This window comes from Arthrobacter sp. AK01 (genome assembly GCF_021109375.1).
Taxonomy (GTDB): Bacteria; Actinomycetota; Actinomycetes; order Actinomycetales; family Micrococcaceae; genus Arthrobacter.
In genome coordinates this window covers 1-57,671 of sequence record NZ_JAJOHP010000022.1, presented here as the reverse complement: position 1 = coordinate 57,671, position 57,671 = coordinate 1, and the positions used below count along the sequence as shown (strand labels likewise).

Sequence of the window (57,671 nt, the reverse complement as noted above, 5' to 3'; positions counted from 1 at the left end):
CGGCTCAGTGCATTAGGGTCCAGAGGAGAGGCCTCGACCGTAGCCTGCCCCGCGGAAGTGAGAGGAGAACATGCGTGTTCTTGTGCTGAATCCCGGGTCCTCATCGCTGAAGTACCACCTGCGTGACACGGCAGCTACCAACCCGGCTGCTGCCCTTCTTGCTTCCGGACAGGTTCACTGGCCACCGGACGAGCGTTCCAGCGCGACCCGCCTGCACACTGCCTTTGAAGAGCTGAATGACACCATGAAGCGCCTCGGAGCCGTGCATCCGGAGGCTATTGGACACCGCGTCGTCCACGGCGGCGTCTGGTTCGGAACACCGGTGCTTATCACGGCTGACGTGACAGCGGCGATTGAAGGGCTAAGTCCTTTGGCGCCTCTCCACAACCCCGCCAGTGTCGCTTGTATTGACGCCGCCGGCCAACGTTGGCCCGATCTTCCGCAGGTAGCCGTCTTTGACACGGCGTTCCATCGCACCATTCCGGACTTCGCCGCCCGCTATGCCATTCCGGAAGACGCCTACCGTGTCCATCCAGTGAGGCGCTATGGATTTCACGGCATCTCGGTGGAGATGGCCTGCCGTGACACAGCAGAGTTTCTCGACGTGGCGCCTTTGACTGCGATAGTGGCCCACGTTGGCAACGGCGCATCCGTCACCGCCGTCAGGAACGGGCTCAGCGTGGACACCTCCATGGGAATGACCCCCTTGGAGGGCCTGGTCATGGGGACGCGGTCGGGAGACCTGGATCCTTCCATCGTCTTGTTGATGCAGCATGGCGGTGCCACTGCCGAAGAAGTTGATGGCATCCTCAACCACCGCTCGGGCTTGTTGGCGCTGGCTGGAACTGCTGACATGCGGGACGTTGGCGCTGCTGCCCGCCAAGGAGAACCTGGGGCGATCCTCGCCCTGGACATGGCCGCCTATCGTCTCGCCAAGTACATAGCTGCCTACTCCATGGTGGTTGGCCGGCCTGACGCCCTGGTGTTCACCGGCGGCGTGGGTGAGAACTCTGCGCTGTTCAGGGCCAGGGTGGTCGCCTGGTTGGGACCACTGGGGCTTGGGCTTGATGAGGACCTGAATACGTCCGTCCAGGAGGGCACTCGCAAAATCAGCAGCACAAATTCGGCATTCCCGGTGCTCGTAGTACCAAGTGACGAAGAACGCGCCATTGCAGAATCGACGGCGGCCTTGCTCGCCATGCCCCCTATGGAAGGTTGATCGCGACATGAGCCTGGATGAGAAAAGGACCGCCACAGACACCGTGCCGGACGCCGGGAACTTTGACCTCCTGCACCGGTATTGGTCCGCGGCCAACTACCTGACCGTGGCACAGATCTATCTGCAGGAGAACGCCCTGCTCCGGGAGCCGCTGCAAGTAGAGCACATCAAGCCCAGGCTCTTGGGCCACTGGGGTACCAGCCCGGGCTTATCGCTGATCTACGCACACCTTAACCGCCTCATTCGTCGCACCAGTGCGGAAGTCCTCATGGTGACGGGCCCAGGCCACGGAGGTCCCGCCGTCGTCGCCAATACCTATCTGGAAGGCAGCTACTCGGAGGTATACCCGACCGTTGGCCAAGACCTGAAAGGGCTCCGGAAACTGGTCCGGCAGTTTTCGACGCCGCGAGGCATCGCCAGCCACGTCGGCCCGGCCACGCCCGGCTCCATCCATGAGGGCGGCGAACTGGGCTATTCCCTCATGCACGCCACCGGCGCGGCCATGGACAATCCGGGCCTGATCGTTGCCTGCGTCGTCGGTGACGGAGAGGCAGAAACCGGTCCACTCGAGGGCTCCTGGAAGGCGCCCTCGTTCATCAACCCCCTCAGGGACGGGGCGGTACTTCCCATCCTGCACCTCAACGGGCATAAGATCTCCGGCCCCACCGTGCTGGGCAGGCGGTCGAACATGGACGTGGCGTCATTGCTCGAAGCGCACGGCTGGGATCCAGTCATCGTCTCCGGCGATGACCCCGCGCTCGTCCACCCTGCCCTGGCCTCAGCAGTGGACTCGGCCTACGCATCCATCCGCGCCATCCAGTCCCACGCCCGCACGGAGGGAGTCACCGGACCCGCACGATGGCCCGCCATCATCCTGCGCACCCCCAAGGGATGGACAGGACCGGCGACAGTAGACGGAAAGCCTGTCGAGGGAACCCACCGCTCCCACCAAGTCCCACTGGCCGGAGTCAGGGAAAACCCGGACCATCTGAAGCAACTTGAAACGTGGATGCGTTCCTACCGGCCGGAAGAACTCTTCGACGACGACGGGCGCCTTATCCCCGAGCTCGCACAACTCGCCCCAACAGGCGATCTCCGCATGGGCGCACTGCCCGCCAGCCGCGGAATGGAAAGTACCGACCTGGTGATCCCCAGGCTCGATCGTTACGCCATAGAGGCTGTTCCCCGCGGGGGCGTGATGCACCAGAGCACCAAACCGTTGGGGGAGATGCTGCGGGATATCTACATCGATACCGCCGATGACCCCAGATTCCGCCTCTTCTGCCCGGACGAAACCAACAGCAACAGGCTCGGCGCAGTCTTCGAAGCCACTGACCGGTGCCTCCTCGAACCAGCCGCCTCCACGGAGGCCGCGCTCGCGGACGATCATGTTTCCGCCAGCGGACGCGTGATGGAAGTCCTGTCCGAACACCTCTGCCAAGGGTGGCTGGAAGGGTACGTGCTGACGGGCCGGCACGGACTCTTCGCGAGCTACGAGGCATTTGCCATGGTGAGTGCTTCCATGACCATTCAGCACGCCAAATGGCTGCAGCATTCACGGGAGCTGGAGTGGCGGCAGCCCGTGCCGAGCCTGAACATCCTGCTGACCTCTACGTGTTGGCGGAATGATCACAATGGGTTCAGCCATCAAGGTCCTGGCCTCATCGACACGGTTCTGTCCCTGTCCAGCACCGTCATCCGTGTCTACTTCCCTCCTGATGCCAACACCTTGCTGGTCACCGCGGAACATATGCTGCACAGCAAGGACTACGTGAACCTGGTGGTGATCGACAAGCAGGAACATCCGCAATACCTGACGCTCGAAGAGGCACGGGAGCATGCAGCCGTGGGCGCATCCACCTGGGATTGGGCTGGAAATGAAATACCAGGGACCTCAGCGGGCATCGCCCCGGACATTGTCCTGGCATGTGCCGGAGATGTGCCCACGCAGGAGACCTTGGCGGCAGCCTGGCTCCTCAAGAAGCACGTCCCGGACATGTGCGTCCGGGTGGTCAACGTGATGGATGCCATGGTCTTGCCACCTCCAGAGGTCCATCCACATGGGCTGGCGGGCGACAAGTTCGAAGAACTCTTCACTCCTGACGTGGACGTGGTGATGGCGTGGCATGGATACGCGAGGGCCCTGCATCAACTCCTGCACGGCCGACCTCATCCTGAGCGGTTCCATGTTCGCGGTTACAACGAGCAAGGCACCACCACCACACCCTTCGACATGGTGGTCCTGAACAAGGTCAGCCGTTACCACCTGGTGATGGAAGCGTTACGGCGCGCCAGTGGGCAATTTGCGGGGGCAGACCACCTGCTGGAGCTTTGCAGGACGCAATTGGACGCCCACTACCGCTACATCCGCGAGCACTTCGAGGATCTTCCCGACATCAGGGACTGGGTGTGGACGCAGCAGTAGCAGGCTCCCACCCAGGTCCCGTGTCCTTAGTCTGTGCTCATGAGTGAGCGGGAGAGTACTTGGCACGGTCAGCACAAGGCTGGCCTGAGCAGGGGTGAGCGTGCAGCAGACTACCTCCGCAATGGCATGGGCAGCTGGATTTTTGTTGGATCTTTCGTCCTGGTGATGCTGGTCTGGGCTGCCGTGAATTCATACCTGCTGGCCGAGGATGCCTGGGACCCTTACCCGTTCATCCTGCTGAATCTCTTCCTGTCCATGTTGGCAGGCCTCCAGGGCGCCATCCTGCTCATCGCCGCGAAAAGGCAGGACGCCATAGCGGCAGCCATGGCCCAGCACGACTACGACACTGACGTGCAGGCCAAGACGGAGATCGACCGGCTCATGGCCATCAACAGCCAACAGCTGGAACTGCTGGAGGAGCTACGGGCTCTTCTACGCCAACAAAGGGCGATCGGGGAGGATGACGACGAAAAACCACGAAGTGGCGATTCGCCGTAAGTCAAAAGATCATCAGCGCTGCTTGGAAGCTTGTCGGTGCCAAACATCAGCGGAGCCAGGAAGGCCGCGGGGTGTCCGTGGCGCCGCGGGTTGCGACGTTGTTTGCTGCAAGGTCGCGAAAGCGGACGGTCCGGATACAGCCACCTCTCTTGGGGCGGCATTTGCCAGGCCTGACCGACTACTGGTCCTGGGAACGGGGATGGTGGCTTCCTCATGGCTATTTCAGAGTTGGAGACAGCGGTACGCGAACGCATCCCGCTGGTGGTCATTGTCTACAACGATTCCACATACGGGGCCGAGGTCCACCACTTTGACGCGGACGATTCAGAACTTGAGGTGGTTCGGTTTCCAACCACCGACATCGCCTCAATCGCGGCCGGATACGCCGCGGCGGCCCTCACGGTTCGACGACCAGAAGACCTGTCCAGAGTGAACGAGTGGTTGTCGGGTCCCCGCGAGACCCCGATGGTCATCGATGCCAGGATCGCGTCTGATGGCGGCGCTTGGTGGCTGGCCGAAGCTTTCAAGGGCCACTGAGGCCGCAAACCCTGTCGGCAGCGTGTGTACATTTTGGGTGGTCAGGTTCGTCTGACACTGGCCGCGGGGTATGCCTGGCGCCGCGCGTCGCCTCCTTGGTGCGTCCGGTAGGTCGTTGTTGTTCTTCCGTCGGCCATCATCTACTCATGCGAGTCAGTGGCCATGACTACATGACGCCTCAGTGTTGCTTGATCTCTGGGGGCGTCGCGTTCGCCCACCCGATTCAGCCCTGCTCGGATAGATCGACTAGCCGGCGGAGTTGGGCGACCGGGTCGGGGATCTCGGGTCCGTGCGAGAAAAGCATTCTTGTTGGTTGTAACTGGCTGAGTTTAAGCAAAGAAAGTTCAGCTTCGGCGGCATCCGCTGTGAACTGGGAAGGACCACGTGTCATGGCCCCTTTCATTGTGCCTACTGTGTCTCCGACGAACAGGATGCCTGCATCGTCGTGGAGCAAACTGATATGACCTGCTGTGTGTCCCGGCGTCTGTAGTATCCGCATTCCGTGGACATGGTCCCCGTCCGAGAGCGGGCGGGTTGGTGCATCTGAAGCGATTTGGGGGATGTCCGACGCTCCGGCCCAGATGGCGGCCTCGGGCGCTTTTAATGCCACCTCCGCCAACCCGCCGACATGGTCTGGATGCGAGTGGGTCAGTACGAGATCCGTGATGTCCTTCCATTCCGCTCCGAGCCGTCCCAGCGCTTGTTCTATCGCAGGTGCGCTGCCCTCAAGCCCGGCGTCGATCAGCACCACCCCGGACGCGTCCCCCACAAGAAAGCAACGCACGTCAAAGTCCAGCTCATCAGCCCCGGCTACTCCCGCAGGTAGATGGATCTGCTGGATGATCGGCTCCACAGAAAGCTGAGGTGCAGCAGCGAAGGGTTTTCCCGGGTCGTTGTTGGTCATGAAGGCATCGTGCCACCGCATGCCCGATTCAGGAAGGCACGAAAGCCGGGGAGGGCCTCACTCGGCGTCGGGCCTGACGCCCCGGGTGTCGCCTCCACCCGCTCCTGGGCAGTGACGCATGGAAGCGCAAGGCGGAACTGCGTTCTGGCGGTTCCGTGGCGTGGTGGTTGGCAGCGCATGGCGCTGGTGCTAGAAGCGGATGAGGATTGTGAAGATTTCTGCAGGGAGGTGGGTGTGGCGGGCTGCTGCTGTTCGGGCCGCATTGGGGATGTCGACGAAGCTGCGGGCCGTACTGGTGAGGCCTGGGTAGTCGTCGAACGCCAAGCCCAGCCGACCGTCGGATGCGTCACTGATGTAGACGGTCACGGCTATTCGCGGTGGTTGTAATGGTTTGTGTTCTTTTGTCGGAAGAGCGGTGAGGGAATAGTAGGGAGTCGACCCCCATCGTTGGCCCGCTGGGATGTCCACTTGGACACTGCCTTCCTGTTCAAGTTCAGCCAAGCGGGTTCTGATGGTGTCGCGGCAGGCGGGTACGGCATTCGTTATGTCGGTGATCGGGCTGGCGCCGTGTCGGTCGAGGTAGTTGATGATATGGGCTTTGATGCGTTCGACACTGGTCCGGGGTGCATACGTATTGGCGGTGGTAGTCATAGCCGGGCTTTCGCTGCAGTCAGAGGTTACTAATGGTGGTCAGTGCACTGGGATTTGTGCCGCCGGGCTTGGGGAGAGCCCGGAGTCTGGTACGGCAGGTGGGATCGTTTGACTGGTGGATGCGGTGTCGTGGTGGCGGCCGATGACGGCGGTGGCGATGGCGTTGCCCAGAACGTTGGTCGACACCGCGGCTTCCCGGGGACCGTCGGGTAACAGCCAGTGCCCGATAAGTCCACAGATTATGCCCAGCAGCAGTGCCGCCAGGATCCACAACGTTGGTTTCTTCTTGTTCTTCATGACGGGAATTCCTCCGGTTATCGGATGCCTGGCACTGCGCTGTGCCAGGCAAACACATATTTCGGGCGTGAAAGATTACCGTTTGTACCGGCGCGAAAAGTGCAGTACAAACGTTGTCTTGGGTGGATATGAAGCCGGTAGAGGTGCCCTGGCTTAGCGGGCGGGCGCCTGGCTACAGCTTGGGAATATCCGTGACGGTGACCGACTCAAGGGCGACTTCCACGCCCTGCAAATGAAGCTCCATTGCACGCGTTGCATCATCGGCCGATCCGCGTTCAATCGCGGCGAAAATTGCTGCATGTTCGGCCCCGGATTCCTTACGGCGATCCACGACCTGGTTCAAGGTGTTCGACTGTTTCGCCATCGCGTCATCGATGTCCTCCTGCATCGTCGCGAACACTCCGTTGCCGCTGGCGCGGGCGATACTGGCATGGAACTCCGAGTTCAGAACCACCCACTGGGACAGTTCTTCCTCATGCTCCATCGCTTCCAGAATCTCCCGCAGGCGATCGAGTTCTTCGATAGTGCGGCGCTGCGCCGCGAGTCCCGCGGCCGGGATCTCGATGTGGGGACGGGCCTCCAGCAGCTGCTGTGCCGAATACTTCCCCAACCGCAGGTCTTTGACGGCTCGGTCGGCAACTACGAACGTGCCCTTGCCTGTATGCGTCGCTGTTAAGCCCAATGATGACAACGATCTCAGCGCCTCGCGCACCATGGTCCGGGACACCCCGAACCGCTGGGCGAGGGCCGCTTCAGCCTCCAATTTTGTCCCGACAGGGATTTGCCCGGACTCTATGGCGGACCGCAAAGCGGCCAGAACACCCTCAGCGGCCCCCACTCTCACCACGGGCCCCTGACCAACTGTCCAGCTGTCCAACAGGTTGTTCATGCTCATACGATGACAGGCCCGTCACTGTGGGTCAAGAAATTCCATGAATATGTCGCAAGAGGTTGCTCTAAGACCGCGGCGCGATGGATACAGCACCCTTACACAGAGGATCGGACCAGAGGTTCTGGATACCAGTGACGTGCGGAGCCATCCCCATTCCGCCACTTCGGCGGGTGCCGGACGGGCCGACGAGTACACGACCGGCACAGGCGCGTAACGGCCACGCCCACTACGCGCATTAACAGGGTGCAGACTTAGGCATGAAGACTAATGCGGGCGTCAGTGTATGGAGATTGGTGCGGGCAGCGCGAACGCGAGAGTTGGATTCGACGGATACGATGCAGGCAGAGAGCAGCCCCTACGTCGATGCCGTCCGGGCAGTCCGGGTGGGTGAGCTCACCGCGGACGAAGCGGCGAACCAGCTGATCACCATGATGACGGATAGCGAGATCCTCGGGCTGCTCGATGGCGACTCGCCCAGATTGGTGCTCCCGTTCATCCCGATACTGCTGGACAGGGTGCCGTTCGTGGCCGGGGCGGTTTCGAGGCTCGGCATACCAGGCATTCGGTTCAGCGACGGTGGCCGCGGCGTAGTGATCGGCGCCTCTACGGCATTCCCGGTGACCATTGCGCGGGCAGCGACCTGGGATCCATCGCTGGAAGAACGGGTCGGCGTCGCGATCGGTCTGGAAACCAGGGCGCGCGGAGCGAACTACTCGGCCTCGGTCTGTGTAAACCTGCTTCGCCACCCAGCGTGGGGCAGGGCGCAGGAATGCTACGGGGAGGATCCGGTGCTCACTGCCCGTATGGGATCAGCCCTCACCCAAGGTGTGCGGGTAAATACGATGGCGTGCGTAAAGCACTTTGCGCTCAACTCGATGGAGAACGAGCGCTTTGAGGTGGACGTGGCGGTGGACGAACACTCCTTGCACGAGGTGTATCTGCCGCACTTCAAAGCGGTCGTTGACGCCGGTGCAGACTCCGTGATGAGTTCGTACAACCGTGTGCGGGGCGAGTACATGGATGTCAATCGGGCCCTGCTCACGGACGTCTTGAGGCACGAGTGGGGCTTCTCCGGGTTCGTGACAAGCGACTGGGTGTTCGGTACGCACGATGCGGTCGTCAGCCTCGAGGCGGGAATGGACGTGGAGATGCCGCTCCGGTTGCTGCGCGCCCGCGCGCTGCCGGCCGCACTGCACCACGGTGACTTGGCCCGTTCCACCATGCTCCAGTCCGCACGCCGCATTCTGCGCACGTGCGTGCAGCACGCCGCGACCCGGGAACCGGCGGTCCCCACCCGCGCCGTCATCGCCTCTCCGGCACATCGGGCGCTTGCCCACGAGGTAGCGACGGAGTCTATCGTCCTGCTGAAGAACGAAGCCGTCGGCGCGGCGCCGCTGCTGCCGTTGGCTCCCGCTACCCGGCATCTCGCCGTGATCGGACGACTCGCGGCACAAGCGAACCTCGGCGATCATGGCTCATCCCGTGTAAGGCCGCCCTCCACTGTTTCGCCCCTGCAGGGCCTGCGTGAGGCGCTGCCGGGGGTCAGGATCACCACGACGAACGGTCGGGACGAACGCCGTGCGGCCTCGTTGGCTGCCGCGGCGGAGACAGCGATCGTCGTCGTAGGCCTGGACCAACACGACGAGGGCGAATCCGTCGTCACCGGAGGGGTCGACGTGGGCGTGCTCGGTCGGGAATTCCGCTCAGGGCCCCTCCGACGGTTGCTCATCGGACTCGCGCACCTGGCCTCCCGGTTCGTCCGGGGCGGGGACCGCAGCTCGCTTAACCTGCGCCCCTCTGACGAGCGGCTTATCCACGTGGTCGTCACCGCGAACCCCAGGACCGTCGTCGTGCTGGTCAGCGGCAGCGCCATCCTCACTGAAACATGGCGTGACCGCGTGCCAGCGCTCCTCTTTGCCTGGTACGGCGGTATGGAGGGCGGCCGCGCGCTCGCGAGCGTGCTGACCGGCAGCGAGGAGCCCGGCGGACGGCTGCCTTTCGTGCTGCCAACGGACACCGCACATCTGCCATTCTTCGACTCCACGGCAAAGTCCGTTGTCTATGACAACCAATGGGGTCAGCGCAGGCTCGACGGCCAGGGCCACAGGCCCGCGTACCCGTTTGGATTCGGCCTGGGCTATACAAACATCGAGCACCGACTCATTGACCACACGTTGGACGACTCTGGCGGCAACGCGAACGTGCACGTAGCGAACAATGGCAACCGCAAAGGCTCCACCGTTGTTCAGGTCTACGCTGCAGATGTGTCCCTCCGCAGGCCTGTGGCCCAGCTCCTGGGCTTCCGGAAAGTGACCCTGGAGCCTGGCGCGGAGACCACTGTGCGGGTCGATTTGGATGCGGGCCCCACCCTGCAGCGCGATTCGACCACACGGCGCTGGTCTGCCCGCTCGGGGGAGTGGGCCCTGCAAGCCAGCCAACACAGCCCGGACAGCTGGGAGAACGCCGTCAGCTTGCGATGTACGGAGGGTCTGATTGACCAGGAAGGTATTTCAGACGGCAAGCCGGTCTGATGTAGTCGGGTGGTTCGGCCGGTTATCCGGGAAGATCGCGGAACGTCGCCAAGGGCCCCTCGACACGGACAGGCAGCGCGTCCTCGCCCCGCAGCATAGCGCGTACCAGCCGACGTTCCTCCCAATGGAGAAGCAGGGACGCCCGGCCTGGGCGCAGCACCAAGTCCCCGTCCGGGGTCGTGTAGCGCTTCTGCAGATCCGCCAACTCCTCCTCTTGCAGCAGTGCAACCGTGCTGCCCGAGGCTTGGTCGATCAAGCGGACCAAGGACGACGGCCCCGTGATATCGGTCGCGACGAAGCGCTGCTCGCTGGCGGCAAGAATCGTCCTTTGCGCCGCACGCGTTACCACCAGCGGACGGGACGGCCCGCCCAGCAGCTCGCTAAGTACGTCGGCCGCGGCATCGGGGCGACTTGTTCTCTGCGCCGCCGCCTGCATCTTCTGTAAACGGCCGGGTTCGCGCAGCACCCCATCGATTTTCCAGCCGATGGTTGCCGCTGCGTTGCATCGGACGGCCGCCCCCTGCTCCATGAGGTAATCGCCGTTGCGGACCTCCTGACCAGGGATCGGGTTCACAAGCACCATGGGGAGCCCTGCGGCCATGCACTCCGACGCCGAGAGCCCACCCGGCTTGCCCACGAACAGGTCCGCGCGCTGCAGCAGCTGCGGCATTTCCGAGGTGAATCCGAGCACGCTGTAGCGGTCGCCAGCCGACGCGACGAGCGTCTCGATGCGCTGCCGGAGCGCATCGTTGTGTCCGCACACGACTGTGGCTGTAAACGCGGAGCGCATATGCATCGTCTGCCGCACCACCGAGACAGCGTAGTCGCCACCGGTCGCGCCCGCCGAGATCAGTAGCATCGGCGGCTTGTTGGCATTGCGCACGGGCGCTGGAATGAGCTGTTTGCCGATCGGAATTCCAGAAGCACAGACGCGGTCGGAGGGTAGGCCGAGCGCCGTGAGCTCCACCTTTCCCTCTTCCCTTGCCACAAAGATCTTATGGAACGCGCCTGTGAGCGACAGGCCCTGGAAGTCATAGTCGGTGGTCACCACAGCTGTCCGCGCATCAACCACGCCGCGAAGAAGCAGTGAGGCCAACAGCTGAGCGGGGAGGAAATGCGTGCAGACAATCGCGGTGGGCCGGAACCGCTTGATGGCACTGACAACAGGGCCGGCATTCGCCCGCGTCCAGGGGTCGATCGGGCCACGACGCCGGAACGGCGGGTTGCTGATGTCATAGCCCCACTCGACCAGCCAAGGTAAATCCTCCACGAGGACGAAGTAGCCCTTGCCCAGCAGGGCGCGGTAGAGAACGCTGCTCACCTGCAGCACGTCAAGCACCTGCACCTCGGCGATGTCATCGCGGGCGGCACATGCTTGCTGCACCGCCGCCGCAGCGCTGTTATGCCCTGATCCCACGCCAGCGGACAGGATCAGTACGCGCTGTCCGCTGGCGGTGGCTTTGGCTCGTGCCGACGTTGTGCGCATGAGGAGAGGCTAGCAGGCCGCATTCCTGTGGAGGGTTGGCCCGCACCTCTTCATGGACCGGCATGCTGAGGACAACATGACGTATAAATCCGGTTGGAAACTGGTCTGGACAGGCGTCCCGCGAGACGTGCAGCCCTCGTCGATCTGTGTCGGTGCAGGAGGACGACTTGATCGCCAGGAGGTATGCGCAGTTGCCACCAAGAACTCAACGCCGGGCGCCTGCGATGACGGCTCTGAGTTGGACGAAGTCGCTTCCGTTGCCGTCATAGGTGCCCCGAGGTGGAGGCGATGTTTTCGGCGGTGCGTTTTTATCGTGCCCGGCGGCGGTGCCGAGGTCCTGATTGACCTGAAGTCGCGTTCGGGCGGGGCCACGTGCCTGCGCAGGGAAGATAAGCATTGCCATCTAGACGCGTGCTATCCGGTCGATGTCTTCCAGGAATTCCTTCACGACGGCTTCGGTCACTGTTGCACGCGTTCCCTCGATGGCCTGCAGGTAGGCCGCAGTGGTGAGGGCCGTTTCGGTGGTTGCAGGCTGCCGTGATTGAACAGCAAATTCCAGCGCTTTTTGTGAAGCCTTTCTGGCAGCGAATTCTATGTCGGCCGGGGAGAACCGGTCGCTGGCTTTGGCCAGCACTTCCAAGTCGACGTTCTGCGAAAACGCAGGGGGTATATAGCGGTTCCAGATTGCCATGCGAGCCATGAGGTCCGGCGGCCCTATGGGTATGACGTAGTCGAACCGGCCGTGGCGGAGGAAGGCGTTGTCCAGGGAGCGGATGAAGTTGGTGGCGCAGATCAGGAGGCGTCCCTCTTGTTCCCGGAATGCCGGGATGATTTTCAGAAGCTCATTGGTGACTCCTTGGAGTGGGGACGTGACTTCACCTGTGCGGGTGGACGCGATTTCCTCGACCTCGTCAATGAAAACGACTCCATGTTCGAGTTCTCCGATGTCCAGGAAGACCTGGCGCAGGGCCCCAGCTAGACCGTGGGGATGGGAGGCGAGCCGTGATGGAAATACCTCAATGAATGGCCAGTCGAGTCGGGAAGCTATGGCCTTGGCGAAAGTCGTTTTCCCGGTTCCCGGCGGACCGAAGAGGACCACCGAGCGTGGGGGTGTTACGCCTAATGATTTCGCGAGTTCGGTGTGTGCAAGGGGAAGGATGAGGCGCTGCTCAATCAGGTGCTTTTCGTTCTGCATGCCAGCGAGGGCTTCCCAGAGTCCGTGGGGCAGAAGCCGGCCTCCAAGCTGGCTGAGGGGGCGGGTTTCCTTGGGGTGTACCGGTATGGTCCTTTCGAAGTAATGCAGGTCCTCCTCGACGCGGTAGTCGCTGTTTCGGAATGCCCTGATTCTGGTTTCCGGGGCGGGGACCAGCGCGGATATCCTTCTGACTCCACGGCTGGCCAATCGTCCTTCAACGTGGGCGAGCAGCGCACTTCCCAATCCTCGTTCCCGCCATTCTGTGGCCTGGGCAAGTGTCACGACCCAGGCACGGTCGTCCTGAATGACGCAGGCAACTGCGCCAACGATCGTGCCTTCTGTCAGGGCTACGAAGGCCAGCCCGTTGGTGCAGGCATCGATGATCTCGGCCAGTGTGTACACGGGGTGGACGCCGGAGGTTCTGGAGTCTTGCCATACCTCGATCAATTGGTCGAGATCGTCAAGGTGAAAATCCCTGATAATCCAAGGTTGCATAGGAACAATCTCCTGTCGTTGTGCGTCGAGGGGCCTTGCCGGTTATATGGCGAGTTCTCTCGCACGACGGACGGCGGCGGCTGCAGCTCGTTCAAATAGTTCCCGGAGACCTCCGTCTTCAAGGACGGAGATAGCTGCCGCTGTTGTGCCCTTGGGGCTGGTGACGAGTTGGCGGAGTTCCCGGGGTGATTTGTCGGAGTCCACGAGCAGCTCACATGCTCCCCTGAACGTTCCGTTGACCAGAAGAGCGGCCTGCTCGGAAGTGAAGCCCAGGTGTTCCGCGACCGTTGTGAGTTGTTCGATGAGGTAGTACACATATGCCGGGCCCGATCCCGAGATGCTGGTGACCTCGTCGATCCGGCTCTCTGGAACTCTGAGAACGGTTCCGATTCTACCGAAGAGCGCCTCGGCGAGGGATATGTCCTTCATCGTTCCCCGGGTCCCGGTGCTGATGCCTGAGACGCCCATGCCGACGAGGGCTGGGGTGTTCGGCATAACCCGGATGACGGAAACCGTTTCTGGCAGCAGCGACTCTATGGTTTGAATGGTGACGCCGGCGGCAACGCTGATAACGATTGCGCCGTCGCGTAGGAAAGATGAAATCTCCCGGAGAACGCTCACCATGACGTCCGGTTTGAGCGCCAGGACAACGATGCCCGCATGTCTTACTGCACGGATGTTTGCCTCGGGATCGGTCTCCGCATCGAATCCTTCGACTCCGGGCAGATCCGTGAGTTCTTGCATCTGCTGGGTCCAGTGACCACTGACGCTCATCCCTTCGCTGACCGTCGCGCCGCTTTTGAGGAGCCCCCGGGCAATGGCACCACCCATGGCGCCAGTTCCAAGGACAGCGATTCGGGGAAAGTGTTCCGGCGTCTTCGGCGGCATCTTACGGTGTCCGTTCTTATGGGGAGGGGAGTTTGTGTCGGTGTCGGTGGATCTGGCTTTTTCGGTTCCGGGCATGACGTTCAGGTGCTTGACTGCTGGATCCACACTTCAATGTCATCGGCGGTGCGGGGGATTGCAGCCGAGAGATTTTCTGCGCCTTCTGCTGTTACCAGGATGTTGTCCTCGATGCGCACCCCGATGCCGCGTAGTTCATCCGGCACGGTGAGGTCATCAGGCTGGAAGTAGAGTCCCGGTTCGATGGTGAAGACCATGCCTGGCTCAAGGATGCCGTCGAGGTACATCTCTCGGCGGGCCTGTGCACAGTCGTGGACGTCGAGGCCGAGGTGATGACTGGTGCCATGGACCATGTAGCGGCGATGCTGCTGGTTTCCCTCCTCCAATGCTTGCTCGACGCTGACCGTCACCACGCCCCATTCGACGGTCGCGCGGGCAATAACAGCCATGGCGGCGTCGTGAATGTCACGGAACCGGACGCCGGGACGTGCGACGGCGAAGGCGGCGTCTGCTGCTCCCAGGACAGCCTCATAGACTTTTCGTTGCGCCGCAGAGTAGGTTCCGCTCACGGGAAACGTTCGGGTGATGTCGGCTGTGTAGTAGCTGTCCAGCTCCACTCCGGCATCCAGGAGAACCAAGTCACCGTTCAGAGCGGGTCCGTTGTTTTGGGTCCAGTGCAGGATGCACGAGTGCGGGCCGGCTGCTGCAATCGTGTTGTAACCCACGGTGTTTCCTTCGGCCCTGGCCCGGTTGTTGAACACTCCGTCGATGAGGCGCTCGGCGCGGGCATTGCCACGGATTCGGGGGAGCTCGGCCATGACGTCCGAGAATCCGACGGCGGTGGCGGCGACCGCCTTCCGCAGTTGCTCTACCTCGTAGGGATCTTTGACGAGTCGCAGTTCGGAAAGGTCCCTGACGAAATTGGCGTTGCGCGTGGCGGCATCGGATTGCCGGCTGCCGACAATATCTGCCAGTTCCGGGTCTGCTTCAGGTATCGTCACGGTCGGGTGCAGGACCGTGGATTCTTCTGCTGGTCCGAGGTGCATGAGCAGGTCCAGATCGGCGATGTCGCGGGTCTGGAGTCCGAGGTCGGTGGCTACTTGCCGGAGGGAGGGCCTCGGACCAATCCAGAACTCGCCGATTTCCGGGTTCGCGTAGAACTCGTCCGTGCCGCGTCCGGCTCGTTCGCGGAAGTACAGAGTTACCTCGTGGGCGTCGCCTGCAGGTTCAAACACGAGCACGGCTCCGGGCTCGGAATCGCTGCCCCATCCCGTAAGCCAAGCAAACGCCGAGTGGGCCCGGAACGGATACATCATATCGTTCGTACGTTGTTTGAGGCGGCCGGCCGGCACCAGCAGCCGAACGCCGGGGTACAGCCCGGAGACTCGGCTGCGTCTCGCTGCGGCAAATGCAGCCTGTTCCCGCGGCGGGGGCAGGACTTCCACGGGGGTGGCCCAGCTTTGGCCAATGTACTTCCTGAAGTATTCGGAATCGGGTGTGGTTGAGCGGTTCGTGGAGGAACCTGCGTGAAGAGGAACAGTGGTTTCTGAGGGGGGCATTCGTCCACCTTTGGGGAGCGGGGGCGTTGTTTTGAATCGCGTGGGGAAGGCGTTGGAAGAACGCCCCGCTTGCCGTGTCCTGGAAGAGTGCCTTGGCTGGGGCATTTTCGTATGGACCTGGCAGGCGAGGCGTCGTCCGTTCTGTTGGTGAGAGCGCTTATTCCAGGCCGAATCGGCCGATGCGGTCGTAGAGGTGGGGAGTGCGGGATCGGATCCACAGGGCGCGGGCAACGCCTATCCCGAGGACTACAAGGTTGATGCCGGGGAGGATCCAGTTGATAGGGCCGGTCTGGGCGGTGTAGAACTCCATGTTGGCCAGCACCAAGTAGACAACTATGGCCAGTGCGATGGCTGACACTGCCGGTGCCACGTACACGGCCCACGGGGATTGGCCGCGACGGTCCCGCAGGAAGAAGGCGACCACTGCGATTGCCGTGAGTAGTTCCATGGCAGGGATACTGACGGCTACCGGCACGCTGCCCAGAATAAACAGGTCCAGGTAGGGGTCCAGTCCCGCCAGGATGCAGAGCACGATCAGGACCAGGGCGAAGAGGCTGTGGGTGAGGCTGGCCACCCAGGGGGCGTTGGTGCGGCGCGAGCGGCGGGTGAAAATGGCCGGGATCACGCCGTCGCGTGACAGCGCCACAAGGTATCGCGTGGTGGCGTTGTGGAATGCGCTGACGGAGGCGAACCAGCTCAGGACCACCAGGACGGTGACGACGTTCGCGAACCAGTCACCCACGTATTGCCGGGAAGCAATGGCGAACATTTCCGTGGGAGTTGCGTTCGCCACGTCCACCACGGTGGCGCCAAAGGCCTGGACGATGTACCAGGCAACGAAGGACTGCAGCAGCGCGATGACGGCAATGGAGCCGAACGTTGCACGCCGAAGAGTGCGGACGGGATGCTTCGCCTCCTCGCGGAACAGCGCAGTGGCCTCAAAGCCCGCGAAAGCTGCGAAGACGAAGAGAAGGACCACCCCGATCTGGCCCTCTGCGATGGCGGCCGGACTCAAGGCCTCCATCGAGATTCCGGAGGCACCGCCCTGGCTTACGACGGCGACCCCCAGGATGGCGAGCACCGTCACCTCCGCGATCATGAAGAACCCCAGCACCCGCATGTTGAGCTCGACGTTCAACTGGCCCAGGAGGCCCATCACCAGGATTCCGGCCAAGGCCCATACCGGCCAGGGAACTGCCACACCGAAGAGGGACTGGGCTGTTTGCTCGGCAAATACCGCGAAGGGGCCAACGGCGCCGGCTGAAACCAAGGCGTAGGAGATCGCTGCCACGAATGCGACGCCGATGCCCAGAGGCCGGCCGAGACCTGCCGTGATGTAGGAGAACAGTGCTCCCGCATTGGGGACAAAGCGTGTCATGGCCACGTATCCCACTGCGAACAGCGCGAGGAATCCGCCGGCGATAATGAACATGGCCGCGGTGCCTATGCCGCCGCGGCCTATGGCCAAGGGGATAGATCCCACCGCGAACCCGAGGGGTGCTGCGGCGGCGATCACGAAGAAGATGATGTGGCGGGCGCTCAGCGTTCCGGACGGAGCCCCTTTCGGGCCCCGTCCGTCGGGGACCGTCGCAGTATTCGATGACCTGTCGGTCATGGCTTTGCCTTTCGATGCGAAATACCAAGGGTGGATTCTGGTGCGGAGAATGTGTGTGTGGTGGCGCGAGGAAGCCTCATTGTGCTCATTCGGGACTCCCGAAGCCGCCGCCGCCACCCGTCAGGATCTTCAGCTCATCGCCGGCAGAGAGCTGCAGCCCGTTGACCTTGAGCAAGTCCGATCGGCGGACGCTGCCGGAGATTTCCACGCGCGGCGGTTCGCCGGGGGAGCCGCCGTTCAGTCCCCAGGCGGGGGTGAGGGACCGGTCGAGCCAAAGGAATAGCTGCGTTGGTTCATCGAAGCGGTAGCTTCTGATGATGCCGTTGCCTCCGCGGTGCATGCCAGCACCGCCGGAGTCGTGCCTGATGGCGTATTGGGTGACCGTGATCGGGTATCGGGATTCCAACGCTTCTATGGGAGTGTTCCGGAAACTGCCGTTGAGGACGTTGATGAGACCATCGGCTCCGTCTGACCGGCTGGAGGCACCCCAACCGCCGGCGTGGGCCTCGACGCAGAGGTAGTCCGCACCGCGCAAGTCCTTGCCGGCAAAGTAGGTAATCATCGAATCACCAAACTGGGCCGCAGTGACACGTCCGGGCAGGACTTCGGCGAAGGCGCTGATAAAAAGATCCACCAGAAGTCCCAAGGTGGTGTAATACCAACCGCAAGCCGCCGGTTCCTCTGCATGGTGAACCGATCCCGGGCGTGTCAGCACTTCAACGTTACGGAAGCAGCCGCCGTCGAACGAGCGCTCCGGGGCGAACAGCAGCTTGTAGGCAACACGGATGGCGGCAACAGCTTGGGCGCGGCCGCAATTGATGGGCCCCGTAGTTGAATCAGGGCTCTCCGTTAAGTCGACGGTGAGTGTGTCGCCGGAGACAGTGATCTTGATCGGGATCCGGACGGGCTTGTCGAGGATGATGCCGTCGTTGTCCATGCAGCCGCTTCCGGTGTAGACGCCGTCGGGTATGTTGCTGACAGTGTCCCTGTCTGACTCTTCGCTCTGGCGGAAGATTTCGTCACGGGATGCCTCGATGACGCCGATGCTGAAGCGCCTGACGATCTCCAGCATTCGTCGCTGGCCGATCCGGCACGAGGAGATCATGGCGTTGATATCGCCAACGATCAACTCTCCACTGCGGCTGTTGCGGCGGATGATGTCGATGATGTCCTGGTTTGGTCCTTGTGCCGTGCAAATTTTTACTGGCCCAAGCAGGAGACCTTCCTGATACACCTCGGTGGTCTCGGTTCCTCCGCCGGGATCTTTACCGCCGACGTCGGTCACATCGCCGCGGACGGCGACGTAACCGATGATCTCGCCCCCGGAATGTACGGGCGCGAAAAGGGTCACGTCGTTGACATGCGTGCCTTGGATGTAGGGGTCGTTCAGGATGACAACATCGCCTTCGTCGAGCCAACCGGTCCCGCCCCGGCGACGCAGTGTCTCTTTGATCGCTTCATCCAGGTTTCCCAGGAACAGGGGCAGGCCGCTGGACTGGCCCAGGACGTCTGCGTTGCGGTCAAGGATGGCGACGGCGGCGTCCTCGTTTTCGTAGAGAAGCGGCTGGAAGGCCGAGCGCACCAGAGTTGCATGCATGTCTTCTGCTGCTGAAAGGAAAAGGTTTCGGACGATCTCTGTGGTCACTACGTCGGTGTTCATCGGCCGACCTTTCTAAGAATCATGGTGTCAAACTCGCCGCGCGTGGCCTGCCACGACGGGGGGACCAGAGTGGTGGAACCGTCTTCCTGGATGATCGCGGGCCCGTCGACCGTTGCGACACCGAGCGCGCTCCTGTGCACAACCCGTGCGTCATGGGTGACACCGTCAATCCGCACTTTCCGGGCTGATTCTTCCGGGACATCGGAGCCGAGGCCTGATGATTCTGCTGGAGCCGAGCTGACGCGGCCAACAGCAGCGAGCCTCACATTGACAAATTCGACGGGTGATTCGGGCATGCTGTGCCCGTAACGGCGCCGGTAGGCGTCGTGGAAGAGGCCAAGCGCATCCTCCTCGTCGGCAACGGCGACGGAGATTGCGTGCTCCTGACCGACATATCGCATGTCCGCCGAGAACTCGAAGGTCTTGTCCTCGTCGGGGACGCGTTCGGTGTCAAGCAGTATCGATCCGTGGGCTTCAAGTTGCTGGCGTATCTCTCGGAAAGTCCTCAGCGCCTCCGGGGCGTCGGCCAGGCCGGAGAGTGGTGCGGAGACGTCGTGCCGGATGTCTGCGTGCAGCATCCCCCAAGCCGAAAGCACACCGGTAGCGAAGGGGACAATCACCTCCCGGATTCCGAGTTCGTCCGCGAGGGCGGCTCCATGGAGGGGGCCCGCACCGCCAAAGGCCACGAGCGCGAAATCCCGGGCGTCGATGCCCCGCCGCATGGTGAGCGTGCGGATCGCGTTGGCCATCATGCCGTTCGCCACGGCCACGATGCCTTCAGCGGCGGTCTCCGGCTCAATGTCCAACGCTTTGCCCAACCGGCCGACAGCCATCTGCGCCGCGTCAAGGCTCAGCTTCATCCTGCCGCCCAGGAACCAGCCAGGATCAATCCGCCCCAGTACCACCTGGGCGTCGGTGACTGTGGGCTCAGTACCCCCCTGTCCGTAGCATGCCGGGCCGGGGTCGGAGCCGGCACTCTTGGGACCCACTCGAAGACCTCCGGCTTCCGCGCGGGCAATGGAACCGCCCCCGGCACCGATGGTGTGCAGTTCAACTACCGGCATCCGCATGACTTGGTCGGCGATTTCACCTTCCGTAGCCAGCGTCATCCTGCTGTCGATCACCAAACTCACATCCGATGACGTTCCACCCATATCGATGGCGATCAGGTTCGGCCGGCCGAGGGAGCGGGAGAGAGTCTCAGCGGCAACGACTCCTCCAGCAGGTCCGCTGAGGATCGTCTGGATCGGTTGGCGCGCGACCAGTGTCGCCGAGCATATCCCTCCGCTGGACCTCATGACCTGCAGCGGAGCACTGCACCGCCGTTTGTCCAGTTCCACCGAAAGTGCTGCGAGGTAGCGGTCAACGGTGCGCGCCACGTAGCCGGTGGCGAGCGTGGTGGAGGTCCGCTCGAACTCTCCTTGTTCCGGTGCGACTTCGTGGGAGAGAACAACGGAGGCCCCAGGCACGAGGGCGGTGAGGCGTTCGCGCAGGGTGATCTCATTGACAGGATTCCGGTGGGAGTGGAGGAAGGAGGCCGCAACGCTCGTAATGCCCTCCGCCAGCAGCCAGTCGGCAACCCGTCGGACGTCGTCGTCCTGGAGTGGCCGTTCAACGGATCCGTCAAAGCGGACTCTTTCATCGACAGACATGATGTCATGCTCGGCGACGAGTGGCTTGGGCCGTTCAGGCGTCAGGCTCCAGATCTCTTTGTTCCCGCCGCGGCCCAGGATCGGAACATCTTCAAACCCGGCGGTGGTGATCAGCGCGACCCGCTGACCAGTGCGGGAAAGGAGGGCGTTCAGGCCGGCAGTTGTCCCGTGAACAAGGAAGTCTATGTCCTCTGCAATGCCGAGCTCGTCCAGGCCCCGGAGCATTCCGATGCTGGGATTGTCCGGCGTGCTGAGGACTTTATGGAGGAGCGTGCTGCCGTCGCGCTTGTTTTGCACGACGATGTCGGTGAAGGTTCCACCGATGTCCACTCCTACCCGTAGGTCTTTCTTCATTACTTATCCCTTTATGGTGTGAATTTGATGTGGATTTACTGAGTCAGCCGACGGCTCAATTGGTAGTTGAACCGGGATGCGCGGCCTTGAAGTCGTGGATGACAGAGACTTCGGCGTCGCCCAAGGCGCCCTCCGTGTTGTCGAGCAGAGCAATGAGCTCCTTGGCAGCGGAGTCCCGCTCCGGGTTTTCCACCCAGGACTGGTAGGCCGTCCCGGATTCCCACAGTGCACTGACGACGACGCAATCCTGGAAGTGAAGCGGTACACGTATCTCCGCTGCCAAGCACCCCGGCTGCGCGAGGGACCTTGCGAGGATGCCACGGTCCGCATAAAAGTCCAGAACATCTTGAACGAGGCCAGGACGGGTTTTCAGGTGCAATTGAGTCCTGATCATTGGATTTCCTTCCGGTCGAACGGGTTTCTGCGGGGCATTCCTGAATCTGGAATCCCACACCATGAAAAGCGCCGACCAATGCAGCAGTGCGACTTCTTTGTCAGTTGGGTAGTCCAGCGAAGGACCCGCACCCTTCCTCCTCAACAACCAGCCATTTCTTCCCGATTGGAAGGGGGATTGGTTGGTCGAATGTTGTGGCGGGGGTAACACTTCGCTTGTCTGAGCGTCCCACTTTCACCAATACCTGTCAAGCGATAGGTAGTGTATTTTTGAAGAAGCAGGCACCTTCACGAAGGGAGGCTGCGGTGATGTCCAGGGTTCCTGCGGTGTGCCGTGCGGCCGGCGAAGGAGAGAGGAGCGTGGTCGGGATTGCCGATTCGGGAAATGACGGAAAGTGGCTACGAACACCCGGAGGGGTGCAGAACCCATGTCGCCAAACTTCTGAAGTTTTTGTGCCCGGGACAGCGGCGGGCTCACTATTCCGGGTGCTCCGAGGTCCCGCGTGAAAGGATGGATTCATGTCAACCGAAACAAGGCCAGTACGCACCGGTCGTCCACGCAGCATCCCGGACTCCGACACTGAGCACTCGCCCCGGGAACAGATCCTCGACGCCGCTGCGGCGCTCTTCGTCGAGAACGGATTCACGGCCACACCGACTCGCACGATCGCCGAGCGGGTTGGCATTCGCCAGGCATCCCTCTACTACCACTTCGCGAACAAAGAAGAAATGCTCGACGAGCTGCTCACCGCGTCCGTTCGGCCCGGCTTGGAAGCTGTGCGCACCCTTGAAGCACTCGTGCCCGCTTCCGCCAGCGCCGCCGGCGCCCTCCACGCTGCCCTCATCCTGGATACAACTACCCTGATCAAAGCCGCGCACAATTTCGCCATTCTCTGGTTGTTGCCGGAGGTGCAGGGTGAGCGCTACAACAGCTTTCGCCTTGAGCGGCAAGAGTTGCTCAATGTCTACGGACGGCTAGGGGCCGCCGCTGCTACCGAGGCCGTAGCAGCTTCGGTCTCGGAGGAACAATTGGGCGCCATCATCATCCATCTGACGGAACTGATCAGCCATTTGCGCAGGAGCGGGGAACCGGACCCCGCCTACTTGGAAGTGATTGCCGCAACCGCTCTACGCGCGTGTGGACTGGACGCCGACGCTATCGAAGCCGCGACCGCCGAATCCCAGGGACTCCGCAACAAAGATTAGGAATCGGCCGGAAAAGTATCCGGACGGCAATTTTCCACTTGCCAAATCTACCCGTCGGTAAGGCATGTTCTGTCGGGCCGTTCGTAAGTTCAGCTGATTTCGTGGTCCAGTCCCCGTCTCAGGTTTGGGGTTCGACTACGATGTCGAGATCTTTGTTCAGGATCCGGGCGAGATGCTTGATCTCGTCTTCCAGTAGCTGGAGTGGCAGCTGGGAGCTTGGTACGAAGGGTTTGACGACGACAGTCTGGGCGCGCACCCGCCACGTAGCTACGGCACTGCCCCTTGAGATGACCAGTGGGTAGCCATTTGACGCCAGGGCCCTTTGGGCGGTGGGGATGAGGCGATGGTCGGCAGTGCCGGGTCCGAAGAACCAAGGGTCGAATGCTGGCAGGAGGCGAAGGATTTCGGGCGAGCGAGCGGATGCGATGGAGGCCACGTCTTCTGTTAGGGCCAGTGAGGGCACCCCATCAACATCGATCGTTGTGATCTCGGAACCGAGATCCCCGATCCACGCCAGGAGCCTGCGTCGGGGGACACCGAGCCCTTGGGCCAGCCAGTAAGCGAGATTATCGACGGTGGCTGGCGCGTAGGAGTGCAGGTAGGTGCGAATGGACCTTCTGCCGGCTTCATCGACGGCGGCGTCGGCGGGCTCATCCTGCAAGGGGTCGGCCAACTGGAATGTCGCTTCGGTGCCGCGGGTCGGGCCGAAGCAAATGTCACCCCACCAATGCAGCGGTTTGTACAGGCTGTCAGCGCCCGCACCCAACGCCGCCTGCGCTAGATCCCGTAAGCCGGGAATCCTGTCGAGTCTTTCGCTGATCTGCGAGCGGGTCAATGGCCCATCTCCGAGGATTCCGCGCATTGCCTCGCGTAACGGCTGCCAATCGCTGATCGCAAAGCCGCCTTGTTCCTGCCACCGTTTCGTTTCCCATATCCGGGTCGCGGTACGCGTCATCAGCAGATCAGCTGCGATGGAAGGGGTAAAGATGAAAGAGCCGCCGCGAAACGCGTAGCTTCTCACCACGCTCCCGGACTCCAGCGCCTGGCTCAAGGCATCGCGCTTCGGGTCAAGAACCCGTAAAGCGACTGCCAGGTCCGCCGCATCCGAAGGCCAAGCCCGCGTAGCGACCATACGGTCGACCGCATCAGCTACCGAGGTGACAGCTGCGCCAGCCAGTGCGTGCCTTTCGAGCCTCCACTGGAGTGCGTCCACGAAACGAATTGTGCTGCTGGTGTGAGCGATAGTCGGTTGCATGCAGGTCAGCTCTCCTCTAGTGGGCAATACCGTACATCCAAGTGCAGTGGGGGCTGCAATGCCTGCCTGGCGCAGCCAAGATTCGGGTGGAAGATGGCGTTTCTGTCATGGAGCATGGTGGCCTTTCCGGGCCGCGGCGGCCGTGCTCGCAGCGGTGCGATGTGTCGACGGTTCCATGTGGGCGTTGTCGGCGCCAGGTTCTGCCCTTGGGTCTCGAACCGGCCGCGACACCGCCGGCTTACGGTAAGTAGCGGGTGGCGAGGTCCGACCCGATGTTCCCGCCGAGGATGCGGCGTTCCGTCTCTGCGAGCTGGTCTAGAAGGTCAACTTGCTCGAGGCCGGGCAGGCAAAGGGTTTCGCCCTTCGTGAAGCTCGACCATGCGGCAAGGGCGACGTTTTCCGGTGTCATGGCTTGGGGGCCCTGTGAGGCGCCGCCGTTCCACTCCGAGGACACCAGCCCGGGGCAGACAACGGTGGCCTGCACGCCGGTTCCGTCGAGTTCCGAGGCGAGAACCCGGGTGAATGCCACCATCCCGGCTTTTGCGCCAACGTAGAGTGCGCGATGCGGCAGAGCCCTTCCTTGGTCCGCCGGAACTGTGGGGATCCCCGCGCTGAAGGCGAGGTTCGAGGCAATCGCAATGATTCCGCCCTTGCCGCGTTCGAGCATGCCAGGCAGGGCAGCCCGGGCGAGCATGGGTGTCGCGTCGGAATTGAGCCTCCAGGCGCGGTCGAGGTCGGCTGGATCGATCTCCGCGAACGGGCCGTACGCACTGACCCCGGCGTTGGAGACGATGACGTCGATGTCTCCGACGCCGGCACGCCGCGTTGCGTCAGTAAGACCGGTCCGCTCCGAAAGATCAAGCGAAAGGGTCTCGCTGTTCGCTCCGATCCCCTCAAACTCTTGTTTCAGGGCAGCAAGGCGGTTTTCGCGCCGAGCAACGAGTACCAAGTCATAGCCGGCATGCGCCAGCAATGCCGATACCGCTGCCCCGATGCCGCTGCTGGCCCCGGTAACAAGTGCGATGGGTCGACTCATGGGGTTCTCCTATTACATTGAACAGCGGGTAGTCGATAGTCTGGGCGCGGCTGGCAGCGACCAGCTGCGCTCAGCGCTTGATCGGCTGACCGCCTCGATTCGCCCGGAATGAAAGCGAAGTGCTCTCCGAAGTGCTCACGCAGGACGAAATCGCCTACCTTGCCCTGCACGTCGCCCGCCTCGTTGGTGATCTGACCGGCTGAGGCTCCGGCTGCCTCCCCGGTGGGCTCCGGACAACAGCTACCCGTCGGCGGACCTATTGCTCCACCATTGGGGTTCCGTTGATTCGCCCGATTTCGCCACGTTCAACGCTGATCCTTCGGATCTCTACGGCGCGGTGGTCAACCCGGAACGCATTCGCGTGCTGGCCCCTGGGTAACCATTCCGACTCCAAAGGCGCTGAGCAGACCGGAAGCCTCGGAAAGCATTCTTAGCCGTTGACGTAACCCATGTGCGTGGCGTTGTAGCGATCGCCATGGACTCCCAGGCTCCGGGCAAGGGCATCAAGGCCGACTACTTCGTCAGCGCTGAGCCCCACGTGGGTAGCTTCGGCGTTCTCTTTGATGCGGGTGGTGCGCCGGGTGCCGGGAATCGGGACGATCCATGGCTGCTGGGCGAGCAACCATGCCAGTGCGATTTGGGCCGGCTCCACATCTTTCACCCTTGCCAGTTCGACGACCTGCGCGAGGAGGGCTTGGTTGGCCGCCAGGTTTTCGTCATTGAAGCGTGGGACCTGGTTGCGGATATCGCCGTCGGCGAAGCTGGTTGCCGGGGTCACCGTACCGGTGAGGAAGCCCTTACCCAAGGGGCTGAACGGTACGAGGCCGATACCGAGTTCGGCGAGCGTAGGAAGTACTTCGGCCTCGGGGTCCCGTGTCCACAGCGAGTACTCACTTTGCAGGGCGGTGACAGGCTGCACCGTGTGGGCGCGCCGGATCGTGGCGGCAGACGCCTCAGACAGTCCGAAGTGGCGGACTTTGCCCTCTGCGATCAGATCCCGGACGGTGCCGGCGACCTCCTCGATGGGGACCTGGGGGTCGACGCGGTGCTGATAGAACAGGTCGATAACGTCTGTTCGCAGGCGCTTGAGGGATTCTTCGGCGACGCGGCGGATCTGTTCGGGGCGGCTGTTTAGTCCGACGCTTTTGCCGCCTTGGATGTTCCAGCCGAACTTGGTGGCGATCACCACTTGGTCGCGGATCGGTTCCAGTGCCTCGCCGACGAGTTCTTCATTCACGTAGGGGCCGTACACCTCGGCCGTATCGAAAAATGTGACGCCATGGTCCATGGCTGATCGAAGTACATCAATCATGTCTTGACGGCTCCCTGGATTCGGACCGTAGCTCTGGGACATGCCCATGGCACCCAGTCCGATAGCCGAGACCTCAAGGCCCTGTCCGAGAGTTCGTGTGTGCATGCTCATGCCTCCGTGGTTCCGTTGTTGTACTTGTTGCTGTATCGGTCGCTGGTTACGTGTTCGAGCGAAGTAGCGGTGGACAGGGTGGCTGCCCAGCTGGCAAGCAGCCGGAGGCGTTCCTGGCTCGGTGATCCACGTTCGGCGGTGTAGATGAGCAATGACAGGCCTGGTTCGGCGGTCAGCTCCATGCCCTCGTAGGTCAAGGTCAACTCGCCCACTTCATGATGCTGGAAGTTTTTGGTGCCGGAGCCGTGCCGCCGGACATTGTGAGCCCCCCACCGGGTCCTGAACGCGTCACTTTGGGTTGAAAGCTCGCCGATCAGGTCGTGAAGGCGTTTGTCGTGAGGGTCGCGGCCCGCCTCGGTGCGCAGAATCGATACGGTCACGTCGGAGGCGGCTTCCCAGCCCGGGTAGAAAGTCTTGGCCCGTTCGTCGAGGAAGCAGAACCGTGCGAGGTTGCCTTGCCCCGGGCCGTCGAAGACGTGGTCGTAGAACACTCGACCCAGTGCGTTGGTGGCGAGAATGTCCATCCGGCCGTTCCGAACGAAAGCGGGCCCTTCAGTGATCACGTCCAAGGCGCGTATCAGGCTTTCCCTCGCCACCCACTTCTGCGGTTTGCGCTTGCGCACGGGCTGGGCAGCGCCGTTGGCGACGCGTGACAGGTCGAACAGGTGTTCGCGTTCAGCGTCGTCCAGCTGGAGGGCTCCTGCCAGCGCGTCAAGGACCGCATCGGATACCCCCGCAAGGTTCCCACGCTCGATCTTGGAGTAGTACTCCACACTGACTGCGGCCAGAGTGGCAACCTCATTGCGCCTCAGGCCCGTCACGCGGCGGTGTCCCGCCACTGCCAGACCAGCCTGCTCGGGGGTGACCTTCGCACGGCGGGACATGAGAAAGTCTCGAACTTCATTCCGGTTGTCCACAACCCAAGGCTACGACGTCCAATCCAAGGGAGGGATGCCCTGCTGGTACGCCCCTTATCAGTGACTCCTAAAGGGGATCTATTTGAGGTCTCATTGGAACCTCGGGCTTCAGCGCGTGGGGGCGTTGGAGGCAAACCTCGCGTTGTCAGCGGCTGTAGGAATCTACGAAAGGAATGATGATGGTTGAGAACACAAGTACTGGCTGGACCGGGGGGCAGAATGCGTTTGGGGACTTCGCGCCCGGACTGGTCCACTACACCGACAAGGTTCTCTTCGACGAAGTATGGGAACGCGAAGGCCTGTCCAAAAGGGACCGCAGCCTGCTCACTGTGGCTGCGCTAACCGCAACAGGGAAGAGCGACCAACTCACGTTCCACCTCGACTACGCACGCCAGAACGGAGTGACAGAAGAAGAGCTGAAGGAAGCGATCCTCCACCTCTCGTTCTACACCGGCTGGCCCAACGGCATGAGTGCCATGGCCGTCGCCAAGAAGGTCTTCACTGAGGAAAACTAGAAACAATACATTGAGCAGGATTACAACGAACCGGCGTCTGCTTCGAACGAGCGCAGAGGGGCATTCCAGCTGGCGAGTATCCGCATGGCGTCTGACGTTGGGGAGCCGGGCGCCACGGTGTAGACCAGCATGACCAGGCCAGGGTCTGTGGAAAGTTCGAATGATTCATACCCGAATTCGAGGTCTCCGACCGTTGAGTGGGTGAGCATCTTGTGCCCGGACCGGTACCTGAAGACATCGTGCGAGGCCCACAATGAGCGGAATTCTTCACTCTGCGTTGAAAGCGTCCCGATGATTTCGATGAGCTCTTTGTCGTAGGGATCCCGGGCTGTTGCGGCATGAAGCAGCGCCACGACATTATGTTTCGCTGTGTCAAAATCGCGATGGAAGCGTGGGGCGCGGGAGTCCAGAAAAAGGTAATGGGCGTAGTTGAAACGGTCACGGGATCCGTCATCGGGGAGGGAATACAGTGCCCGGCCGAGTCGGTTGGCCGCCAAACGGTCAAGTCGCGCGTTCTGTATGAACGCCGGGGCGTCGATGGAATCCAGAACGCTTTGAATCCCCGGCCTGACAGTAGTTCGATGTGAGGGTTTCCGGCGTGGCGGGCGCCGTTGCGTCATTCGGGTGAGATCAAGCAGATGGTCGCGCTCATCCTCATCCAGTTGCAGGGCGCGGGCGATGGCCTCGATAACCTCACGGGATGCGCCGGAGATTTTGCCCCGTTCGAGACGGGCGTAGTAGTCCACACTGACGCCGGCCAGATGCGCGACTTCCTCGCGGCGAAGGCCGGGTACCCGGCGGGCTCCGCTGTACAGTGGCACGCCTGCCTGTTCGGGGGAGAGCTTGGCGCGCCGGGATGTCAGGAAGTTGCTGATCTCGGATTTGGAATCCATGTCTCCAAGGGTATGTCTTGTGCTGCGGGTGCTGGGAGGACCTGTCAGGTCCTCCCAGTGCTCATTGCTTCTCACCGGACGTTCTGCCGGAAACCGGGAATGCGTATCAGTACCATGCTGGTCCGTGGTTGACGTACGGAGCCTCAAGTTCCTGTGCTTCTTCGTCGCTAAGTGTCAGCGATAGCGCATCAGCGGCTTGCTGGAGGTGGTGTGGTTTGGTGGCGCCAACGATGGGCGCCGAGACAGCGGGATTTCGCAGCACCCACGCCAACGCGATTTGGGCCATGGTAACGCCGCGGGCGTCGGCCACAGCTTGGACAGCATTGATGACGGGTTCGTCGTAGTCGTTGTCGAAAGCCTGGACCACTTTGTCGGTGGTTGACCGGGTACTTTGTTCACCCACAGGGCGGGCGAGCCGACCTTTCCCGTTGGGAGAGTAAGGAACAAGCCCGACACCCATGTCAGCGCACATGGACATCAACTCGGGCTCGTCCTGGCGACGCAAGAGGTTGTACTGGTTCTGCATGGACACAAACGTTGTCCACCCGCCGCGTTCTGCGGCGTGCTGGAGCTTCGCGAACTGCCAGGCATACATGGAGGAAGCGCCGATGTAGCGGACTTTCCCGGACTTGATCACGTCGTGGAGAGCTTCCATGGTTTCTTCCACCGGGGTGTCATCGTCAAATCTGTGGATCTGATAGAGGTCGATGTAGTCCGTGCCGAGGCGGGTCAACGAGGCATCGACCTGCTCCAGGATGGCCTTGCGTGAGAGGCCTTCGCCGCCAGGGCCGTCGTGCATCCTTCCGCGAACCTTCGTGGCGAGGACCACGTCTTCACGCCGTGAATACTGTTTGATGGCGCGCCCGAGGATCTCCTCGGAGGTGCCGGCCTGGTAAACGTTGGCAGTGTCCCAGAACGTGATTCCCAGCTCCAGTGCCTGACGGAAGAACGGCCCGGCCGCATCTTCGTTCAAGGACCATGGGTGGGAATTCTCCGTTGAAGGGTCGCCGTAGCTCATGCAGCCAAGGGCAAGGCGGCTGATCTTCAGTCCGGTGTTGCCGAGTCGTGTGTATTCCATGAGAAGTCCTGCTTTCAGCTCGGTGGGTTTGTCTCCTTCGAACCTAAGTGGGTTCCGCACTTCGAAACAGGACCTGTCAGACCATGTCTCAAGGGACCCTTCTCCGCTGTGGAGGAGTACGGGATTGTCAAAGGGGCGGTACATTGCCGCCCTTGACGTCTCATCAGCGACAAAAGGAGCACCAGACGAATGACGACATCCACAACGGCAGAACCGAAACAGCAGCGGCGGCTCCCGAGGGTCGTCCCGCTTCTTGCGGTGGGCACCTTTCTCATGATCACCACCGAGTACATGGTGGCCGGGCTCCTGCAGGAGATCGCCGGTGACCTGAACGTCAGTGTTGCCCACGTGGCACTCCTGATCACCGCCTTCGCAGTGGGCATGATCCTTGGTTCCCCGGTCATGGCATTGGCAACTCTGCGTTTGCCGCGGCGCGCGACACTCGTCCTGGCCTTGCTGGTCTTTGCGGCCGGCCACGTTCTGGCGGCACTCACCAGCGATTTTGGCATCGTTCTTCTCGCGCGTGTCATCACAGCCCTGGCGGCCGGGGCCTTCTGGTCCATTGCTTCTGTGATAGCCACCCAGGCGGCCGGGCCGGCCAACAGCTCCCGCGCGTTGGGTGTCATGATGAGCGGTGTAGGACCGGCCCCCGTCATCGCACGTTTTACCCCGGAGGACACGCACACCAGCGCACCGTCCGTACGTGCTGAAATTCGGGCCGTCGTGACCGGTCGCATGGTCGTTCTCGTCCTCGCCACCGTTTTTGCCACCGGAGGCTACATGACCGCCTTCAGTTACCTGTCTCCCGTGGCCACCGACCGTGGAGCCGTCCCACTCTGGGCGGTGCCGCTGCTCTTCGTTGTATTCGGCCTCGGCGCAGTGCTTGGCACCAACCTGGCCGGACGATTCGCAGACAAGCGTCCGGTCCGCACCTTCATCTCAGCCACAGGAGCAACCGTGCTGTTGCTCGGCATGCTCATCCCACTCTCGGCAAATGCCGTAGCACTCTTCGTTCTCATGTTTCTACTGGGCATCGCCGGCATGGGCATACCGCCCGTCGCAACCGGCCTCGCGGCTACTTTCGCCCAGGGTGCACCGACTTTGGCGGCCGCAGTGGCGGTTGCCGCATTCAACGGCGGCACAGCCATCGGCACCTGGGCCGGTGCAACGGCGCTCGAATCGGCACTGGGAGGCCTCGGCCCCCTCGTCGTTGCAACCATCATGGCGTCCCTCGGGCTGCTGACGCTGCTGGTCTTCGCCCGAAGCAAGGCCATGACCCCGCTGAACCACAGAACCAGGCTCGACCTTTCTTCGTTGTTGCGCGGTCGAAATGGCTGAGGTTCGACGCTTGGTGCAGGCGCTATGCAAACCATCCTCCCAAGAAGTGAACCGCCCGGGTAGTGTTTGCCCTAGCCGACAAAGGGGTCACCATGAGCTACAAATATCGAACTGTCCGGGTCCGCGGTACCGAGCTCGTTGGAACAATTGCCAGGAAGCACGGGGCTGCGGCTGAGATCTACGAAACATCCAAGGACCTGAGCACATCGGTTGTTCCGGTGTTCTTCGAGGCAACGGGTGAGATCCGCTTCTTCGATAGGTCAGCGCTGGAGGACGTGGTGGCGCCAGTCGGTTGACCGCCCTCAGCTGGCAATAACGCCGGCCGCTTCGGTCTGCCCGGTGGTGTGGGTCATGAGGCTTCCTTCCCGGCGGTAACGCAGGAAAGGGCGGCAGAGACAGCCCGGTTGCGGGGCCGGGTTCTGGCAGGTACCCGTGGTGTCGCCTCGCGACGCTCGCCCACGGTATTTTCTATGGTTCCAACGCCCTCCACTGTCATCCGCACGACGTCCCCGGTCTTCAGCGGCGGGGGAGTCTTGGACCCGTTGCGTCCCCAGAGTTCAGCGAGGCATCCGCTGCCGCAGGTTCCGGATCCGAGAACGTCGCCGGGGCGCACTACCGAGTCCTGCGATGCGTACGCGACCAGTTCGGCGAATGGCCACCCCATGTTGGACAGCAGATCCTGGCCAATCTGTTCCCCGTTGACTTCCACGGCCATGGAGATCGGCAGGAAGCCTTCGTCGTCGTGCAGGTGGTCGAACTCGTCGGCGGTCACAATCCAAGGACCGAGCGTGTTGGCGAAGTCCTTGCCTTTGCAGGGGCCCAGGCTGACCTTCATCTCGCGACGTTGCAGGTCGCGAGCCGACCAGTCGTTGAGAATGGTGTAACCAAAGATGTGACGGTGGGCATCTGCCGCTGACAGGTTACTGCCGTCGCTTCCCGGTACATGTCCGACGACGGCAGCTACTTCGGTCTCGAAGTCCAGTTCGCTGCATCCCGCCGGAATGCCGATCACCTCGCCGGTGCCCGTCACGGTGTGCGGATTCGTGAAGTAGAACGTAGGTGCCTCATACCATTCGGCCACCACGCCCGCTACGCCATCGATGCTTTTCCGAACCCCCTCCACGTGTTCCTCGAACGCCACGAAGTCCCGGATGGTGGCCGGTTCCAGCGGTGCCAGCAACTGGACGTCCACGAGGGCGACCGAAGGTGCGCCGCGAAGCGTTTCCGCGGCAATCTCCAGAGTGGCGGCAAGCCCGGCACCCAACAGGTCATTCACGGTTTGTCCCTCCGGCAACTCGAAGCAACTGCCGTCATCCACGAACCCAGCGTGAGTGCCGCCGTCGTAAGCCCAGCGGGCGATCTTGACCATGTGTTCTTCCTTAGGCTGTGGGGCGGGCGGCGAGAGCTGCGGAGGCGGTGATGCCGAGGGCCGCGGCATTGCCGGCAAGAACTCTGGCGGCGTCGGCCGTGGGGAGCCCGGCTGCGTGGACATCGTCAACAGGTTGCTCCGAGCCCATGTCGAATGGGTAATCCGAGCCGAGCAGCACCTGCCCGGGGCCGACCGCCTCCACCAGGGCGCGGAGTTCGCGGGGGCTATGCACCAGGGAGTCGAAGAAGATCTTTCGAAGATACGTCGACGGCGGTTCGGCGCACCGCTGCGCCTCCGGCCGGACCCTCCACGCGTGGTCGGAACGTCCGATGGTCGTTGGAAGATAGCCCCCGCCATGGGCGGCCACAATCTTGAGGTTCGAGTGCCTGTCCAGGACTCCGCTGAAAATCAGGTGGGAGAGTGCGACGGCGTTCTCGGCAGGCTGGGAGACGGTATTAGCCAGGTAGAAGCGATCCAGTCGTTCGTCCAGGGAACAGCCGAACGGGTGGAGGAAGACAAGGGCGCCCAGCTCTTCTGCCCGGCTCCAGAACGGCTCAAGCCGCGGATCGGAGAGCTCCACGGTGCTGCGTTCAGGGTCTGCCGGCGTGGCAGCAAAGGAGCCGATCTCCACACCGAGGAGTCCACATTCGAGTACGGCATGTTCCAGGGCTTCGACCATGTGCTGCGGGTGCTGGAGGGGGACGAGGCCAAGGCCGTTGAGCCGCTCGGGTGCGCGGTCCACGAAACCGCGAACTGCATCATTTGCCTGCTTGGCGAGCTCCAAGGACAGCTTTTCGCCGGCAAAGTAGTAGAAGTGCGACGGCGAGGGCGAGACGAGCTGGACATCCACTCCTTGAGCGTCCATGTCCGCCAGACGACGATCCAAATCCGTGAGCTGAGGCCACCGTTCTTTGATCATGCGCCCCGATGCAGCGAGCGACTCCTGGCCGTTCCGCCGCATTTCCAAGGCCTGGAGGGCAGCGAAACCGTCAGCGTCGGCCTCCGCCGCACGTTGCTGGAGAGCCGGAATCAGGATGTGGGCATGCACGTCGACCGTAGGTGCCGGTGCTTCGGAGGGACGGGTGCTCATGCAGGTTCCTTCAACATCGTGGAAAGCGAGTTCATGAGGCCGGGAACGTTGGCGTCGCGCACGCCATCCAGCATCCATTGGCCGAGCTGGACTGAGGCCTTGACGACGGCCGTAGCCCTCTCCAACCGGCGGTCGGTGAACTCCTTCCAGAGGGTTTCCGTGACGTGGTCGGCTGACATGAGAAGTTCGGCGAGCACCGCAGCGTCCTCGAAAGCCATGGCGGCGCCTTGGGCGACCGTCGGCGGGCAACTGTGGGCGGCGTCCCCGATGATCACAGTGCGCCCGCGGTTCCAGGGTCCATCCACCAAGTGCGTGGTGAACCAGGTGTAGTTGATGCGCGCACTGTGGTTCAGATTGGCGCGGATCTCGTTCCACGGGCCGCCGTAGGCTGCCGCGAGTTCGGTCATGATGCGAGGACCGTCCTCGTGATTGCGTTCTTGCGCCCTTTCTACAAGGTAGGCGTAGATGGAGTCGGGGCCGGTGGGGCAGTACCCGGCAATGAAGCAGGGGCCGCCGTAGGTGAGATCGGTCCGCACCACGTCCTCGGGGCGTTCCACGAAGGCCCGCCAGATGCCCATGCCGGTTGGTTGGGGTTCGACGTCGATGCCGATGGCCTTGCGGACTGCGGAATGAAGCCCATCGGCACCGATGAGGAGGTCGTAGCGGGAGTTGCCGCCGCCGGAGGTACGGACGGTGACGCTGTCGCCGTCGTCCTCTATGCCGGTGACTGTTTTGCCGTAGGTGATGCGGGTGCCCGCCTGCAAGGCGCGTTCACGCAGGATCGCGGTCAGGTCCGGGCGATACATTCCAAGCGTGGCTGGAAGATCGTCACCACCGGTCCGGATGTCTTCCAACACGGCCATGACACTTCCGGCCGGATCGGGGGCGCGCAGGCCCAGGGTACTGAACGGGTAGCCTTTCGCTTCCACCTGCTCCCAGACGCCGAGTTCGCGCAGGATCCTCAGGGCATTGCCCTGCAAGGTGATGCCCGAACCCAGCGTCTGCGGCTCGGCGGCTTTCTCCAGAATCTCGACGTCGACGCCCGCGTCGGCGAGGAGGATGGCGGCGGTCAGTCCCGCAGCTCCCGCTCCGACGATTCCAACCTTTTGTACTGCTGCCATCTTTGACTCCTTTGTGGTGACGGCGTTACTGCCTATTGTGCTGCTGTCTGTAGCTCCGGGACCTTCATTGGTCCTCAACCTGACAACTGGACCTGTTACCGGACGGCGATGGGGTTGACCGGTGAACCGACAGCCCCGGTGATGGGCAGTGGGGCGGCGGTGAGCATGAAGTCGTACTTGCCGTCGACAGCACATGCTGCGGCCAATGCATCCGGATCCCACATTTCGCCCAGGAACAACCCCAGGTTGGGGATGGCGATCTGGTGAAGCGGCTGGAAAGCGCCCTCGAACTCATTGGGCCGGACCTCGAAGCCCCAGGTGTCCGTGGCGATTCCCGCGATCTCCGAGGCATGCAGCCACGCCGCCGTAGTGAAGGACAGCCCCGGAGCGGAGCCGCCGGCATAGTCGCCCCAGCCTTCACGGCGGACCCGGGTGTATTGCCCGGTCCGGATCACCACGATGTCTCCGCGGCGAACGGCGGAGCTGGGGCCCTGATGTTCCATGGTGCGCTCCAAGTGCTCCGGGGTGATGGCAAATCCATCCGGCAGCTCCCCGTCATCGCGGCCCAGCTCCGGGCCGAGTGCACGGCCGACGTCGAGCAGCACGCCGCGGGTCACGATCTTGGCCGAGGCGGTCTCGATCCCGGTGACAAGGTCGCCCTCCGAGGTCACGACGTCCCCAGCGGCACGTCCGTTCCAGGCTTTGCCCCGGTCGAAGATGTGTCCCAGCCCGTCCCATTGCGTGGAACACTGCAACGGCATGGCAATGACGTCATCAGCCCCGCCGAAACCGTGCGGGAATCCCTGGTTGCCTCGTTCCGCGTCCACGCCGGTGTCCGTCATGGTGTGCACCGGATTGGTCCGGCGACGCCACCCCTTCTGCGGGCCGTTGGTGTCGAACGGTTGCGACAAGGAGAACGCCTCGCCCGTGGTCACCAAGGAAGCTGCTTCCACACGCTTGGCGTTGTCAATGTAGTTGAGCGTTCCTAGAACGTCGTCTTCGCCCCAGCGTCCCCAGTTGTTGTATGTTTCAGCAGCCGCAGCAATGCTGGCCAGCGGATCGGAGCGCTGGATCAGGGAAGCGTTCGCTGCTTCAGCGGTCACTGTTCGCCCTTGCAGTGGATGAGTTGGGTTCCGAGTCCGGTGATGGTGCCTTCCATGACGTCGCCATCCTGGAGGAGCCTGCCCCAGTGCTGTCCGTTGCCCGCGGGGCTGCCGGTCAGGACCAAGTCACCGGGCTTCAGGGGCATGATCTGCGATGCTTCACTGACAAGCTTGGCGACACCGAAAATCATGTCCTGAGTCGATTCGTCCTGCATGGCCTTGCCATTGAGCTTCAGCGTGACCTGGACATCCTGCGGGTCACCAAAGAACTTGGTAGGCACCAGCAGGGGACCGGTGGGCAGGAAACCCGGTGCATTCTTGGCGCGGTACCAGTCCGAACCAATGGCGGGCATGTCCTTGCGGAACACATATTCGCGCGTAGTGATGTCGTTGACCATGGTGTACCCAAAGACATATTCAAGGGCCTCTTCGGGGCTGACACGGAAGGCTTCCTTGCCGATCACCGCGGCGAGTTCCAGTTCCCAGTCGTGGGATTTGCTGTAGCCCGGCAGGGTGAGATCGTCCGTGGCGGACGCGATCGCCGTCGGGAGGCCGATGAAGAAGTACGGCGTTCCCTGGCCCGCGCGCTCATCCATCATGGCAGCGGTCTTGGCGCGCACCTCTTCTGCGTCCTGGCCGGCGTCGCGATGTGCCACCGCAAGGTCAATCACATGCTTGCGGTAGTTGGCGCCGGTCTGAAGGACCTGCGCCGGTTCAACCGGGGCAAGGACCTCGACGCCGGACAGCGGCAGGCCTGCTTCGGCGCCAACTGTTGCGGCCAGTTGGTCGAGCTCGCCTTCGGTGGTTTCCCAGTGCTGGATCAGGGAGTTGATGTCACTGTCCAGGGGCAGGACGCGGTCACCGACCAGCAAACCAGCCCGCGGTTTACCTGAACCTGGTTCCTGGAAGCGGACCAGTGCATAGTGTGCCTGCGTCATTAGCCCCGGCCCTGCTTTGCGTAGGGGTTCAGGAGTGCTTCCTTCATTTCAGCGGAAGCGCCTTCCTCCGTGGCAGTGAAACCTTCGGCGGGCGGGAAGGACTCGGTCATGGAGTGGGGCATGGCGCCGTTCTTGTAGAAGTTGTTGGATCCTTCAGAAGGCTTCCAGGTATTGGCGTCCCAGTCCGGGACGTAATTGCGGTAGCCGCCGGAGTTCAGCTCCACGCGCAGGCCGGAGGGGTCGCGGAAGTAGAGGAAGTTCTGCTCGCCCACGCCGTGGATGGACGGGCCGTATTCCATCGGGGTCCCGTTTTCCATCATCACGTCCGCTGTGCGGAGCAGGTCCTCGGTGGCGTCCACCCAAAAGGCGATGTGGTTGACGCGGCCGGCGCGCTGGGAAGTGTCCAGGACGACGCCGAGGTCGTGGGACTTCTCGTTGGTGGTGAGCACGGAGAAGACGGTGATGGGTGCTTCATCCAGGTCCACGAAGGCCATGACGCGGAAGCCCAGGGCTTCGTTGTACCACTTGGCAAAGCCCCGGACGTCGGAGGAAGCGACCGTGACGTGGTCCAGGAACCGGGGTGCGGCGGCGTGGCTGCTGCGGCGCTCGGGACGGTCCGGGTAGGTGGATTCGAAGCCGGGCTCGGCGACGAACTTCTCCACGTCATAGAACAGGCGCATGTGGTGGCCGTAAGGGCCGGTGAATTCGTAGGCCTTGCCGAAGCCGTGGCCACCGGCAGTCCAGCTGCCCTGCACGCCGGTTGCTTCAACACGGGCTGCTGCGGCTTCCAGCGCGGACTGGGAGTTTGTGCGCCACGCCATCCGACCCAAGGATGCTTCGGGGCCTTCGGTGATGACCAGGCTGTAACGGTAGTAATCGCCCCAGCACCGCAAGTAGACGTTGCCATCCACGCGGTCGATGATGCGCATGCCGAACTTTTCCTCGTAGAACCGTGCCGAGGCTTCGACGTCCGGAGTGGTGATTTCGAGGTGGGCAAGATGGGAGAGGGGAGTTTCCACGATGAATTCCTTCTAAATACTGATGGCTCGGACAGTGACCTGCAGGTCCTGTAACAACCATGAGCCACGTCACGTATTCGGAGAAGGGCAACTATCTGATAGCAACTATCCGCCGCACAAATACTAATGGTGCCTTCCGTGGCACCCTCAGCCCCACCCAGGGAAACCACCCATCAACCGAACAAATAGCAGCTATACGGAAACCACTATTCTCCGCCTGCAGACCCCTTGCCACGGTGAGTGCAGTCCCTCCCGGCACCTCTGCCACTTTTGGGGGATCATCTTCAAAGGCGAAGGAACACCAATGAGCACCACGGATCCAACTGCGACCGAGACCCGCCCACCAGCTGACAACCGAACGGCCGGAAAGACACAGGCCGCACTGCTGGTGGCCGGCAGCTGCATGCCCGTACTCGGCGCAGTCCTGCTGGCACCTGTCCTCCCCACCCTGAACCAGGTCTTTGCCGATACCCCGGCGTCGCCATCCTCGTACCCCTGGTCCTCACCCTTCCGGCTTTGTTCGTAGCGCTGTTCTCGCCACTGGCCGGCTACGTCGCTGATCGCGTCGGGCGCAAGCAGTTGCTCATCTTTGCGATGCTTGCGTACGCCCTTTTTGGGACAGCACCGTTGTGGCTGGATTCCCTCGGCGCCATCGCTGTGTCGAGAGTCGGCGTAGGAATTGCCGAGGCGGCCATCATGACCTGCTGCACCACCTTGATCACCGACTACTACTCGGGGCAGCAGCGGAACAAGTACCTCGGTCTCCAGACCATGGTCAGCGCGCTGGCAGCCACTGCGTTTTTTGCCCTTGGCGGCGCCCTGGGCAGCATCAGCTGGCGGACTCCGTTCTGGCTCTATGCGGTTAGCGCCGTGCTGGTGATCCCCATGGTCCTCAAGCTGTGGGAACCTGTAAAAATCGAGCCCACAACCACGACGAAACAGCCTGTGCCGTGGCGGCAGATTGGCACCCCGGCCGCTGTGACGCTGTTCGGTGGCATCGTGTTCTACGCGTTGATCGTCCACTTGCCGTATGTGATCACAGGTTTGGGCGTGACGGATACCGGGCTCATTGGCGGTGCCGCTGCGATCGCCTCGTTGGCCACTGCAGCGGGCGCTATCTCCTTCCGGTACCTTGCCAAGCTGGGCACTCGGAAACTGCTGATCGGCGCTTTTGGCCTTGCTGCCGTCGGGCTTTGCCTGGTCTCGTTTGCCGGGAACGTGCCCCTGGCGATCGCGGGCGCCGTCATCGCCAGCGCTGGCACGGGGGTGCTGTTGCCGACGCTGCTGACCTGGGCAGTCAACGGCCTGGACCATGCCCAGCGGGGACGCGGGACCGGCATCTGGACCGGCAGCCTGTTCATCGGCCAATTCCTCACGCCGATCGTCCTCGGAGCTGCGGCTGCCGCATTGGGAAACCTCAGCCTGGCAATCGGGGCGTTGGGCATGGCGTGCGTCCTTGCCTTGGTAGTTACCCTGGTCCGCGGGCCACGGTTGGTAACGATCAGCCACTAAAATCCCGCTGGCTGGATAACCTATGGGAATGAAGAACCTGGACCTGAACCTGTTGCCCCAACTGCAGGTTCTGTTGGAGCTGCGGAATGTGTCCCGGGCAGCGGAACGGCTCCAGCTCAGCCAGCCGGCTACCAGTGCGGCGATGGCCAGGCTCAGAAGGCATTTCGACGACGAACTGCTGGTTCGGAATGGCCGCACCTACGATCTCACTCCCTTCGCACAATCATTGGTCCCGCTGGTCGATGAAGCCATGCTTCACGTCCAGCGGGCCACACGCATTCGGTCAGGCTTCGATGCCGCTACGAGCGAAAGGGAGTTCGTCATTGCGGCGTCCGACTATGCGGCCGCGCTCATCGTGGGGCCCCTGCGCGGAATCCTGCAACAGGAGGCACCGCACGTGGTGGTGGACTTCGTACCCACCTCGGGCCTGCGGGGCGATCTCACTGAGTACTCACGCATGGACCTGCTGGTGGGCCCCACCGGTTACCGCATGAAGGGTGATTCCAAGCAGCTGTTCCGTGACAGCTTCGTGGCTGTGGCCGACGCGGGAAATCCACTCCTGACCTTGCCCGCGCTGACGTTGGAGGACCTTGTTGAAGTTCCCCACGCCGTCGGGTATTTCGGTGAGGGCATCAGCACGCCGGCGGACAAATTGTTCGAGTCCCGGGGTGTCCGACGCCGGGTGGCGGCCGTGGTGGCGGGCTTCCTGTCACTGCCGTTGTTGGTTGAAGGCACGGATCTGGTGGCCTTGGTACCGCGCATGCTGGCCTCCAGGGCGCAGCGGGGGGCATCCATTGAGGTTCTCGAGTTCGCCGAGGAGTTGGAGGCCGCCCTGGTGGAGGCGATGTATTGGCATCCCTCGCAGACGGAGGACCCTGCAAACGTCTGGCTCCGCTCTGTGGTGCAGCGCGCTTGTTCCCAACTTCATGACATTTTCCCGGTCAAGGCACATCCGATCACGGTCACGTCAATTCCTGACGGCGGCCAGCGTGGGGACTATTCGCGTCTTGGATAGTTCGTATCCGAAACGGGCCATTCTTCAATAGTTCCCCTGACCGGAGGATGGAGGCATGACACCCGACACCACCGCACCGCCGCGCCGACTCGCAGGGAAGATAACGGTGATCACCGGTATCGCGTCAGGACAAGGCCGGGCGGCAGCCCTGTTGTTCGCCCGTGAGGGAGCAATCGTGGTGGGGTGCGATCTCGATCTCGAAGGGGCAGAGGCAACGGTGGAAGCCATCCGCGCCATGGGCGGTCAGGCGGATGCGGCTCGCGGTGTTGACCTGACCAGCGAGGCTTCCGTGCTCGAATGGGCGAATTTCGTGCTCCAAGACCATGGCCGCGTAGATGTGCTGTACGCCAATGCTGCTGCCACTCGCTTCGCGGCGTTGGAGGACATCAGCTACGAGGACTGGACATGGAATTTCCGGCACGAGGTGGACGTCGTCTTCCTTCCCGTGCGGCACTTCTGGCCGCTGCTCAGCAAAGCCGGCCAATCCGCCGTCGTACTTGTCGGTTCGACGGCAGGAGTGACCGGCTCGGTCACCAACGGCCGGCTGGCACACACAGCAACCAAGGGTTCCGTGGTGGCTATGACCAAGCAACTTGCCGCAGAAGGGGCACCCCGGGGGATCCGCGTGAACTGCGTCAGCCCGGGAATGATCCGTACGCCAGCCACCGAAGCGGACCTCTTGGCCGAAGACCATCCCATGCGGAGCATTGCCGCCCACATTCCTCTCGGCCGGGTTGGTGAAGCGGAGGAGGTAGCAAAGTGCGCGCTGTTCCTCGCTTCCGATGACGCTTCCTACGTCACCGGCACCAACCTCATGGTCGACGGCGGCTGGTCGGCTGTTCTGCCCGGCTGACACTTTCAAGCAACGAAGGACCAATCTGCAGTGATTGATATGACCGACCGGACCGTCGTGGTCACGGGTGCCAATGGCGGCCAGGGCCTGGCCGAAGCTCTGATGCTGGTTACGGCCGGGGCCACAGTCATCGCAACGGACCTGACCCCGGAACCGTCCACTGCCCTGGAGGCAGTGGTCACGAAGCACCTGGAGCGCATTGCCTATCGACAACTTGACGTCACGCTGCCCGACGCGTGGACGGCTCTGTCCCGTTTCGTCCGGGATGGATGCGGCGGCCTGGACGGCTTGGTCAACAACGCCGGGATCACCCGCCGCAGCCGCCTGCTTGAGGCAACCCCTGCTGACCTCGCTGCGGTCTCGGACGTGAACGTGACCGGTGCCCTTTTGGGGATGCAGGCCTGCGTCCCGCTGATGGCGCCGGGGGCTTCGATCGTCAATGTCGGCTCGGTGGCAGCCCTCACCGGCCACTACCCGGTGGCCTACACTGCCAGCAAGTGGGCGCTGCGAGGTCTCACCATCGCTGCCGCCACGGAGCTTGGAGCCCGGGGGATCAGGGTGAACTCCGTTCATCCGGGATTCATCGAGACACCCATGACCGCAGGTGCCAATCCCGCGTTCAGGAAAGCGACCATAGCCGAGACCCCACTCGGCCGCACGGGTACGCCCGAGGAAGTAGCCGCCGTCGTGCTTTTCCTCCTCAGTCCCATGGCCGCTTTCGTCACCGGCGTGGACCTTCCAGTAGACGGTGGGCAAAGCAGCCATGGAGGCGCCAAATCCGTGTCGGACGCCTTGCGCTGACCTGCGCGGTGCGGGGTGTTGACACACATGAAGTAACGCGGGTAACCTGAGTCACATGTCCGGCAGGTAACGCGCGTTACTAAACCAGGGTTCCCCGCCGAACACATCAGACTACGAGAGTCTGGTGAAGACTCAGATCGAAGAAATCCCGGAGCATTCGATGGCGAAAAGCACCACCCCAGGCGAGACCGTACCCGTACGGCAGCGGGGCGTCACCATGAAGGACGTCGCCAAGCACGCCGGTGTCTCCCGCACTGCAGTCTCGTTTGTGTTGAGTAACCGCGAGAACGCAAGCATTTCAGAGGAAACCCGCACCCGGATCAACGACGCCGTGCAGGAATTGGGTTACCGCCCCAATGCCGGCGCTCGCGCGCTCGCGTCCCGACGCAGTGATTGGTACGGAATTGTCACTGAGATCGTCACTGCACCATTCGCCGTCGACATCATCAAAGGAGCCCAGGACCAAGCCTGGCTTGACCGCCGGTTCCTGCTCATCGCGCCCTCCGACCAGGCCGATGCCGTAGGACCCAACCAGGGGCTGGAAGATGCTGCAACCGAAAAGCTGCTGGAACAACGAGTGGAAGGACTCCTGTACGCAGCCACCTTTCACCGGGGCGTCCACGTTCCGGTCAGTGCCAATGAAGTACCCACCGTCCTGATCAACTGCTTCGACGCAGACGGAAAGTTGCCCTCGATCGTCCCTGACGAGCGCGGTGGTGGTCGCGTGGCGGTGGAACATTTGCTCCAAGCCGGCCACACCCGGATTGGCGTCATCAACCTTGACCCAGATATTCCTGCTGCAGTGGGGCGACTGGAAGGTGCCCGCGAAGCACTCGCCGACGCCGGACTGGAGCTGGATCCGGAACTGGTGGTGTCCGGATATGCAACGGCCGACGGGGGCTACGACGCCGCGTGCCGGATCCTGGATCGCTACCCGGAAAGCGACAGGCCGACTGCGCTGTTCTGCCTCAACGACCGTATGGCGATGGGCGCCTATGACGCCATCAAAGAACGGGGACTGACCATCCCCGGGGACATCGCCGTGATCGGCTTCGACAACCAGGAACTCATTGCGGCCTACCTCCGGCCGAAATTGACTACCGTTGCGTTGCCTTTCGAAAAAATGGGCGCCCTGGGTGTCCAGACACTCGCCGCTCTTACAGCAGGACAGCCGATCCTTGCCGACCAGCAATTGGTCGGCTGTCCGCTGCTAGAACGCTCTTCGGTCTGACCGCGAAATCAACGTCGAAGAGCAGACCCTTACCCACCCCTTCACCTAGCGGATGAAGATAGGAAAGAGATAACCATCATGACACAACCCCGATACTTCCGGGCTGCCCGGATGACAGCGGCAAGCCTTGCAGTGGGCGCGATGCTGCTCACCGGCTGCACCGCCAACGTCGCCAAGACCGGGACCTCCGACGCGGGAGCGAACGCCAGCGCGTTCCTCACTATCCCGCGTGAGGACATGGGCACCTTCGTGCAGAACTTCAACCCGTTCGCACCCACGGTTAATCCCATGGTTCAGCAGTCCATCTACGAATCCCTCCTGATCTTCAACCCGGCAAAGGGCGACACGGTGCCGTGGCTCGCCACCGAGTGGAAGGCAGCAGAGGACGGCAAATCGGTCACCTTCACCCTTCGTGACGGCGTGAAGTGGTCCGACGGGCAGCCATTCGTGGCTGACGATGTTGCCTACACGTTCGAGCTCCAGAAGAAGATCAAGGGCGGCTTTGAGTATCTGGACACCGTCACGGCCGAGGGCAACAAAGTCACCTTCACCTTCAACAAGCCGTGGTCGCCAGCCCTCTACGACGTCGGTCAAGTCAGCATCCTGCCCAAGCACATCTGGTCCGCGTTGCCGGACCCGGAAAAGGACGCGAACGCCAAGCCGGTAGGTACCGGACCCTATACAGAAGTGGATACTTTCCAGGCCCAGTCCTTCGTGCTGAAGAAGAATCCCAACTACTGGCAGCCTGGGAAGCAGAAGATCGCCGGCATCAAGATGCTCGCTTTCGCAGGAAACGACGGCGCCAACCTCGCCGCCGCGAACGGGGACGTGGACTGGGCTCCGCAGTACATTCCCAACATTGAAAAGACCTTCGTTTCCAAGGACAAGGAACACCGTCAGTACTGGTTCCCTGCCACTGGCGCCATGATCAACTGGCAACTCAACACCACCAAAGCGCCGTTCAACGACGTTGACGTGCGCAAAGCACTGAGCATGGCCGTGGACCGCGACCAGGTCACCAAGATCGGCATGAGCGGATACGCGAAGCCGGCGGACTGCACTGGACTCTCCGGGAACTATGAGACCTGGAAGAACGCCGCGGTCAAGGACAACTGCACGTGGACCAACCACGACGTGCAGAAGGCCAACGAGCTGCTGGACAAGGCAGGTTATCCCAAGGGAGCCGACGGGAAACGCACGTTCAAGGACGGCAAGCCCTTCGAGTTCAAGATCTCCGTGGGCGCGACTTCTTCCGATTGGTTGTCCGTGGCCAACGTCATCGCGCAGAACCTGGCCGAGGTGGGCGTCACTGCCAAGGTGGAGTCCCCCGACTGGGCTGCAGTGGTGGCCGGCTACGAGACCGGCGACTTCGATTCCGGGATCGTCTGGAGCGCCAACGATCCCAGCCCTTACAAGTACTTCAACACCTCCATGGGCACCGCCACTGTGAAGCCGGTAGGCACCAAGACGTTTGATAACTACCACCGCTTCGGCGACACGAAGGCCGATGCCCTGCTGTCCGACTTCGCCGCAGAGGCCGACGAATCCAAGCAAAAGGACATCGCCAACAAGCTGCAGGAAGAGTACAACGACGTCGCACCGCTGGTGCCGCTGTTCTCCGGCCCTGAATGGGGTGCCTTCAACGACACCCGCTTTACTGGCTGGCCCACCGAGGACAACCCGTACGCCACGCTCTCCGTGCGTTCACCTACAACGGTGCTGGTCCTGACCACGCTGGAACCGCGCAAGTAGTCCCTCTTCCCCGGACTTAGGCCCTCCAGGCCTCACACCGCACGCCCGGCGGCTCCGCCGCTGACCGGCCAACCGCCGGGCGTGCCCCCACATTTCCGCAATTCCCGAATGGAGGGAAACCGTGCGCTTCATCCTGCGTCGCCTGGGTTTCTACCTGATCGCCTTCTGGGCATCCATCACCCTGAATTTCATGCTCCCGCGATTCATGCCGGGCGACCCCGTGTCCCGCATGTTCGCCCGTTCCCAAGACCGAATGCAACCCGAACAGATCGAGGCCCTGCGCAAACTGCTGGGTGTTGATGATCGGCCCATGTGGGAGCAGTACATCGACTACATGCACAACATTTTCACCGGGCAGATGGGTGTCTCCATCTCCCGTTTCCCCACTCCGGTCACCGAGGTCATCTCGTCCCAAATCGGCTGGACACTCCTACTGGGCGGAACCGCACTGGTGATTGCCGCCGTCGTGGGTAACCTGCTGGGCATCCTGGCCGCATGGCGGCGCGGAGGCGCGATCGACTCCGCGCTCCCACCCGTGCTGGTTTTCATCGGTTCGTTCCCCTACTTCTGGCTTGCGATGGGGGCGCTGTACCTGTTCGGCGTGGTGCTCGGTTGGTTCCCGATCCGGCACGCGTTTACGGACGGTTTGGAGCCGGCGTTCACCTGGGAGTTCATCGGCGACGTCGGTGCGCACCTTGTGCTGCCCGCGCTGACGATTGTGCTGGTCTCCATCGGCGGCTGGATGCTCGGCATGCGCAACACCATGATCGCCACCAATTCCGAGGACTACATCACCATGGCCGAAGCCAAGGGACTCCGCCCGGGCCGGATCATGCTCCGCTACGCAGCACGCAATGCCATGCTCCCGTCGGTGACGAGCTTTGGCATGGGACTGGGATTCGTCGTGGGCGGTGCCCTGCTCACAGAGGTCGTGTTTGCTTATCCCGGCGTCGGCTACCAGCTCCTCAACGCTGTCCAAGGCCTCGATTATCCGCTCATGCAGGGCCTGTTCCTGACCATCACCGCCGCTGTTCTGCTGGCCAACTTCCTGGTGGACATCCTGTACGTCCGCCTCGACCCGCGCGTGCGCAGCAACTAGAGGACTGATCATGACTACCGCACTTCTGAAGCAGCCAACTCCAACACCGGCTGTCCGCAAGCCCAACCGCAGTTTTGTTCACGGCCTCATCAGCAACAAGAAGGCGCTGACAGGCATGGCCGTGATGGTCATTTTCATTGCCCTTGCCCTGCTGGCGCCTGTGCTGTTTCCGGGCGATCCCTCACGGATCACGGCCATGGCCTCCCTTGAACCGTCGGCCGAGCACTGGCTGGGCACCACCGCCAAAGGTCAGGACGTGCTCGCCCTGACCGTCCACGGCTCACGTAGTTCGCTGTTCGTGGGACTGACCGTGGGCTTGGCGTCCACCTTCATCGGTATCCTGGTGGGCCTCGCCTCGGCGTACTTCGGCAAATTCATTGACGAAGCACTGTCCCTGGTCACCAACGTCTTCCTGCTCCTGCCCGGCCTGCCGCTGCTGGTCATCCTGGCCGCTTTCCTTCCGCCCGGCCTGGGCACCGTAATCCTCGTCCTGGTGGTCACCGGATGGGCCGGTTCAGCGCGCGTCCTGCGCTCACAAGCGTTGTCCATCCGCTCCAAGGACTTTGTGGCCGCGGCCGTCGTGTCCGGCGAACGGGCCGGGAGGATCATGTTCCGCGAGATCCTGCCCAACATGGCCTCGATCGTCATGGGTACCCTCCTTGCCTGCGTGATCTACGGAATCGGCGCACAAGCAGGCCTGGAGTTCCTGGGACTGGGCGATGTCAGCACGGTCTCCTGGGGCAACAACCTCTTCTGGGCCGGCAATGAAGGCGCCTTGCTGACCGGCAGTTGGTGGGTCTTTGTACCCTCCGGCGTCTGCATCGCACTGGTGGCGTTCGCCCTCGCCCTCATCAACTACGCCGTGGATGAGGTCACCAACCCGCGGCTCCGAAAGATCAAGACCCCGAAAGACACTGAAAGGAACGCCGCCAAATGACCATCTCCCAAGTTTCCTTCGGCTCCCACGAACCTGTGCTTGACGTCAAGGACCTCACGGTCAAGTACATCGGCGACACCCGCTCGACCACCGCCGTCGACCACGTTTCCTTCAGCATTGGCACCGGTGAGGTATTCGGCCTCGCGGGGGAGTCCGGCTGCGGGAAGTCCACCATTGCCAACTCGATCATGCGGCTGCTGAAGGATCCGGCGAAGATTGCCGGCGGCAGCATTTCCTTCGGTGGAAAGGACGTCCTGGCCATGAGCCCGGAGGAGCTGCGGCGCTTCCGCTGGCAGGACGTGGCCATGGTGTTCCAGTCGGCCATGAATTCACTCAACCCGGTGCTGACCATCGGCGAACAGATCGTGGATATCTTCACCACCCATGCCGGCTACTCCCGCAAGGAATCAATGCGGCGTGCCGGTGAGCTGCTGGAACTGGTAAGGATCGATCCCGCCCGGCTCAAGTCCTATCCGCACCAGCTCTCCGGCGGCATGCGTCAACGTGCGGTCATCGCCATGGCCGTGGCGCTCAAGCCGTCCCTGTTGATACTGGACGAGCCCACCACCGCCCTGGATGTGGTGGTACAGCAAGAAATCATGGCGCAAATCAAGGAACTCCAGCGCGAGCTCGGTTTCTCCGTCCTCTTCATCACGCACGATATGTCCCTCATGGTGGAACTCTCGCACCGCATGGCCGTGATGTACGGCGGCCGGATTGTGGAGACCGCGAAGGCCCAGGATGTGTACGCCACCCCTCGCCACCCTTACACCCAGGCGCTGATGGGCGCCTTCCCGCCGCTCACCGGTCCCCGTGTTCCGCTAACCGGCCTGCCCGACGGCGTGAAGTTCCGGAATATTCCGGACCTCGCCGAGGTGGCACCCGGCCATTTTGTGGCCCCGTTTGGTGCCGACGCTTCGGTTACTGATGCCGCAAACCTGGAAGGGGCTGCACGATGAGCCACTCACTGATGACCCCATCGGCCGTGTCCAACACCGGCACCCCTGCCCTGGAGATTCGCGGTTTGGGAAAGACTTTCCCCATTGGAGGGTTGTTCGCCCGCGATTCTGTCCGCGCCCTGCACGGGATCGATCTCACTATCGGCACGGGCGAAATCGTGGCGCTCGTGGGGGAGTCCGGTTCCGGCAAGAGCACCTTGGCCCGCTGTGTAGCGCGGCTCGAAAAGCCGAGCTCGGGGGAGATCCTGATTGACGGCGTCGACGTCCTCAAGCGCGACCGGTTCCAAGCCTCGCGCGCCTTCCGATCGCAATTGCAAATGGTCTTCCAAGATCCCTTCGGTTCACTGAACCCGGCCCACAGGATGGATCACTTCCTGCGGCGCTCGTTGGCGATCCACGGCAGGAGCGGCGGTTCTGAGAGCGAGACCCAAAGGCGGCTTGAAGAACTCATGACCACCGTTGGCCTGCAGGCGGACATGCTGAACTCGTATCCGCACGAGCTCTCCGGCGGACAGCGCCAACGCGTTGCGATCGCCCGGGCCCTCGCCGTTGAACCGCAGGTCATCCTGGCCGACGAGCCCACCTCCATGCTGGATGTTTCAGTTCGGATCGGGGTGCTGAACCTGATGCGCAAGCTCCGCGACGAGCAGGGCATCTCCATGCTCTACATCACCCACGACCTCGCGTCCGCACGGTACCTGGCGGACCGGACCGCGGTCATGTTCGCCGGCGAATTGGTGGAGGAAGGCGAGTCCCTGGACCTTTTGGCCAATCCTGCGCACCCGTACACGCAACTGCTGGTTTCAGCTGTCCCGGACCCTGCCCGTGCAGGCTCGTATGATCCGGTCCGCAGGGCAGAATTGCGGCAAGCGGTCATGGCCTCGAAGCAGTGCGCGTTCCACGGCGATCCGAACCAAGCATGCTCGTCCAAAGAACCTGTGCGCCATCAGGTTGGCGACCCCGAAAACCGTCACTGGGTCCGCTGCCACCTCTATAGGCCGTGGGCCGCTGCCGGCAGCCATGCCTTGGCGAGTGAACCACTGCAATCCAGCCACCCGGCGTCGAACGCTCAAGAAGAGGCTTCCGCATGACTGAACTTACCCACCCGCTCGCCACCATTCCGCGAGACGAGTTGCTGTCCCGCGCCGAGGCCGACCCCCTCCGCCCGCGATTCCACTTCGTCTCGCCGGCCGGTTGGCTCAACGATCCCAACGGGGTCAGTCAATGGAACGGCACGTACCACCTGTTCTACCAGTACAACCCTGAGGGTGCTTTCCACCACCGTATCCAGTGGGGCCATGCCACCAGCACGGACCTGGTCACCTGGACTGATCAGCCCGTGGCCTTGGAACCTTCCGCGGGACCGGACGCCGAGGGCTGCTGGTCGGGGGTGTTGGTGAACGACGGCGGTACGCCCACCTTGGTGTACTCGGGGCGGTATGAGGACAAGGAACTGCCCTGCGTCGCCGTAGGATCACCGGACCTGCTGAAGTGGACCAAGGATCCAGGAAATCCTGTCATTGGCGCCCCGCCGGCCGGCGTCGACATCACGGCGTACCGCGATCACTGTGTATGGCGCGAAGGCGGCAAGTGGCGGCAACTGGTGGGTTCGGGGATTCGGCACCTCGGCGGCACGGCGTTCTTGTATGAGTCTTCGGACTTGCGGTCCTGGGACTACCTCGGGCCGCTGTTCATCGGCGATGCGTCCCTGGGTGATCCTGCGGACACGGACTGGACCGGGACCATGTGGGAGTGCGTCGATCTGTTCCGGGCAGGACAGGGATCGTTGGGGTCTGCACCCGCTGATGGCTCGCCGGATGTGCTGGTTTTCTCCGCATGGGACGACGGCGAAACCCGCCACCCGCTGTACTGGACCGGCCGCTACGCCGGGGACGCCTTCGAGCCGGAGGCGTTGCACAGGCTGGACTATGGAGGCCGCTTCTTCTATGCACCGCAGTCTTTCCAGGATGAGTCCGGCCGACGCGTCATGTTCGGCTGGATGCAGGAAGGACGAAGCGACGCAGCAATGGTGGAAGCCGGCTGGTCGGGCGTCATGAGCCTGCCGCGCGTCACCACCGTGGCCAAGGATGGAACCTTGGCGTTTTCACCGGTTCCCGAAATCGCGAAACTGCGCAGCGATCACGTCAGCGTTCCGGCCCAGGTGTTGGTGGGGGCGGGAACGTCCGTGACGACGGGTGTGTCCGGCAACCAGCTGGACCTTGAATTGGACGTGCAACTGGCGCCCGGAGCGGAGGTTCGGCTCGGAGTGCTGGTGTCCACGGACGGTGCTGAGGAAACGGTGATCGTGCTGGGCCGGGCTGCTGACGGAACACCCACCGGCACGCTCCGCCTTGATCGCACGCGCAGCAGCCTCAACCCATCCGTGGATGTGGAGGACAAGTCCGGCGCCCTTCCCATGACTGACGGTCGTGTTCGCCTGCGTGTCCTGGTGGACCGGTCCGCCGTCGAAATTTTCGCCAACGGAAAACCGCTCACAGCCCGTATCTACCCGACCCTCGGCGGTGAGCGCGTGACGCTGGCCGCCACGGAGGGTTCGGCGCGGCTCCTCTCATTCGACGCTTGGACCATGGCCGGAGTCTTTGAAGAGACCCGTAGCCTCCTGCCGGAACGGAAGTGACACCCATGGAAAAAACACCATCAATCTCCCGCCGCGGCCTCCTGACCGGGGCTGGTGCAGCAGCGCTGGGCGGGTCCTTGGCGCTGTCCAGTGGCCCCGCCGCGGCGGCAGGCAGCCCTTCGAAAGGATCATCCCGGATGCGGCCGGTCTATCACTTCAGCGTGCCTGACAACTGGAAGAACGATCCCCAGAGACCCATCTACCTGGACGGGGAGTACCACTACTACTACTTGTACAACGCTGACTACATCAAGGGCGGGGGCGGCACATCCTGGCGCCGTGCCACCACCACCGATCATGTCGCATTCCGGGACCGCGGGGTCGCGATACCCAAGTTCAGCAACGGCAACGGTGACTGCTGGTCCGGTTGCATGGTGGTTGATGAGCGAAACACGGCGGGATACGGGGCGGGCGCGGTCATAGCCCTTGTTACCCAGGCGCCCGAAGGCCGGCAAGCGCAGTACCTCTGGTACTCCAAGGACAGGGGACGCTCTTTCAAGCCCGGCGGCCAGGCCCCGGTACTGCCCAACCCCGGGGTGCACGATTTCCGCGATCCCAAGGTGATCTGGGACGAGGACCGCGGCCGGTGGTTCATGGCCAACGCAGAAGGGCAAAAGCTTGGTTTCTACACCTCCCCGGACCTGCGGTCCTGGAAGCGTGTTGGAGAGTTCCTTCGCAGCGACCTGGGGCTTCTTGAGTGCCCTGACCTCTTTAGGATGACTGCCGACGACGGCACCTCCCACTGGGTCCTGGGCACCAGCGCCAACGGCAAGGGCCGCGGACTGCCCGCGACGTACGCGTATTGGACCGGAGCTTTCGACGGCAGTTCATTTAGCCCCGACCACGCCGAGCCGGAATGGCTGGATTATGGTTTCGATTTCTATGGCGCAGTGACGTACCCGCATCATGATGCTTCGGGTGCGGAGGACCCAACCCTCCGTCGGGCCATTGGTTGGGCAAACTTCTGGGACTACCCCCACAACACCCCAACCCTTGCCACTGACGGCTACAACGGCGATGACATGATTGTCCGCGATGTCCGGCTCAAGCGTGGAAACGGGGCCTACTACCTCGCATCCACCCCCACGTCTGCACTGGAAGACCATGCGAAGCGCACCCATCGACTCGGTGATGTGGCCGTTGCGGGTACTCATGACCTGGCGATCCGCTCCGACGCTTACGATCTGAGCTGCGAGCTGGCCTGGGACCCGGCGGCGCCGCCAGCCAATCTCGGGCTGGAGGTATGCCGTGCGCCTGGTGGAGGCAGGCATGTGGCCGCGGGCGCCTTCCTGCGTGGTCCGTTTACCTACGTCAACCGCCGCCCCACCATCAACCCCACTGCCGGCGAAACCCAAACCCCTGTGGACCCCTCCACGGGGAGGCTCACGCTACGCATCCTGGTGGACCGCACCAGCGTGGAGGTGTTCGTCGGCGATGGGCGTGTGGTGCACTCGCACCGGGTTTTCCCGCTTGAAGGCGATGACGGCATCCGACTCTACGCCCACGAAGGAGCGGCCACGTTCCGGAACCTGACCATCCGTGAACTTAAGGTCACGCCGTAGCCCGCCCTTGAGAAGAAGGAGAGACAATTGATGGGTTACCTCAACACCGCCTCAGACCGACCGCATCCCGAGCTTGATGTGATGGTGGTCGGTGAAGCACTTATCGACGTTGTTACCACCGGGAGCCGAAGGGAGGAACACCCTGGCGGGTCGCCGGCCAATGTCGCCTACGGACTCGCACGTCTTGGTGTCACCACAGGGCTCCTGACTGCCATCGCCCCGGACGCGTGGGGGAGGCGCATAGAAGAGCATCTCAGTGGCGCTGGAGTAGTGGTCCTGCCGGGATCAAAAACCCTCGTCCGCACGGCATCTGCCACGGCAACCGTAGCCGCCGATGGCTCCGCACATTACGACTTCGATATCTTCTGGGATCTGGCGCCCCAGACCCATGCCTTCTTCCCGAAAATATTGCACACCGGGTCCATTGCCACTTTCCTTGAGCCGGGCGCCGGTGCGGTAAAGTCCCTGCTGGAACAAGCCCACCGGCACTGCGTGATCACTTACGATCCCAACATCCGCCCGGACCTGCTTGGCAGCCATGCGGAAGCGAAAGCGGTCTTCGAGGACCTGGTGACCTTCACCGACGTCGTTAAACTCAGCGACGAGGATGCGCAGTGGCTATACCCGGGTATGAGTATTGGCGAGACGGCCGCTCACATCCTGGGGCTGGGTACCGGCCTAACAGTCATCACCAAAGGCCCCGAAGGTTCCTACCTCAGCACCCCGGGCTTTGACGTCACCGTTCCCGCCGTGAAAACCAAGGTTGCTGACACCATCGGTGCGGGAGACTCCTTCATGTCCGCCCTGATTCTGGGATTGCTTAATAGTCCAAGCGACGGATTCGCCCCGGCCGTTCTGGAGCAGCTTGGACGCACTGCCGCTGCGGCCGCGGCCATCACTGTGCAGCGCGCGGGAGCAAATCCGCCAACCCTTGAGGAGCTGAACGCCGTGGTGCACGTCGGCGCGGTGATCTAAGCCGGATAGTCCTGATGCATGGAGTCGACCGGGGGCTCAGCCGTGCACGTTGACCGGGGGCCCGTTTGCCTCACTCGACAAGCTTGCCAGCGACGGAGTCCTCGGTGTGGGCCTCGGCCAAGGCTCGGAAGGAGTCTGGAGCCGGGGCCAGCGTTTCGAAGCTGACGCCTTCGCCTGGGGACCAAACAAAGTTGCCCTGCAGTGACGGATCAAGTGCTGGGAAGTCTGCCCGGTTATGTGCTCCGCGGGTTTCCCGGCGTTCAATGGCACACTCCAAGGTGGCCCGCGCGGCGAGGAGCGATCCCAGCAGGTCGTAGGCGTGGGCCAAGTCGTCGAACCCCGCGATGTCCGGGTGGGCCGTAACGAAACGGGCCCGTTCCTCCAGATCGGCCAGCTTCCGCAGTCCCTCTTGCAGCCCCTGCTCGGTGCGCACCACACCGGCATGTTCGGTCATGACATTGCGCAGTTCACGCTGCAACCGACGCGCTGACTCCGTACCCTTTCCGTTCAACAGGCCCTGCATTTCGTTGCGGGCCAGCCCGACCGCTGCCGGATCCCGACGGACATCGGTACGCGAACGCACGTATTCGGCCACGTGCTCGCCGGTAATGCGCCCGTAGACGAGTAGTTCGATCAGTGAGTTGCCACCGAGACGGTTGGCTCCATGCAGGCCCGAGGATGCTTCTCCAATGGCGTACAGCCCGTTCACTCCCGTTCCGTGGTCCTCCGGTGCTACCCAGACTCCGCCCATGGAGTAGTGGGCGGTGGGCGCGATCTCGATCTTGGTAGTGGTGATGTCCAGCATTTGAAGGTCGATCAGGGTGCGGTAGACCCGGGGCAGTTTTTCCATGATGGTCTCCCGAGGCAGGTGGGAGACGTCCAGGTAGACGCCGCCCTTCGCAGTCCCACGCCCTTCTGCGACCTCGGTGAAGCCGGCAAGGGCAACCCGGTCCCGGGTGGAGAGCTCCATCCGCTCGGCGTCGTAACGTTCCATGAAGCGCTCACCGAGTGCGTTGGTGAGGATGCCGCCTTCTCCGCGTGCCGCTTCGGAGACCAATGTGCCCGCGGCGTCGTCCGGGTCCAGCAGGCCTGAGGGGTGGAACTGGACCAGTTCGGCGTCACGTATCCGGGCACCAGCCAGGGCGGCCAGCCTGAAGGAGTCGCCGGTGTTCTCGTCGCGTCGTGAGGAGGTGTGGCGCCAGATGCGCGTGTGGCCGCCGGCGGCCAGGATGACGGCATCGGCGTGGATCTGCACAGGGGTGCCGTCTACGACGTCGAATCCATAGGCGCCGAATATGGTGCCGTCGGCGACTAGCAGCCGGGTGATGTACACGGTGTCGATGATGGGAACGCTCAACTCGGCCGCCCGGCGCATCAGCGTGCGCTGGATCTCCAGCCCGGTGTAGTCCCCGGCGTAGGCAGTGCGGCGGTATTTGTGCGCGCCGAAGAAGCGCTGGGAGATGCGGCCGTCCTCTTCGCGAGCAAACGGCATCCCCCATTGTTCAAGGTCCTCGATACCGCGGGCAGCGTGCCGCGCAACCGTTTCGACAATGGTCGGGTCGGCCAGGAAGTACGACTCCCGCAAGGTGTCGGCGGCGTGCTGCTCCCAGCTGTCTTCCGGGTCCATGGTGCCCAAGGCGGCGTTGATGCCCCCGGCGGCCAGACTCGTATGTGCATCGTGCTTTCTACGCTTACCTACAGCCAGCACCTGCACTCCTCGCTGGGCGAGTTCAATCGAGGCGCGCAGCCCGGCGCCGCCGGTGCCGATGACCAGCACTGAAGTGGACAAGAGACGTTCTGGAGCTGAAGAAGGGTTCATATCAACAACGGTAGGAGGAGTTCATCGATGTCTCCAATGAATTATCCTGCTCAGGCTGATGCGTTTATGCTATGACCATGAAATTAGACCAGTTGCGCTCCTTCGAGATGGTCGCCCGTGTAGGGCATTTCACACGCGCGGCCGAGGAACTGTATCTCGCTCAGCCGTCACTGAGCCGACAGATCGCCACACTGGAGGCCCATCTCGGTACGGCGCTCTTTGACCGTCGACCTGCAGGGGTCACGCTGACTAATGCGGGAGAGCTGCTCCTGCCCATTGCCCGCCGCATGCTCGGCGACGCGCAGGCAGCGCAGGACCAGATTCAGGAGCTTGCGGGATTGCGCCGCGGCCGCGTTCGCCTTGGTGCACCACCTACGCTGTGCGTTTCGCTGGTGGCCGATGTGCTGGCCGCTTTCCGCAGCGCCCATCCGGGAGTGGAATTGCACATCACTGAAGGCGGTTCGCGTTTTCTGGTTGAAGCGCTTAACGAAAGCACGCTGGATCTGGCCCTGGTGGTCACGCGCGGAACAGACCCCTCTGCTCCCGGCATTGAGTTGGTCCCGCTCCTCTCCGAGGAACTGGTGGTCATTTCCGCCGCCACATCGGGGTCGCCGGAAGAATTCACGCTCGAAGCACTCGCAGGCGTACCGCAAGTGGCCTTCAACCGCAGTTATGACCTGCGCGTGGCGACAGATGCTGCGTTCGCCGCGGCCGGTTTCGAGCCCCTGATTGCCGTCGAGGGTGGGGAAATGGACGCCGTACTTCGGTTTGTGGAACGCGGGTTGGGCGTGGCGGTCGTGCCGGCGATGGTGGTCATCGACCGTCCCGGGCTACGCAGTGCACGTTTGGTTCGTCCCTCCCTGACGCGGACCGTCAACCTTGCCCGTCGCAACGACGTCGGGCCTTCAGTGGCTACCGCCGCAATGCAGCAGTTCATCTTCGACACTGTGGACCGGCTCGCGGCACCGGGGACCGAGCTGTCGCGCCTGGTGACGGCAGCGCCACGTACTTGACGGAACGCCGGGCAGGCCGGCCAGCCAAGGCAGGGCGACGTCAGGGTCTGAAGGTGAGGCCTAACAGGGCGTTTTCGGTGACTTCGGGTAGTGCGGGGTGGATCCAGTATTGCTTAGCTGCAAACTCGCGGACGTCGAGGTCGAAGGCCAGGACGGTGATCATTTGCTGGATCAGGGTTGATGCTTGCGGGCCCATGTAATGGGCGCCGAGGAGCTTGCCGGTGTCTTGGTCGGCGATGAGTTTGCAGATACCGGTGGTGTCCTCCAAGGCCCAGCCATAGGCGACGTCCCCGTAGTCCTGGACCTTGACCGTGACCTTGTGGCCGTGGTCGCGGGCCTGGGATTCGGTCATACCGACGGTGGCGATCTGGGGGTGGGTGAAGGTGGCGGCGGGGACGTGGTCGTGCGGCATTCCCTGCAGGTTATCCGGGTTCAGCAGGTTGTGTCGCACGGCCCGCATCTCGGCGTTGGCCACGTGTTTGAGCATGTAGGGCGAGGAGACGTCGCCGAGGGCCCAGATACCTGCGGCGGAGGTTGACCGACCATACTCATCGACCTTGATGCGCCCGTCGTTTGTCATCTCGATTCCGCCGGCTGGCAGGTCCAGCAGGTCCCCGTTGGGGATGCGCCCGGTGGCGACCAGCAGTACCTCCCCGGTGGCGGAGGAGCCGTCGTCGAGCCTGACGGTGATGCCTTGGTCTGTCTGATCGGCGCCGATGGTGGTCCGGCCGGACCGGACGTCGAAACGGTCGGCTGCCAGGGTGTTGAACCGGTGGCGCAGGTCCTGGTCGAGGTTCCGCAGGAGCGTGGAGCGGGCAATGATCGTGACGTCCGTGCCCAGGGCCTCGAAGACGTGGGCGAACTCCATGGCGATGTAGCCACCACCGATGATAACCAAGGACTTGGGTAGCTGCGGGAGCCGCATGATGTCTTCGTTGGTGTGGTAGCGCACGCCCGACACGGTGATGGCATCGGGGATGAACGGCCGGGACCCTGCGGCGATAACCACCTGGTCACCGGAGATGGTTCTCTGCTGGGCGCCTTGGCCAGTGCGCAAGGTGCGTTCTCCGACGAAGACGGCGTGCTGGTCATAGACGTCGATGTTCGGGGACTGAGGGCCACGGCGGTATTCCTCACCGGCGGCGGCGATAGGGTCGACGCGGTTCTCGAAGATCCGGTTGACGATGCCCGGCCAGTCCACCGAGTCGACCGTGGCTTGAAGGCCCAGGCGCCCGGACTCAACAATATCCAGCGCGGTGTCGGCGGTGTGCACATACATCTTCGACGGGATGCAGCCTGCGTTCAGGCAGGTTCCGCCGAACGACCCTTTCTCGATGATCGCGATCGACCGGTCGTCGAATTCAGGTCCGGGAATGGAGTTCCCCGACCCGGTGCCGATGATGACCAGGTCGTAGTGTCGATCCACGGTGGTCTTGCTGGCATTGGTGGGCATCTGGGTGGTCCTCACTCCGGGGTCTTCTCCACCTTACTGAACTCGGCGCGAACGGGACGCCCGTGCGATGCCTAAGTGTTCCCGGAAACCAAAGTGATGCTGTGTGGGTCCAGCTGCTCGCCGGGTGCGGGCTGTGGAAGTCTTTCGGCTCTCATGGATGATGAGGAAGATGTTGACGGTGGCTTCGATAGATCAACTGTGGCGCCGCTGACAAGGATCGTTGGCGCTATCCGCTCGAGATGCGACCGGGTCTGGGACACGAGATCGAGGGTGCCGCCGCTGAGCACCCATTGCTCCGCACCTCGCTTGAATGCAGACCTCGTTCGTCGGAATCATTGCCGCCGTTCACGAGGTCCCGCACAAAAACCCCAGGCAGGGGGGGCCGGGGGGGGGGCCCGCGCGGGGGGGGGGGGTGGGTGAGGGAGTTGGGGCCGGCCCGGCCGGGCCCGCGCGGCGGGGTGGGCGTGCGGCAGCGCCCACCCCCC

General features: G+C 62.8%; 49 protein-coding genes and 1 pseudogene. 24 read left to right on the top strand and 26 right to left on the bottom strand.

The window, feature by feature from the left end; genetic code table 11:
- Nucleotides 1–70: 70 nt before the first annotated feature.
- The 4 genes and pseudogenes from LN996_RS09875 to LN996_RS09860 all read left to right on the top strand — a co-directional run.
- The gene (locus LN996_RS09875; RefSeq protein ID WP_231340215.1) at nt 71–1,219 is read left to right on the top strand and encodes an acetate/propionate family kinase; all 1,149 of its coding nucleotides are present in this window, start codon (nt 71–73) and stop codon (nt 1,217–1,219) included.
- Between the two features lie 7 nt (nt 1,220–1,226).
- Complete coding sequence (locus LN996_RS09870) at nt 1,227–3,644, top strand: phosphoketolase (protein ID WP_231340214.1); 2,418 nt, start codon at nt 1,227–1,229, stop codon at nt 3,642–3,644.
- A 39-nt stretch (nt 3,645–3,683) separates the two neighbouring features.
- Complete coding sequence (locus tag LN996_RS09865; RefSeq protein WP_231340213.1) at nt 3,684–4,142, top strand: DUF1003 domain-containing protein; 459 nt, start codon at nt 3,684–3,686, stop codon at nt 4,140–4,142.
- 127 nt (nt 4,143–4,269) lie between these two features.
- A pseudogene (locus tag LN996_RS09860) lies at nt 4,270–4,679 on the top strand (thiamine pyrophosphate-dependent enzyme); the annotation flags it as partial.
- 223 nt (nt 4,680–4,902) lie between these two features.
- Here the strand turns inward: LN996_RS09860 and LN996_RS09855 are convergent.
- The 4 genes from LN996_RS09855 to LN996_RS09840 all read right to left on the bottom strand — a co-directional run bounded on the left by LN996_RS09855 (nt 4,903) and on the right by LN996_RS09840 (nt 7,420).
- Nucleotides 4,903–5,583, bottom strand: a complete 681-nt coding sequence (locus tag LN996_RS09855) for an MBL fold metallo-hydrolase (RefSeq protein WP_231340212.1) — start codon at nt 5,581–5,583, stop codon at nt 4,903–4,905.
- A gap of 189 nt (nt 5,584–5,772) precedes the next feature.
- A complete protein-coding gene (locus tag LN996_RS09850) occupies nt 5,773–6,234 on the bottom strand; it encodes a hypothetical protein (RefSeq protein ID WP_231340211.1) in 462 nt (153 codons plus the stop codon).
- Between the two features lie 39 nt (nt 6,235–6,273).
- Nucleotides 6,274–6,531: a hypothetical protein gene (locus LN996_RS09845; protein ID WP_231340210.1), complete on the bottom strand. Its 258-nt coding sequence runs from the start codon at nt 6,529–6,531 to the stop codon at nt 6,274–6,276.
- A 172-nt stretch (nt 6,532–6,703) separates the two neighbouring features.
- On the bottom strand, nt 6,704–7,420 hold the full coding sequence (locus LN996_RS09840) for a FadR/GntR family transcriptional regulator (protein ID WP_231340209.1): 717 nt from the start codon (nt 7,418–7,420) through the stop codon (nt 6,704–6,706).
- A gap of 260 nt (nt 7,421–7,680) precedes the next feature.
- Between LN996_RS09840 and LN996_RS09835 the strand changes: the two genes are divergently transcribed.
- Entirely contained in the window at nt 7,681–9,954 is a 2,274-nt protein-coding gene (locus LN996_RS09835; RefSeq protein ID WP_231340208.1) for a glycoside hydrolase family 3 protein, read from the top strand.
- A 22-nt stretch (nt 9,955–9,976) separates the two neighbouring features.
- Here LN996_RS09835 and LN996_RS09830 read toward each other — a convergent pair whose 3' ends face one another.
- The 8 genes from LN996_RS09830 to LN996_RS09795 form a co-directional block, all read right to left on the bottom strand.
- Nucleotides 9,977–11,440 carry a glycosyltransferase gene (locus tag LN996_RS09830; RefSeq protein ID WP_231340207.1) on the bottom strand — a complete coding sequence of 488 codons (1,464 nt, stop codon included), beginning with the start codon at nt 11,438–11,440 and terminating at the stop codon, nt 9,977–9,979.
- 403 nt (nt 11,441–11,843) lie between these two features.
- Entirely contained in the window at nt 11,844–13,130 is a 1,287-nt protein-coding gene (locus tag LN996_RS09825; RefSeq protein ID WP_231340206.1) for an ATP-binding protein, read from the bottom strand.
- 42 nt (nt 13,131–13,172) lie between these two features.
- A complete protein-coding gene (gene proC / locus LN996_RS09820) occupies nt 13,173–14,123 on the bottom strand; it encodes a pyrroline-5-carboxylate reductase (protein ID WP_231340205.1) in 951 nt (316 codons plus the stop codon).
- Complete coding sequence (locus LN996_RS09815) at nt 14,099–15,592, bottom strand: aminopeptidase P family protein (RefSeq protein ID WP_231340204.1); 1,494 nt, start codon at nt 15,590–15,592, stop codon at nt 14,099–14,101. Before LN996_RS09815 ends, proC begins: the two co-directional genes overlap by 25 nt.
- A gap of 157 nt (nt 15,593–15,749) precedes the next feature.
- Nucleotides 15,750–17,207: an APC family permease gene (locus LN996_RS09810; protein ID WP_231340203.1), complete on the bottom strand. Its 1,458-nt coding sequence runs from the start codon at nt 17,205–17,207 to the stop codon at nt 15,750–15,752.
- 85 nt (nt 17,208–17,292) lie between these two features.
- Nucleotides 17,293–18,867: a hydantoinase B/oxoprolinase family protein gene (locus LN996_RS09805; protein WP_231340202.1), complete on the bottom strand. Its 1,575-nt coding sequence runs from the start codon at nt 18,865–18,867 to the stop codon at nt 17,293–17,295.
- Nucleotides 18,864–20,873: a hydantoinase/oxoprolinase family protein gene (locus tag LN996_RS09800; protein WP_231340201.1), complete on the bottom strand. Its 2,010-nt coding sequence runs from the start codon at nt 20,871–20,873 to the stop codon at nt 18,864–18,866. The genes LN996_RS09805 and LN996_RS09800 overlap by 4 nt, the downstream gene beginning before the upstream one ends.
- Nucleotides 20,874–20,928: 55 nt before the next feature.
- On the bottom strand, nt 20,929–21,267 hold the full coding sequence (locus LN996_RS09795) for an antibiotic biosynthesis monooxygenase (protein ID WP_231340200.1): 339 nt from the start codon (nt 21,265–21,267) through the stop codon (nt 20,929–20,931).
- Between the two features lie 518 nt (nt 21,268–21,785).
- Between LN996_RS09795 and LN996_RS09790 the strand changes: the two genes are divergently transcribed.
- Nucleotides 21,786–22,472, top strand: a complete 687-nt coding sequence (locus tag LN996_RS09790) for a TetR/AcrR family transcriptional regulator (protein ID WP_231340199.1) — start codon at nt 21,786–21,788, stop codon at nt 22,470–22,472.
- Nucleotides 22,473–22,590: 118 nt separating this feature from the next.
- Here the strand turns inward: LN996_RS09790 and LN996_RS09785 are convergent, their stop codons facing one another.
- From LN996_RS09785 to LN996_RS09770, 4 genes are all read right to left on the bottom strand, one after another.
- Nucleotides 22,591–23,685 (bottom strand): DNA glycosylase AlkZ-like family protein, encoded by a 1,095-nt coding sequence (locus LN996_RS09785; RefSeq protein ID WP_231340198.1) that lies wholly within the window; start codon nt 23,683–23,685, stop codon nt 22,591–22,593.
- Nucleotides 23,686–23,965: 280 nt separating this feature from the next.
- The gene (locus LN996_RS09780; protein ID WP_231340197.1) at nt 23,966–24,763 is read right to left on the bottom strand and encodes an SDR family oxidoreductase; all 798 of its coding nucleotides are present in this window, start codon (nt 24,761–24,763) and stop codon (nt 23,966–23,968) included.
- A gap of 430 nt (nt 24,764–25,193) precedes the next feature.
- A complete protein-coding gene (locus LN996_RS09775) occupies nt 25,194–26,180 on the bottom strand; it encodes an aldo/keto reductase (RefSeq protein ID WP_231340196.1) in 987 nt (328 codons plus the stop codon).
- A gap of 2 nt (nt 26,181–26,182) precedes the next feature.
- Complete coding sequence (locus tag LN996_RS09770; RefSeq protein ID WP_231340195.1) at nt 26,183–27,103, bottom strand: helix-turn-helix transcriptional regulator; 921 nt, start codon at nt 27,101–27,103, stop codon at nt 26,183–26,185.
- A gap of 179 nt (nt 27,104–27,282) precedes the next feature.
- On the opposite strand from LN996_RS09770, the gene LN996_RS09765 reads away from it, so the two are divergent.
- Nucleotides 27,283–27,618, top strand: coding sequence for a carboxymuconolactone decarboxylase family protein (locus tag LN996_RS09765; RefSeq protein WP_231340194.1), 336 nt, complete (start codon nt 27,283–27,285; stop codon nt 27,616–27,618).
- Nucleotides 27,619–27,638: 20 nt separating this feature from the next.
- Here LN996_RS09765 and LN996_RS09760 read toward each other — a convergent pair whose 3' ends face one another.
- Together LN996_RS09760 and LN996_RS09755 are read right to left on the bottom strand one after the other, a co-directional pair.
- Nucleotides 27,639–28,511: a helix-turn-helix transcriptional regulator gene (locus LN996_RS09760; protein ID WP_231340193.1), complete on the bottom strand. Its 873-nt coding sequence runs from the start codon at nt 28,509–28,511 to the stop codon at nt 27,639–27,641.
- Nucleotides 28,512–28,617: 106 nt separating this feature from the next.
- The gene (locus tag LN996_RS09755) at nt 28,618–29,589 is read right to left on the bottom strand and encodes an aldo/keto reductase (RefSeq protein ID WP_231340192.1); all 972 of its coding nucleotides are present in this window, start codon (nt 29,587–29,589) and stop codon (nt 28,618–28,620) included.
- Nucleotides 29,590–29,778: 189 nt separating this feature from the next.
- On the opposite strand from LN996_RS09755, the gene LN996_RS09750 reads away from it, so the two are divergent.
- Together LN996_RS09750 and LN996_RS09745 are read left to right on the top strand one after the other, a co-directional pair.
- On the top strand, nt 29,779–30,927 hold the full coding sequence (locus LN996_RS09750) for an MFS transporter (RefSeq protein ID WP_231340191.1): 1,149 nt from the start codon (nt 29,779–29,781) through the stop codon (nt 30,925–30,927).
- 92 nt (nt 30,928–31,019) lie between these two features.
- Nucleotides 31,020–31,223, top strand: coding sequence for a hypothetical protein (locus LN996_RS09745; RefSeq protein ID WP_231340190.1), 204 nt, complete (start codon nt 31,020–31,022; stop codon nt 31,221–31,223).
- A gap of 53 nt (nt 31,224–31,276) precedes the next feature.
- Here the strand turns inward: LN996_RS09745 and LN996_RS09740 are convergent, their stop codons facing one another.
- The 6 genes from LN996_RS09740 to LN996_RS09715 all read right to left on the bottom strand — a co-directional run bounded on the left by LN996_RS09740 (nt 31,277) and on the right by LN996_RS09715 (nt 37,567).
- Nucleotides 31,277–32,296: a fumarylacetoacetate hydrolase family protein gene (locus LN996_RS09740; RefSeq protein WP_231340189.1), complete on the bottom strand. Its 1,020-nt coding sequence runs from the start codon at nt 32,294–32,296 to the stop codon at nt 31,277–31,279.
- Between the two features lie 10 nt (nt 32,297–32,306).
- Complete coding sequence (locus tag LN996_RS09735; protein WP_231340188.1) at nt 32,307–33,386, bottom strand: amidohydrolase family protein; 1,080 nt, start codon at nt 33,384–33,386, stop codon at nt 32,307–32,309.
- Entirely contained in the window at nt 33,383–34,507 is a 1,125-nt protein-coding gene (locus LN996_RS09730) for an FAD-dependent monooxygenase (protein WP_231340187.1), read from the bottom strand. Before LN996_RS09730 ends, LN996_RS09735 begins: the two co-directional genes overlap by 4 nt.
- Before the next feature lie 95 nt (nt 34,508–34,602).
- The gene (locus LN996_RS09725; protein WP_231340186.1) at nt 34,603–35,610 is read right to left on the bottom strand and encodes a cyclase family protein; all 1,008 of its coding nucleotides are present in this window, start codon (nt 35,608–35,610) and stop codon (nt 34,603–34,605) included.
- The gene (locus LN996_RS09720) at nt 35,607–36,548 is read right to left on the bottom strand and encodes a fumarylacetoacetate hydrolase family protein (RefSeq protein ID WP_231340185.1); all 942 of its coding nucleotides are present in this window, start codon (nt 36,546–36,548) and stop codon (nt 35,607–35,609) included. Before LN996_RS09720 ends, LN996_RS09725 begins: the two co-directional genes overlap by 4 nt.
- Complete coding sequence (locus LN996_RS09715; protein WP_231340184.1) at nt 36,548–37,567, bottom strand: VOC family protein; 1,020 nt, start codon at nt 37,565–37,567, stop codon at nt 36,548–36,550. The genes LN996_RS09720 and LN996_RS09715 overlap by 1 nt, the downstream gene beginning before the upstream one ends.
- A gap of 304 nt (nt 37,568–37,871) precedes the next feature.
- On the opposite strand from LN996_RS09715, the gene LN996_RS09710 reads away from it, so the two are divergent.
- The 14 genes from LN996_RS09710 to LN996_RS09645 all read left to right on the top strand — a co-directional run bounded on the left by LN996_RS09710 (nt 37,872) and on the right by LN996_RS09645 (nt 52,901).
- On the top strand, nt 37,872–38,093 hold the full coding sequence (locus LN996_RS09710) for a hypothetical protein (RefSeq protein ID WP_231340183.1): 222 nt from the start codon (nt 37,872–37,874) through the stop codon (nt 38,091–38,093).
- Complete coding sequence (locus tag LN996_RS09705) at nt 38,084–39,079, top strand: MFS transporter (RefSeq protein WP_231340182.1); 996 nt, start codon at nt 38,084–38,086, stop codon at nt 39,077–39,079. The genes LN996_RS09710 and LN996_RS09705 overlap by 10 nt, the downstream gene beginning before the upstream one ends.
- Before the next feature lie 28 nt (nt 39,080–39,107).
- On the top strand, nt 39,108–40,094 hold the full coding sequence (locus tag LN996_RS09700; RefSeq protein WP_231340181.1) for a LysR family transcriptional regulator: 987 nt from the start codon (nt 39,108–39,110) through the stop codon (nt 40,092–40,094).
- A 55-nt stretch (nt 40,095–40,149) separates the two neighbouring features.
- Nucleotides 40,150–40,947, top strand: a complete 798-nt coding sequence (locus tag LN996_RS09695) for an SDR family NAD(P)-dependent oxidoreductase (protein WP_231340180.1) — start codon at nt 40,150–40,152, stop codon at nt 40,945–40,947.
- Between the two features lie 39 nt (nt 40,948–40,986).
- Nucleotides 40,987–41,748, top strand: a complete 762-nt coding sequence (locus LN996_RS09690; RefSeq protein WP_231340227.1) for an SDR family NAD(P)-dependent oxidoreductase — start codon at nt 40,987–40,989, stop codon at nt 41,746–41,748.
- A gap of 160 nt (nt 41,749–41,908) precedes the next feature.
- On the top strand, nt 41,909–42,979 hold the full coding sequence (locus tag LN996_RS09685) for a LacI family DNA-binding transcriptional regulator (protein ID WP_269215654.1): 1,071 nt from the start codon (nt 41,909–41,911) through the stop codon (nt 42,977–42,979).
- A 78-nt stretch (nt 42,980–43,057) separates the two neighbouring features.
- On the top strand, nt 43,058–44,731 hold the full coding sequence (locus tag LN996_RS09680; protein WP_231340178.1) for an ABC transporter substrate-binding protein: 1,674 nt from the start codon (nt 43,058–43,060) through the stop codon (nt 44,729–44,731).
- A gap of 121 nt (nt 44,732–44,852) precedes the next feature.
- Complete coding sequence (locus LN996_RS09675) at nt 44,853–45,830, top strand: ABC transporter permease (RefSeq protein ID WP_231340177.1); 978 nt, start codon at nt 44,853–44,855, stop codon at nt 45,828–45,830.
- A gap of 10 nt (nt 45,831–45,840) precedes the next feature.
- Nucleotides 45,841–46,767, top strand: a complete 927-nt coding sequence (locus tag LN996_RS09670) for an ABC transporter permease (RefSeq protein ID WP_231340176.1) — start codon at nt 45,841–45,843, stop codon at nt 46,765–46,767.
- Nucleotides 46,764–47,726 carry an ABC transporter ATP-binding protein gene (locus tag LN996_RS09665; RefSeq protein ID WP_231340175.1) on the top strand — a complete coding sequence of 321 codons (963 nt, stop codon included), beginning with the start codon at nt 46,764–46,766 and terminating at the stop codon, nt 47,724–47,726. Before LN996_RS09670 ends, LN996_RS09665 begins: the two co-directional genes overlap by 4 nt.
- Nucleotides 47,723–48,817 carry an ABC transporter ATP-binding protein gene (locus LN996_RS09660; RefSeq protein WP_231340174.1) on the top strand — a complete coding sequence of 365 codons (1,095 nt, stop codon included), beginning with the start codon at nt 47,723–47,725 and terminating at the stop codon, nt 48,815–48,817. The genes LN996_RS09665 and LN996_RS09660 overlap by 4 nt, the downstream gene beginning before the upstream one ends.
- Nucleotides 48,814–50,364: a glycoside hydrolase family 32 protein gene (locus LN996_RS09655; RefSeq protein WP_231340173.1), complete on the top strand. Its 1,551-nt coding sequence runs from the start codon at nt 48,814–48,816 to the stop codon at nt 50,362–50,364. Before LN996_RS09660 ends, LN996_RS09655 begins: the two co-directional genes overlap by 4 nt.
- Nucleotides 50,365–50,501: 137 nt before the next feature.
- A complete protein-coding gene (locus LN996_RS09650; RefSeq protein WP_308102713.1) occupies nt 50,502–51,926 on the top strand; it encodes a glycoside hydrolase family 32 protein in 1,425 nt (474 codons plus the stop codon).
- Between the two features lie 30 nt (nt 51,927–51,956).
- Nucleotides 51,957–52,901, top strand: a complete 945-nt coding sequence (locus tag LN996_RS09645) for a carbohydrate kinase (RefSeq protein WP_231340171.1) — start codon at nt 51,957–51,959, stop codon at nt 52,899–52,901.
- A gap of 70 nt (nt 52,902–52,971) precedes the next feature.
- Here the strand turns inward: LN996_RS09645 and LN996_RS09640 are convergent, their stop codons facing one another.
- Nucleotides 52,972–54,720, bottom strand: coding sequence for an L-aspartate oxidase (locus LN996_RS09640; RefSeq protein WP_231340170.1), 1,749 nt, complete (start codon nt 54,718–54,720; stop codon nt 52,972–52,974).
- 71 nt (nt 54,721–54,791) lie between these two features.
- On the opposite strand from LN996_RS09640, the gene LN996_RS09635 reads away from it, so the two are divergent.
- On the top strand, nt 54,792–55,733 hold the full coding sequence (locus LN996_RS09635) for a LysR family transcriptional regulator (RefSeq protein ID WP_231340169.1): 942 nt from the start codon (nt 54,792–54,794) through the stop codon (nt 55,731–55,733).
- Nucleotides 55,734–55,773: 40 nt separating this feature from the next.
- Here the strand turns inward: LN996_RS09635 and mtr are convergent, their stop codons facing one another.
- Entirely contained in the window at nt 55,774–57,186 is a 1,413-nt protein-coding gene (gene mtr / locus LN996_RS09630) for a mycothione reductase (RefSeq protein WP_231340226.1), read from the bottom strand.
- Nucleotides 57,187–57,671: the final 485 nt, after the last annotated feature.

What these genes read in the sequence shown, in the direction of transcription:
- LN996_RS09875 (WP_231340215.1), top strand. Translation starts at nt 71, where the DNA reads ATGCGTGTTCTTGTGCTGAATCCCGGGTCCTCATCGCTGAAGTACCAC.
- LN996_RS09870 (WP_231340214.1), top strand. Translation starts at nt 1,227, where the DNA reads ATGAGCCTGGATGAGAAAAGGACCGCCACAGACACCGTGCCGGACGCC.
- LN996_RS09865 (WP_231340213.1), top strand. Translation starts at nt 3,684, where the DNA reads ATGAGTGAGCGGGAGAGTACTTGGCACGGTCAGCACAAGGCTGGCCTG.
- LN996_RS09855 (WP_231340212.1), bottom strand. Translation starts at nt 5,583, where the DNA reads ATGACCAACAACGACCCGGGAAAACCCTTCGCTGCTGCACCTCAGCTT.
- LN996_RS09850 (WP_231340211.1), bottom strand. Translation starts at nt 6,234, where the DNA reads ATGACTACCACCGCCAATACGTATGCACCCCGGACCAGTGTCGAACGC.
- LN996_RS09845 (WP_231340210.1), bottom strand. Translation starts at nt 6,531, where the DNA reads ATGAAGAACAAGAAGAAACCAACGTTGTGGATCCTGGCGGCACTGCTG.
- LN996_RS09840 (WP_231340209.1), bottom strand. Translation starts at nt 7,420, where the DNA reads ATGAACAACCTGTTGGACAGCTGGACAGTTGGTCAGGGGCCCGTGGTG.
- LN996_RS09835 (WP_231340208.1), top strand. Translation starts at nt 7,681, where the DNA reads ATGAAGACTAATGCGGGCGTCAGTGTATGGAGATTGGTGCGGGCAGCG.
- LN996_RS09830 (WP_231340207.1), bottom strand. Translation starts at nt 11,440, where the DNA reads ATGCGCACAACGTCGGCACGAGCCAAAGCCACCGCCAGCGGACAGCGC.
- LN996_RS09825 (WP_231340206.1), bottom strand. Translation starts at nt 13,130, where the DNA reads ATGCAACCTTGGATTATCAGGGATTTTCACCTTGACGATCTCGACCAA.
- LN996_RS09815 (WP_231340204.1), bottom strand. Translation starts at nt 15,592, where the DNA reads ATGCCCCCCTCAGAAACCACTGTTCCTCTTCACGCAGGTTCCTCCACG.
- LN996_RS09810 (WP_231340203.1), bottom strand. Translation starts at nt 17,207, where the DNA reads ATGACCGACAGGTCATCGAATACTGCGACGGTCCCCGACGGACGGGGC.
- LN996_RS09805 (WP_231340202.1), bottom strand. Translation starts at nt 18,867, where the DNA reads ATGAACACCGACGTAGTGACCACAGAGATCGTCCGAAACCTTTTCCTT.
- LN996_RS09800 (WP_231340201.1), bottom strand. Translation starts at nt 20,873, where the DNA reads ATGAAGAAAGACCTACGGGTAGGAGTGGACATCGGTGGAACCTTCACC.
- LN996_RS09795 (WP_231340200.1), bottom strand. Translation starts at nt 21,267, where the DNA reads ATGATCAGGACTCAATTGCACCTGAAAACCCGTCCTGGCCTCGTTCAA.
- LN996_RS09790 (WP_231340199.1), top strand. Translation starts at nt 21,786, where the DNA reads ATGTCAACCGAAACAAGGCCAGTACGCACCGGTCGTCCACGCAGCATC.
- LN996_RS09780 (WP_231340197.1), bottom strand. Translation starts at nt 24,763, where the DNA reads ATGAGTCGACCCATCGCACTTGTTACCGGGGCCAGCAGCGGCATCGGG.
- LN996_RS09775 (WP_231340196.1), bottom strand. Translation starts at nt 26,180, where the DNA reads ATGCACACACGAACTCTCGGACAGGGCCTTGAGGTCTCGGCTATCGGA.
- LN996_RS09765 (WP_231340194.1), top strand. Translation starts at nt 27,283, where the DNA reads ATGGTTGAGAACACAAGTACTGGCTGGACCGGGGGGCAGAATGCGTTT.
- LN996_RS09760 (WP_231340193.1), bottom strand. Translation starts at nt 28,511, where the DNA reads ATGGATTCCAAATCCGAGATCAGCAACTTCCTGACATCCCGGCGCGCC.
- LN996_RS09755 (WP_231340192.1), bottom strand. Translation starts at nt 29,589, where the DNA reads ATGGAATACACACGACTCGGCAACACCGGACTGAAGATCAGCCGCCTT.
- LN996_RS09750 (WP_231340191.1), top strand. Translation starts at nt 29,779, where the DNA reads ATGACGACATCCACAACGGCAGAACCGAAACAGCAGCGGCGGCTCCCG.
- LN996_RS09745 (WP_231340190.1), top strand. Translation starts at nt 31,020, where the DNA reads ATGAGCTACAAATATCGAACTGTCCGGGTCCGCGGTACCGAGCTCGTT.
- LN996_RS09740 (WP_231340189.1), bottom strand. Translation starts at nt 32,296, where the DNA reads ATGGTCAAGATCGCCCGCTGGGCTTACGACGGCGGCACTCACGCTGGG.
- LN996_RS09735 (WP_231340188.1), bottom strand. Translation starts at nt 33,386, where the DNA reads ATGAGCACCCGTCCCTCCGAAGCACCGGCACCTACGGTCGACGTGCAT.
- LN996_RS09730 (WP_231340187.1), bottom strand. Translation starts at nt 34,507, where the DNA reads ATGGCAGCAGTACAAAAGGTTGGAATCGTCGGAGCGGGAGCTGCGGGA.
- LN996_RS09720 (WP_231340185.1), bottom strand. Translation starts at nt 36,548, where the DNA reads ATGACGCAGGCACACTATGCACTGGTCCGCTTCCAGGAACCAGGTTCA.
- LN996_RS09710 (WP_231340183.1), top strand. Translation starts at nt 37,872, where the DNA reads ATGAGCACCACGGATCCAACTGCGACCGAGACCCGCCCACCAGCTGAC.
- LN996_RS09700 (WP_231340181.1), top strand. Translation starts at nt 39,108, where the DNA reads ATGAAGAACCTGGACCTGAACCTGTTGCCCCAACTGCAGGTTCTGTTG.
- LN996_RS09695 (WP_231340180.1), top strand. Translation starts at nt 40,150, where the DNA reads ATGACACCCGACACCACCGCACCGCCGCGCCGACTCGCAGGGAAGATA.
- LN996_RS09690 (WP_231340227.1), top strand. Translation starts at nt 40,987, where the DNA reads ATGACCGACCGGACCGTCGTGGTCACGGGTGCCAATGGCGGCCAGGGC.
- LN996_RS09685 (WP_269215654.1), top strand. Translation starts at nt 41,909, where the DNA reads ATGGCGAAAAGCACCACCCCAGGCGAGACCGTACCCGTACGGCAGCGG.
- LN996_RS09680 (WP_231340178.1), top strand. Translation starts at nt 43,058, where the DNA reads ATGACACAACCCCGATACTTCCGGGCTGCCCGGATGACAGCGGCAAGC.
- LN996_RS09670 (WP_231340176.1), top strand. Translation starts at nt 45,841, where the DNA reads ATGACTACCGCACTTCTGAAGCAGCCAACTCCAACACCGGCTGTCCGC.
- LN996_RS09665 (WP_231340175.1), top strand. Translation starts at nt 46,764, where the DNA reads ATGACCATCTCCCAAGTTTCCTTCGGCTCCCACGAACCTGTGCTTGAC.
- LN996_RS09660 (WP_231340174.1), top strand. Translation starts at nt 47,723, where the DNA reads ATGAGCCACTCACTGATGACCCCATCGGCCGTGTCCAACACCGGCACC.
- LN996_RS09655 (WP_231340173.1), top strand. Translation starts at nt 48,814, where the DNA reads ATGACTGAACTTACCCACCCGCTCGCCACCATTCCGCGAGACGAGTTG.
- LN996_RS09650 (WP_308102713.1), top strand. Translation starts at nt 50,502, where the DNA reads ATGCGGCCGGTCTATCACTTCAGCGTGCCTGACAACTGGAAGAACGAT.
- LN996_RS09645 (WP_231340171.1), top strand. Translation starts at nt 51,957, where the DNA reads ATGGGTTACCTCAACACCGCCTCAGACCGACCGCATCCCGAGCTTGAT.
- LN996_RS09640 (WP_231340170.1), bottom strand. Translation starts at nt 54,720, where the DNA reads ATGAACCCTTCTTCAGCTCCAGAACGTCTCTTGTCCACTTCAGTGCTG.
- LN996_RS09635 (WP_231340169.1), top strand. Translation starts at nt 54,792, where the DNA reads ATGACCATGAAATTAGACCAGTTGCGCTCCTTCGAGATGGTCGCCCGT.
- mtr (WP_231340226.1), bottom strand. Translation starts at nt 57,186, where the DNA reads ATGCCCACCAATGCCAGCAAGACCACCGTGGATCGACACTACGACCTG.